Source organism: Campylobacter sp. CN_NE2 (assembly GCF_027797465.1).
GTDB lineage: Bacteria > Campylobacterota > Campylobacteria > Campylobacterales > Campylobacteraceae > Campylobacter_B.
In genome coordinates this window covers 1152706-1210064 of sequence record NZ_CP115608.1, presented here as the reverse complement: position 1 = coordinate 1210064, position 57359 = coordinate 1152706, and the positions used below count along the sequence as shown (strand labels likewise).

General features: G+C 36.5%; 59 protein-coding genes and 2 tRNA genes (2 of these 61 only partly in view). 35 read left to right on the top strand and 26 right to left on the bottom strand.

Annotated features, from left to right (window positions below; all coding sequences use genetic code 11):
- The 4 genes from PF028_RS05970 to dnaA form a co-directional block, all read right to left on the bottom strand.
- Window positions 1-467: the 5' end (the start) of an EAL domain-containing protein gene (locus PF028_RS05970; protein WP_270861069.1), read on the bottom strand. 946 nt of this gene lie to the left of the window's left edge; the window shows 467 of its 1413 coding nt (coding positions 1-467); its start codon is at window positions 465-467; its stop codon lies beyond the left edge, outside the window.
- Complete coding sequence (gyrB, locus tag PF028_RS05965) at window positions 468-2777, bottom strand: DNA topoisomerase (ATP-hydrolyzing) subunit B (RefSeq protein WP_270861068.1); 2310 nt, start codon at window positions 2775-2777, stop codon at window positions 468-470. It abuts the gene before it with no gap.
- Between the two features lie 17 nt (window positions 2778-2794).
- The gene (dnaN, locus tag PF028_RS05960; protein WP_270861067.1) at window positions 2795-3865 is read right to left on the bottom strand and encodes a DNA polymerase III subunit beta; all 1071 of its coding nucleotides are present in this window, start codon (window positions 3863-3865) and stop codon (window positions 2795-2797) included.
- Window positions 3866-4007: 142 nt separating this feature from the next.
- Complete coding sequence (dnaA, locus tag PF028_RS05955; RefSeq protein ID WP_270861066.1) at window positions 4008-5318, bottom strand: chromosomal replication initiator protein DnaA; 1311 nt, start codon at window positions 5316-5318, stop codon at window positions 4008-4010.
- A 115-nt stretch (window positions 5319-5433) separates the two neighbouring features.
- Between dnaA and ruvC the strand changes: the two genes are divergently transcribed.
- The 3 genes from ruvC to PF028_RS05940 are packed head-to-tail and all read left to right on the top strand — an operon-like array spanning window position 5434 to window position 7274.
- Entirely contained in the window at window positions 5434-5910 is a 477-nt protein-coding gene (gene ruvC, locus PF028_RS05950) for a crossover junction endodeoxyribonuclease RuvC (RefSeq protein ID WP_270861065.1), read from the top strand.
- Window positions 5907-6746 carry a nitrilase-related carbon-nitrogen hydrolase gene (locus PF028_RS05945; protein ID WP_270861064.1) on the top strand — a complete coding sequence of 280 codons (840 nt, stop codon included), beginning with the start codon at window positions 5907-5909 and terminating at the stop codon, window positions 6744-6746. Before ruvC ends, PF028_RS05945 begins: the two co-directional genes overlap by 4 nt.
- A complete protein-coding gene (locus PF028_RS05940; RefSeq protein ID WP_270861063.1) occupies window positions 6747-7274 on the top strand; it encodes a cysteine hydrolase family protein in 528 nt (175 codons plus the stop codon).
- Between the two features lie 283 nt (window positions 7275-7557).
- Here the strand turns inward: PF028_RS05940 and PF028_RS05935 are convergent.
- Window positions 7558-7634: transfer RNA gene (locus PF028_RS05935), tRNA-Met, on the bottom strand.
- 164 nt (window positions 7635-7798) lie between these two features.
- Between PF028_RS05935 and PF028_RS05930 the strand changes: the two genes are divergently transcribed.
- From PF028_RS05930 to PF028_RS05910, 5 genes are read left to right on the top strand one after another with little or no spacing between them, the layout of a single operon-like run.
- A complete protein-coding gene (locus tag PF028_RS05930; protein ID WP_270861062.1) occupies window positions 7799-8362 on the top strand; it encodes a LemA family protein in 564 nt (187 codons plus the stop codon).
- 8 nt (window positions 8363-8370) lie between these two features.
- Window positions 8371-9345, top strand: a complete 975-nt coding sequence (locus PF028_RS05925) for a DUF3137 domain-containing protein (RefSeq protein WP_270861061.1) — start codon at window positions 8371-8373, stop codon at window positions 9343-9345.
- A 6-nt stretch (window positions 9346-9351) separates the two neighbouring features.
- Window positions 9352-10383, top strand: coding sequence for a DUF3137 domain-containing protein (locus PF028_RS05920; RefSeq protein ID WP_270861060.1), 1032 nt, complete (start codon window positions 9352-9354; stop codon window positions 10381-10383).
- The gene (locus PF028_RS05915) at window positions 10383-11348 is read left to right on the top strand and encodes a DUF3137 domain-containing protein (RefSeq protein WP_270861059.1); all 966 of its coding nucleotides are present in this window, start codon (window positions 10383-10385) and stop codon (window positions 11346-11348) included. The genes PF028_RS05920 and PF028_RS05915 overlap by 1 nt, the downstream gene beginning before the upstream one ends.
- Window positions 11329-12240, top strand: a complete 912-nt coding sequence (locus tag PF028_RS05910) for a hypothetical protein (RefSeq protein ID WP_270861058.1) — start codon at window positions 11329-11331, stop codon at window positions 12238-12240. Before PF028_RS05915 ends, PF028_RS05910 begins: the two co-directional genes overlap by 20 nt.
- A 540-nt stretch (window positions 12241-12780) precedes the next feature.
- On the opposite strand, the gene PF028_RS05905 is transcribed toward PF028_RS05910, so the two are convergent.
- The 3 genes from PF028_RS05905 to purB form a co-directional block, all read right to left on the bottom strand.
- Window positions 12781-15156, bottom strand: a complete 2376-nt coding sequence (locus PF028_RS05905; protein ID WP_270861057.1) for a ribonucleoside-diphosphate reductase subunit alpha — start codon at window positions 15154-15156, stop codon at window positions 12781-12783.
- Between the two features lie 161 nt (window positions 15157-15317).
- The gene (locus PF028_RS05900; protein WP_270861056.1) at window positions 15318-15533 is read right to left on the bottom strand and encodes a hypothetical protein; all 216 of its coding nucleotides are present in this window, start codon (window positions 15531-15533) and stop codon (window positions 15318-15320) included.
- Window positions 15534-15554: 21 nt separating this feature from the next.
- A complete protein-coding gene (gene purB / locus PF028_RS05895) occupies window positions 15555-16883 on the bottom strand; it encodes an adenylosuccinate lyase (protein WP_270861055.1) in 1329 nt (442 codons plus the stop codon).
- 70 nt (window positions 16884-16953) lie between these two features.
- Here purB and PF028_RS05890 point away from each other — a divergent pair, with 70 nt between their 5' ends.
- Window positions 16954-17859 carry an RluA family pseudouridine synthase gene (locus PF028_RS05890; RefSeq protein ID WP_270861054.1) on the top strand — a complete coding sequence of 302 codons (906 nt, stop codon included), beginning with the start codon at window positions 16954-16956 and terminating at the stop codon, window positions 17857-17859.
- Between the two features lie 184 nt (window positions 17860-18043).
- A complete protein-coding gene (locus PF028_RS05885; protein ID WP_270861053.1) occupies window positions 18044-18337 on the top strand; it encodes a hypothetical protein in 294 nt (97 codons plus the stop codon).
- A gap of 149 nt (window positions 18338-18486) precedes the next feature.
- Here PF028_RS05885 and rlmN read toward each other — a convergent pair whose 3' ends face one another.
- Genes rlmN through hisF form a run of 3 tightly spaced genes read right to left on the bottom strand, consistent with a single transcriptional unit; the run spans window position 18487 to window position 20842 of the window.
- Window positions 18487-19554, bottom strand: coding sequence for a 23S rRNA (adenine(2503)-C(2))-methyltransferase RlmN (gene rlmN, locus PF028_RS05880; RefSeq protein WP_270861052.1), 1068 nt, complete (start codon window positions 19552-19554; stop codon window positions 18487-18489).
- Window positions 19551-20087, bottom strand: coding sequence for a phosphorylase family protein (locus PF028_RS05875; RefSeq protein WP_270861051.1), 537 nt, complete (start codon window positions 20085-20087; stop codon window positions 19551-19553). Before PF028_RS05875 ends, rlmN begins: the two co-directional genes overlap by 4 nt.
- Window positions 20084-20842, bottom strand: a complete 759-nt coding sequence (gene hisF / locus PF028_RS05870; protein WP_270861050.1) for an imidazole glycerol phosphate synthase subunit HisF — start codon at window positions 20840-20842, stop codon at window positions 20084-20086. The genes PF028_RS05875 and hisF overlap by 4 nt, the downstream gene beginning before the upstream one ends.
- A gap of 97 nt (window positions 20843-20939) precedes the next feature.
- Here hisF and rsmA point away from each other — a divergent pair, with 97 nt between their 5' ends.
- The 7 genes from rsmA to ybaK are packed head-to-tail and all read left to right on the top strand — an operon-like array spanning window position 20940 to window position 27248.
- The gene (gene rsmA / locus PF028_RS05865; protein WP_270861049.1) at window positions 20940-21767 is read left to right on the top strand and encodes a 16S rRNA (adenine(1518)-N(6)/adenine(1519)-N(6))-dimethyltransferase RsmA; all 828 of its coding nucleotides are present in this window, start codon (window positions 20940-20942) and stop codon (window positions 21765-21767) included.
- Entirely contained in the window at window positions 21742-24225 is a 2484-nt protein-coding gene (locus PF028_RS05860; protein ID WP_443101223.1) for a ribonuclease J, read from the top strand. Before rsmA ends, PF028_RS05860 begins: the two co-directional genes overlap by 26 nt.
- Before the next feature lie 10 nt (window positions 24226-24235).
- Window positions 24236-25195 (top strand): KpsF/GutQ family sugar-phosphate isomerase, encoded by a 960-nt coding sequence (locus tag PF028_RS05855; protein WP_270861048.1) that lies wholly within the window; start codon window positions 24236-24238, stop codon window positions 25193-25195.
- Window position 25196: 1 nt separating this feature from the next.
- Window positions 25197-25967: a pseudouridine synthase gene (locus PF028_RS05850; protein WP_270861047.1), complete on the top strand. Its 771-nt coding sequence runs from the start codon at window positions 25197-25199 to the stop codon at window positions 25965-25967.
- Between the two features lies 1 nt (window position 25968).
- On the top strand, window positions 25969-26274 hold the full coding sequence (locus PF028_RS05845) for a hypothetical protein (protein WP_270861046.1): 306 nt from the start codon (window positions 25969-25971) through the stop codon (window positions 26272-26274).
- 12 nt (window positions 26275-26286) lie between these two features.
- Complete coding sequence (locus tag PF028_RS05840) at window positions 26287-26757, top strand: YbaK/EbsC family protein (protein WP_270861045.1); 471 nt, start codon at window positions 26287-26289, stop codon at window positions 26755-26757.
- 2 nt (window positions 26758-26759) lie between these two features.
- Window positions 26760-27248 carry a Cys-tRNA(Pro) deacylase gene (ybaK, locus tag PF028_RS05835; RefSeq protein WP_270861044.1) on the top strand — a complete coding sequence of 163 codons (489 nt, stop codon included), beginning with the start codon at window positions 26760-26762 and terminating at the stop codon, window positions 27246-27248.
- Window positions 27249-27297: 49 nt separating this feature from the next.
- Here ybaK and PF028_RS05830 read toward each other — a convergent pair whose 3' ends face one another.
- The 7 genes from PF028_RS05830 to PF028_RS05800 all read right to left on the bottom strand — a co-directional run bounded on the left by PF028_RS05830 (window position 27298) and on the right by PF028_RS05800 (window position 34671).
- The gene (locus PF028_RS05830) at window positions 27298-28389 is read right to left on the bottom strand and encodes a CapA family protein (RefSeq protein ID WP_270861043.1); all 1092 of its coding nucleotides are present in this window, start codon (window positions 28387-28389) and stop codon (window positions 27298-27300) included.
- A complete protein-coding gene (locus PF028_RS05825; RefSeq protein WP_270861042.1) occupies window positions 28386-29597 on the bottom strand; it encodes an Mbeg1-like protein in 1212 nt (403 codons plus the stop codon). The genes PF028_RS05830 and PF028_RS05825 overlap by 4 nt, the downstream gene beginning before the upstream one ends.
- 6 nt (window positions 29598-29603) lie before the next feature.
- Window positions 29604-30299: an ABC transporter ATP-binding protein gene (locus PF028_RS05820; RefSeq protein ID WP_270861041.1), complete on the bottom strand. Its 696-nt coding sequence runs from the start codon at window positions 30297-30299 to the stop codon at window positions 29604-29606.
- Complete coding sequence (locus PF028_RS05815; protein WP_270861040.1) at window positions 30286-31056, bottom strand: ABC transporter ATP-binding protein; 771 nt, start codon at window positions 31054-31056, stop codon at window positions 30286-30288. The genes PF028_RS05820 and PF028_RS05815 overlap by 14 nt, the downstream gene beginning before the upstream one ends.
- Window positions 31053-32174, bottom strand: a complete 1122-nt coding sequence (locus PF028_RS05810) for a branched-chain amino acid ABC transporter permease (RefSeq protein ID WP_270861039.1) — start codon at window positions 32172-32174, stop codon at window positions 31053-31055. Before PF028_RS05810 ends, PF028_RS05815 begins: the two co-directional genes overlap by 4 nt.
- Window positions 32175-32176: 2 nt before the next feature.
- Window positions 32177-33073 (bottom strand): branched-chain amino acid ABC transporter permease, encoded by an 897-nt coding sequence (locus PF028_RS05805; RefSeq protein WP_270861038.1) that lies wholly within the window; start codon window positions 33071-33073, stop codon window positions 32177-32179.
- Between the two features lie 479 nt (window positions 33074-33552).
- Window positions 33553-34671 (bottom strand): ABC transporter substrate-binding protein, encoded by a 1119-nt coding sequence (locus PF028_RS05800; RefSeq protein ID WP_270861037.1) that lies wholly within the window; start codon window positions 34669-34671, stop codon window positions 33553-33555.
- A 112-nt stretch (window positions 34672-34783) separates the two neighbouring features.
- Here PF028_RS05800 and ung point away from each other — a divergent pair, with 112 nt between their 5' ends.
- The 6 genes from ung to PF028_RS05770 are packed head-to-tail and all read left to right on the top strand — an operon-like array spanning window position 34784 to window position 39643.
- A complete protein-coding gene (gene ung / locus PF028_RS05795; protein WP_270861036.1) occupies window positions 34784-35467 on the top strand; it encodes a uracil-DNA glycosylase in 684 nt (227 codons plus the stop codon).
- A gap of 51 nt (window positions 35468-35518) precedes the next feature.
- Window positions 35519-36619, top strand: a complete 1101-nt coding sequence (locus PF028_RS05790; RefSeq protein WP_270861035.1) for a nitrous oxide reductase accessory protein NosL — start codon at window positions 35519-35521, stop codon at window positions 36617-36619.
- Window positions 36612-36878 carry a hypothetical protein gene (locus tag PF028_RS05785; RefSeq protein WP_270861034.1) on the top strand — a complete coding sequence of 89 codons (267 nt, stop codon included), beginning with the start codon at window positions 36612-36614 and terminating at the stop codon, window positions 36876-36878. The genes PF028_RS05790 and PF028_RS05785 overlap by 8 nt, the downstream gene beginning before the upstream one ends.
- Window positions 36871-38043, top strand: coding sequence for an ABC transporter permease (locus PF028_RS05780; RefSeq protein WP_270861033.1), 1173 nt, complete (start codon window positions 36871-36873; stop codon window positions 38041-38043). The genes PF028_RS05785 and PF028_RS05780 overlap by 8 nt, the downstream gene beginning before the upstream one ends.
- On the top strand, window positions 38040-38687 hold the full coding sequence (locus PF028_RS05775) for an ABC transporter ATP-binding protein (protein WP_270861032.1): 648 nt from the start codon (window positions 38040-38042) through the stop codon (window positions 38685-38687). Before PF028_RS05780 ends, PF028_RS05775 begins: the two co-directional genes overlap by 4 nt.
- Window positions 38684-39643: a hypothetical protein gene (locus PF028_RS05770; RefSeq protein WP_270861031.1), complete on the top strand. Its 960-nt coding sequence runs from the start codon at window positions 38684-38686 to the stop codon at window positions 39641-39643. Before PF028_RS05775 ends, PF028_RS05770 begins: the two co-directional genes overlap by 4 nt.
- A 322-nt stretch (window positions 39644-39965) precedes the next feature.
- Here PF028_RS05770 and PF028_RS05765 read toward each other — a convergent pair whose 3' ends face one another.
- Genes PF028_RS05765 through PF028_RS05755 form a run of 3 tightly spaced genes read right to left on the bottom strand, consistent with a single transcriptional unit; the run spans window position 39966 to window position 43926 of the window.
- Window positions 39966-42392, bottom strand: a complete 2427-nt coding sequence (locus tag PF028_RS05765) for a sensor domain-containing phosphodiesterase (RefSeq protein ID WP_270861030.1) — start codon at window positions 42390-42392, stop codon at window positions 39966-39968.
- Complete coding sequence (locus tag PF028_RS05760) at window positions 42389-43183, bottom strand: cytochrome-c peroxidase (RefSeq protein ID WP_270861029.1); 795 nt, start codon at window positions 43181-43183, stop codon at window positions 42389-42391. The genes PF028_RS05765 and PF028_RS05760 overlap by 4 nt, the downstream gene beginning before the upstream one ends.
- 8 nt (window positions 43184-43191) lie before the next feature.
- Window positions 43192-43926: a class I SAM-dependent methyltransferase gene (locus PF028_RS05755; RefSeq protein WP_270861028.1), complete on the bottom strand. Its 735-nt coding sequence runs from the start codon at window positions 43924-43926 to the stop codon at window positions 43192-43194.
- A gap of 114 nt (window positions 43927-44040) precedes the next feature.
- Between PF028_RS05755 and PF028_RS05750 the strand changes: the two genes are divergently transcribed.
- Genes PF028_RS05750 through PF028_RS05740 form a run of 3 tightly spaced genes read left to right on the top strand, consistent with a single transcriptional unit; the run spans window position 44041 to window position 46703 of the window.
- The gene (locus PF028_RS05750) at window positions 44041-44961 is read left to right on the top strand and encodes a metal ABC transporter solute-binding protein, Zn/Mn family (RefSeq protein WP_270861027.1); all 921 of its coding nucleotides are present in this window, start codon (window positions 44041-44043) and stop codon (window positions 44959-44961) included.
- A gap of 42 nt (window positions 44962-45003) precedes the next feature.
- The gene (locus tag PF028_RS05745) at window positions 45004-45903 is read left to right on the top strand and encodes a metal ABC transporter ATP-binding protein (RefSeq protein ID WP_270861026.1); all 900 of its coding nucleotides are present in this window, start codon (window positions 45004-45006) and stop codon (window positions 45901-45903) included.
- Window positions 45900-46703: a metal ABC transporter permease gene (locus tag PF028_RS05740; protein ID WP_270861025.1), complete on the top strand. Its 804-nt coding sequence runs from the start codon at window positions 45900-45902 to the stop codon at window positions 46701-46703. The genes PF028_RS05745 and PF028_RS05740 overlap by 4 nt, the downstream gene beginning before the upstream one ends.
- Here the strand turns inward: PF028_RS05740 and PF028_RS05735 are convergent.
- The gene (locus PF028_RS05735; RefSeq protein ID WP_270861024.1) at window positions 46700-47608 is read right to left on the bottom strand and encodes a DMT family transporter; all 909 of its coding nucleotides are present in this window, start codon (window positions 47606-47608) and stop codon (window positions 46700-46702) included. The two genes, PF028_RS05740 and PF028_RS05735, sit on opposite strands and share 4 nt — an antisense overlap.
- Window positions 47609-47698: 90 nt before the next feature.
- Between PF028_RS05735 and PF028_RS05730 the strand changes: the two genes are divergently transcribed.
- The 3 genes from PF028_RS05730 to PF028_RS05720 all read left to right on the top strand — a co-directional run bounded on the left by PF028_RS05730 (window position 47699) and on the right by PF028_RS05720 (window position 50033).
- A complete protein-coding gene (locus PF028_RS05730) occupies window positions 47699-48247 on the top strand; it encodes a manganese efflux pump MntP (protein ID WP_270861023.1) in 549 nt (182 codons plus the stop codon).
- 33 nt (window positions 48248-48280) lie between these two features.
- Window positions 48281-49036 carry an exodeoxyribonuclease III gene (locus tag PF028_RS05725; RefSeq protein WP_270861022.1) on the top strand — a complete coding sequence of 252 codons (756 nt, stop codon included), beginning with the start codon at window positions 48281-48283 and terminating at the stop codon, window positions 49034-49036.
- A 301-nt stretch (window positions 49037-49337) separates the two neighbouring features.
- Window positions 49338-50033 (top strand): hypothetical protein, encoded by a 696-nt coding sequence (locus tag PF028_RS05720; protein WP_270861021.1) that lies wholly within the window; start codon window positions 49338-49340, stop codon window positions 50031-50033.
- A gap of 92 nt (window positions 50034-50125) precedes the next feature.
- Here PF028_RS05720 and PF028_RS05715 read toward each other — a convergent pair whose 3' ends face one another.
- The 3 genes from PF028_RS05715 to rpsT form a co-directional block, all read right to left on the bottom strand.
- Entirely contained in the window at window positions 50126-50965 is an 840-nt protein-coding gene (locus tag PF028_RS05715; protein WP_270861020.1) for a universal stress protein, read from the bottom strand.
- Window positions 50966-51061: 96 nt separating this feature from the next.
- The gene (prfA, locus tag PF028_RS05710) at window positions 51062-52129 is read right to left on the bottom strand and encodes a peptide chain release factor 1 (protein WP_270861019.1); all 1068 of its coding nucleotides are present in this window, start codon (window positions 52127-52129) and stop codon (window positions 51062-51064) included.
- A gap of 12 nt (window positions 52130-52141) precedes the next feature.
- Window positions 52142-52414 (bottom strand): 30S ribosomal protein S20, encoded by a 273-nt coding sequence (gene rpsT, locus PF028_RS05705; protein WP_270861018.1) that lies wholly within the window; start codon window positions 52412-52414, stop codon window positions 52142-52144.
- A gap of 158 nt (window positions 52415-52572) precedes the next feature.
- Between rpsT and glmM the strand changes: the two genes are divergently transcribed.
- The 6 genes from glmM (at window position 52573) to PF028_RS05675 (ending at window position 56759) form a co-directional block, all read left to right on the top strand.
- A complete protein-coding gene (gene glmM, locus PF028_RS05700) occupies window positions 52573-53913 on the top strand; it encodes a phosphoglucosamine mutase (RefSeq protein WP_270861017.1) in 1341 nt (446 codons plus the stop codon).
- Entirely contained in the window at window positions 53906-54370 is a 465-nt protein-coding gene (gene lspA, locus PF028_RS05695; protein ID WP_270861016.1) for a signal peptidase II, read from the top strand. The genes glmM and lspA overlap by 8 nt, the downstream gene beginning before the upstream one ends.
- A complete protein-coding gene (locus PF028_RS05690) occupies window positions 54357-54749 on the top strand; it encodes an SHOCT domain-containing protein (RefSeq protein ID WP_270861015.1) in 393 nt (130 codons plus the stop codon). Before lspA ends, PF028_RS05690 begins: the two co-directional genes overlap by 14 nt.
- Before the next feature lie 61 nt (window positions 54750-54810).
- Entirely contained in the window at window positions 54811-55254 is a 444-nt protein-coding gene (hemJ, locus tag PF028_RS05685) for a protoporphyrinogen oxidase HemJ (RefSeq protein WP_270861014.1), read from the top strand.
- A gap of 78 nt (window positions 55255-55332) precedes the next feature.
- Window positions 55333-56502, top strand: coding sequence for a Na+/H+ antiporter NhaA (gene nhaA, locus PF028_RS05680; RefSeq protein ID WP_270861013.1), 1170 nt, complete (start codon window positions 55333-55335; stop codon window positions 56500-56502).
- A 181-nt stretch (window positions 56503-56683) separates the two neighbouring features.
- Window positions 56684-56759: transfer RNA gene (locus PF028_RS05675), tRNA-Val, on the top strand.
- A gap of 114 nt (window positions 56760-56873) precedes the next feature.
- Here PF028_RS05675 and purM read toward each other — a convergent pair.
- On the bottom strand, window positions 56874-57359 hold the 3' end of the coding sequence (purM, locus tag PF028_RS05670) for a phosphoribosylformylglycinamidine cyclo-ligase (RefSeq protein WP_270861012.1). 498 nt of this gene lie beyond the right edge of the window; the window shows 486 of its 984 coding nt (coding positions 499-984); its start codon lies off the right edge, out of view; it ends in the stop codon at window positions 56874-56876.

The following is a 57359-nucleotide window of genomic DNA, read 5'->3' as shown; positions in this document are numbered from 1 at the left end:
GCAAAGATAAAGTTTCCGTTGATAAATCTACCGATAGGAATATCTTTAAATTTATGATCTTGCATAAATTTATCAAATTCAACGACAAAAAGTCGCAAAATTTCATCGCCGTTTCGATAACCATAGCGATCGTTTATGTCGATGATATTTTTTATACGCATTAAAACGATATTATTTACCTTTTCTTTTTTTATATCTTTTGCTATGATTTTTAAAATTTCATCTCGCACAAACACCCTACTAACGGGATCTATTAAGCTTTTTTTAAATCCCATATAAATCAAATATGTCGCGTAATAAACATAACACAAAAGCAAAATTACAAATAAAATAACATCGTCTCTTGTAAAATCGCCTTCTTTAAACATAAAATATGCGATAAAAATAAGCACTAAAGTAAAAGGAAAAGCAACTTTTAGTGCTAGTTTAAACCGATTTGATCTCTCTTTTTTTTCACTATATAACATCTAAATATCCAAATGTTTAACATCTTTTGCATGGTCTTGAATGTAATTCCTTCTTGGCTCAACTTCATCGCCCATGAAAAGATTAAATGTATCACTAGCACTTTGTGCATCATTTATATTTATGCGAAGCAAACGGCGATTTTCAGGACTCATCGTAGTTTCCCAAAGCTGATCAGGGTTCATCTCACCTAGACCTTTATAGCGTTGTATATACGCACCTTTTTTCGAATTTTTTTCGATTTCGTTTAAAACTTCGACAAAATCTCTGCCGCCAAAATCAAGCTCTCTATCTTTGATTTTTGAATAAACATATTTTGCCTCTTTGAAAATATGATTATCTAAAAGTGTGTTATCGATTTTTAGCTGTTCTAAGCCGTTTGGAGTTTGCACATACATGCGAATTCCATTTTCGCTAACATAATGATTTAAGATATTAAAATTCTCTTTTTCAAGGCGAATTTTTAGTGCGTCAAAAAGCTCATCATAATCGACATTTTCTAAATTTGCTTCTTCGATTAAATACCTAATAGCACTTAAAACGCTAAAACGATTTTTAAGCTCATTTAAAAGCGAACGATAAGTTGAGACGATTTTTAAGAAATCTGTCAAATCTTTATTTCCAATGCCTTCAAATTCAGCCATATCAATGCCTGTTTCAATCAAAAATTCGCTCAAAGCCTTTTCATCTTTTAAGTAAATCTCTTTTTTGCCTTTTTTGTATTTAAAAAGCGGCGGTTGGGCTAGATACACATAGCCGTTTTCAACGACTTTTGGTAAAAATCTAAAAAAGAAAGTCAAAAGCAGAGTTTGTATATGGCTACCATCGACATCAGCATCGGTCATAATGATGATTTTATGATAACGCAATTTTTCTTCATCAAATTCGTCCCCGATACCGCAACCAAAGGCAGTTATCATATTTTTTATCTCTTCGGATTGTAAAATTTTCTCTAATCTTGCCTTTTCGACATTTAAAATTTTTCCGCGCAACGGCAAAATCGCTTGAAAAACTCTATCTCTACCTTGTTTTGCTGAACCCCCTGCACTATCGCCCTCGACAAGATAAATTTCGCTAATACTTGCATCTTTACTTTGACAATCTGCAAGTTTTCCCGGCAATGTTCCAACAGAAAAACTCTCTTTTTTTCTAGTTAAATCTCTTGCTTTGCGTGCCGCTTCCCTACCACGCGCTGCTAAAAGAGCCTTACTCATTATCGCTCTTGCTTCGATAGGATTTTCTTCAAAATATTTGCAAAGCACATCAAAGGTCATTTTTTGCACTATCGGTTTTACATAGCTAGATCCCAGTTTTCCTTTGGTTTGCCCTTCAAACTGCGGTTCAGGCACTTTTACGCTTACAACGGCGATTAAGCCTTCTCTAATATCATCGCCTGTGATTTTTGTATCTTTTTCTTTTGCCGAAGCGTTTGCGGCGATATAATTTGTTATAGCTCTTGTAAGCCCTGCTCTAAAACCTGCTTCGTGCGTTCCGCCGTCGGGAGTTTTAATATTATTTACAAAGCTTAGTAAATTTTCACTATAAGTTTCATTATACATTAAAGCTATATCAACGGCGACATCTTCGACGGTATCGCTAAAAAATACAGGCTTTGAAACCGGAGTTGATCTGTTCATATCAGTTACAAAACTTTCCAATCCGCCTTCATAGTGAAAACTTTCGCTTCTACCTGTTCTTTGATCTTTGAAATTTATAGTTATTTTTGGATTTAAATAGGCTAATTCTCTAAATCTTTTTGACAAAATTTCATCATCAAATTCTAAAATTTCAAAAATTTCGCCATCCGGCCAAAATTCAACCGTAGTTCCTGTTTTTTTGGCAGGTTTTATGATTTCAAGTTCGCTTTGTGGAATTCCTTTTGAAAATTCTTGTCTGTGTTCGTTTCCGTCTCTTTTAATCGTTACGACTAATTTTTTAGAAAGTGCATTTACAACCGAAACGCCAACGCCGTGCAAACCACCTGAGACTTTATAAGTATCTTTATCAAATTTACCGCCGGCATGAAGAACGGTTAAAACAACCGTTGCAGCAGGAATTTTTTCAGTCGGATGAATATCGACAGGAATTCCCCGTCCGTTGTCGGTTACTATACAGCTTCCTTCCAAAGTAAGCTCAACATCAATCGTATCACAATGCCCAGCCATAGCTTCATCGATAGAGTTATCGACAACTTCATAAATCATGTGATGAAGCCCGTTTATATTTGTATCGCCGATATACATACCGGGGCGTTTTCTAACCGCTTCTAAACCTTTTAAAACTTTAATATTACCAGCGCCGTAATTTTCCATTTAAATTTTTCCTTATTTTATAAATTTATCGGCATCATTACGGTTTTTAGATCACCACTAGATACTACAAATGCCGATTCAGGGTTATTAAATTCTAACAAGAAGCTATTTTCTTCAATACTAGTTAAAAAGTCAAGTAAAAATCTATTTTTGATACCAAAAACTATATTTTCATCAACTTCGTTTTGAATTTCGATTTCAGTTCTTGCTTCTGAGTTATCTTCATTTATACTTTCAAAAACAATTCCGTCAGGTTTAATCGTGATTTTCATCTGTTCGCACATTGAGCTTACTGCTTTTATACCTTCAATCATCTTATCACGAGAAATATTAACACTAAAAGCTGTTTCGCTTGGCACAACTCTTGCATAATCAGGGTATCTGCCATTGATTAGCTTTGTAAAAAATTCGAAATTTTCGCTAACGGCTAAAAGCACGGTTTCATCGTAATAAATTTCGATTTTATCACTGAAAAGTTTTTGAATTTCAGCTATGGCTTTTTTAGGGATTATGATATTTTTTCCGTTTGAATTTGTTTGCGTTTTTAATTTATAAATACTAAGTCTTTTTGTATCGGTTCCGACTAAATTTATAAAGCCGTCTTTAACATCAATCAAAGCTCCGTTTAGCTCATATTTTGGATTGCTAGTATCGATTGAAGTAAAAATTTTCTTTAAACTTCTACCAAAAACCATTGTGTTTATATCGAATTTATCTTTGTTTGAAACATTTGGAAATTCAGGGAAGTCTTCGTGGTTATACATAGGAAGTTTATATTTTGATCTTTTTTGTTTTACAAACAAAGAGCCATTCATAACTTCAAGCGTTACATCATCGTCATTTAAACCTTTTATAGCATTTAGTAATTTTGTTCCGTTTGCGGTAGCAAAACCTTCATCTTCAATAGTTACATTTTTGATATTGTAACTAAGTCCGATTTCATGATCTGTTGCTTTTATGCTTAAAACGCCGTTTTTAGCGCAAAGTAAGATATGAGAAGTAATAGAACTTAAATCCTTTTTATCCAAATAAGGATTTGTGTTTGTAATTATACTGTCAAGAACGGTTTTATTAATTACAACTTTCATCTTTTATCCTTTACAAATTTATTAAATTTTATTGTTGTTATAGTTGGCTTTGTGAATTTGTGAAAAACTCTTTGTAAATTCGTAAAATAGGCGAAATTTAAATCACGCAAATTTGAAAATTTATCACAATTCATCACTAAATTTAATCCTTTTTTCGCTGAATTTTATTTTTTAACTCTTCAACTTGCAGTCTAATTTCATCATCGTTATCTATTAGTTCGTTTATTTTTTTTATATTATGACTAACGGCACTGTGGTCGTTTAAGCCAAAAAATTTAGCTATTTGTGCGGTTGAATTTGAAGTTAGAGTTTTAGCTAAATAAATTCCTATTCGCCTTGCATCGACAATGCCTTTTGTGCGAGTTTTGCTTTTTATATCGCTTGGTTTTATATTTAGCTCTTTTGAGATAATGTTAAGTATGCTATCAAGCGAGACTTGATCCATTTTTTCTTTTATTTTATCTTGAACGAAATTTTTAACGATTTCAAGCGAAATTTCAGCTCTAATAAGCCTAGAATAGGCTAAAATTTGACTCATAATTCCTTCGATTTCTCTTATGTTATCGCCCATATTTGTGGCGATGTATTCGATGACGGCTTTTGTAAGAGTGATTTTATTATCATAACTTTTTCGCTTGATAATAGCTATTTTAGTTTCCAAATCAGGCGGAGTAATATCAGCCACAACTCCGCTTTCAAAACGGCTAATAAGCCTATCTTCAAAGCCTTTTAAATATTTTGGTTTGCAATCGCTTGTTAAAACAATCTGACACTGCTTTTTTCTAAGTTCATTAAATGTGTTAAAAAACTCCTCTTTTGCCTTTTCTCTGCCTACTAAAAACTGAATATCATCTATCAAAAGAAGGTCGCAGTTACGGTATTTATTTTTAAATTTATCGGTTATTTTATTGGCTATGTGAAATGTTAAATCATTTGCAAATTGCTCACTAGTTACGCATAAAACTGAATTTCCTTTTGCTATGCCGTAGTGTCCTATACTTTGGAGTAAATGAGTTTTACCCAAACCACTTGGACCGTAGATAAAAAGCGGATTAAATTGTTTTCCGGGATTTTCCGCAACACTTTTTGCAAGATTGTAAGCAAATTGATTTGAATCGCCAACGATAAAATTTTCAAAAGTAAAAGATTCAAACAAAAGCGAACTTTTTGGCTTTTCGCTCTTTTGAATTTGATCTTTTTGTGAAATGCGTGATTTTGAAGTGATTTTGATGATAGGTTTGATGCCGGTTTTATTTTCCCAAAGTCTTGTTAGTAAATCGCCGTATTTTGTCTGAATAAATCTTGCTATAATCTCATTTGGGACATTATAGACGACAAAATCAGGTTTGGAATTTTTCTCGTTAAATTTGAGCTGTTTTGCGTAGCGGTTAAATTCGACGGGCAAAATTTCCTTTTGAAATAGAGTTAAAATTTCATCTTGTAACGATAACATCAAAATCCTTAGATAAATAAACCATAAGATTTTATCTAAAATTTAATAAATTGATGATTAAATTTAATATATAATTTTGTGAATAAATTTATAAAAAACGCGTGAAAGAGTGTGAATGAAAATTTTAGGAATAGATCCGGGAACCAGAAATATGGGCTATGCGATTTTAGAAAAAAGCGTGAATAAAATTAGTTTAGTCGAAGCAGGGCTTGTGAAAATGAAACCTGAAAATGTTCAATTTCAAATGACACAAATGTGCGAAGCGATTGATCAAATTTTTGCCACCCATAAGATCGATGAAGTGGCGATTGAGAGCATGTTTTATGCTTACAATCCGCAATCAGTTTTAAAATTAGCCCAGTTTAGGGGAGCTTTGAGTTTAAAAATTTTGCAAATTTATGGAAATTTTGCCGAATACACGCCTTTGCAAGTTAAAAAAAGCGTAACGGGCAAGGCAAAAGCGGCAAAAGAGCAGGTTGCTTTTATGGTAAAGCGAATTTTAGGAATTCAAAAAGAGATAAAACCGCTTGATATTACCGATGCAATCGCAATCGCACTAACTCACGCAAACAATTTAAGGTTACAAAAATGAAAAAGAAAATCGCCCTAATCCAAGCCGATATTAAATTTCGCAAAAACGATGAAAATTATCAAAATTTGCTAAATTTGATGAATTTAGCTATGGCTGAAAAGCCTGATTTTATCGTTTTGCCTGAAACGCTAAATTGCGGTTTTTTCACTTCTAAAAATTTGGTTGAATTTTGTGATAAAGACGGAAAGAAAACAAAGGAAATTTTTAGCAAATTTGCTAAGCAAAATTCCGTAAATATCGTCGCAGGAAGCGTTATGAATTTAAAAAATGATAAAATTTATAACTCAAATTTTGTTTTTAATCGAAACGGCGAAGTGGTGAGCGAATATGATAAAATTCACACTTTCTCCCCAGCAAAAGAAGACGAAATTATCAAAAGCGGCGAAAACTACGGCGTTTTCGAGCTTGACGGCGTTAAGTGTGCCGTGGCGATTTGCTATGATTTGCGTTTTGGGGATTTTATAAAATCGCTTTGTGGTGCAGGGCAGGGCGAAAATAGCGAAAAAAATAGGGCTGATTTGCTTTTTATCCCAGCCCAATGGGACGAAAAACGGATAAATCACTGGAAAATTTTAAATTTCGCCCGTGCTGTGGAAAATCAAGTTTTTGTTTGTAGCGTAAATGGAAGCGGCGAAATAATAAATTCAAAAGGCGAAAAAAAGGGCAAATTTGGCGGAAATTCGCTTTTGATTTCGCCAAACGGCGATGAAATTTTAAATTTAGGCGAATTTCAAAGCGTGAAAACTGCCATGATTGATTTGGACGAAATTCAACAAATTCGTGCTAAAATAGACATTTCAAAAGACACAAAATTTAAAATTTCAAAGGATTTTTAGATGAAAAGTTTAGTTTTTGTTATCGATATGGTTAATGGTTTTTGTAAATTCGGTGCGATGGCTGATCCAAATATCGCTAAAATCGCCCCTGCAATCGCAACGCAAATCGCAAATGCCAAATTCGTGCATTTTATCTGCGACGCCCACGAAGAAAGGGATTTGGAGATGAAAAGCTATCCTGTTCATTGCATAGCAGGGACACCAGAAGCCGAGATAATCGATGAACTTGCCGAATTTGCCACGCCTGAAAATACAACGCTTAAAAAATCCACAAACGGCTTTTTAAATTTGGATAAAAATATTTTAGATGATTTTGATAGATTTATCATCACGGGCTGTTGCACGGATATTTGCGTGTTGCAGTTTGCACTTTCTTTGCGAACTTATCTAAACGAAAAGAATATGAAAAAAGATGTTATTTTGCCAAGCTCGTGCGTTTCAACTTACGAAGCACCGAGCCACGATAAAGAATACTACACAAATGCGGCGTTGAATTTAATGCGAAATGCTGGAATTTTGGTGGTTTGATTGTATTTTTTAGGTTGAATTTAGCCTAGCTTTTGCACCAAATTTGCAACGATAGACGAATTAAGTCTTATCTTATGCAAATTTGGTGCAAAATCGTCGGCATTTGTAGCTCAAATTTGCTTAATTTGTCATTGTGAGAATTTTTGCTACGCAAAAATTCGTGGCAATCTACAAATTTTAACAACCAAAATCGTCGGCATACGCAGTTTAAATTTAAGTTGAGCTATTTTGTCATTGAAAAAATCTAGCAAAATGAAAAATCACAGGGAAATAAAAAAAGAAATGGTGTCAAGAGAGAGACTTGAACTCTCGACCTCCGGCTTATGAGACCAGCGCTCTAACCAGCTGAGCTACCTTGACACTTAAAAGAACTGCGATTATACCTGAATTTTGCTTATATCAAATTTAAAAAGGTTAAATTTTGCTAAAAATTTCGGTGCAGGTCAGGTTAAATTCGCAAATTTATCACTTATAAAGTTTATTTTAAATAGAATTTTACGAATTTATCAAAAAAGGAAAGAAAAATGAACGCATTTTTGGTTATTTGTGCCGTTGTTGCGGCGTTAGTTTTGGCTGTTATTAGCATTTATAACTCGCTTATCGGCAAACGAAATCAGGTCTCAAACATCTACGCAGGTGTCGATACTCAGCTTAAAAAACGCTACGATTTAATCCCAAATTTAGTCGCTGCCGTTAAAGAGTATCTCACGCACGAAAGAGAAGTTTTAACCAAAGTTACCGAGCTTAGAAACGAAGCTATGGCGGCGAAAAACGACGCGCAAAAGTTTGATTTAAACAACAAAATTTCAACGCTTCTTGGCAACATAAAAGTCGCTGTTGAAAACTACCCTGAGCTAAGAGCGAACGAAAATGTGCTTCATCTGCAATCAACCCTGACCGAAGTCGAAGAGCAAATTAGTGCGGCTCGCCGTGCTTACAACGGAGCGGTGTTAGATTACAACAACGCTTGTGAAATGTTTCCGACAAATTTGGTAGCAAACTTTTTCCGCTTTGAAAAACGCGAATTTTTCGCAGCCGACGAGAGCGAAAAAGTCGCTCCAAATGTAAGCGAAATGTTTAAAAGATAGGCTAAATTTTGCACGATTCAGGCGTCAAATTTAATCAAAACGAACTAGCAAATTTAGAAAATTTGCGAAAAAGCGTTGCTTCAAAAATTTTAAAAATTAAAATTTTTTGCGGCGTTTTGGGTTGTGTTTTGGCATTTTGGTTGCTACGAAGTTCCGGCGATTTTGGTATCGCACTTTTTGCCGGTGGCTTTGTGGCGATTTTTGTTTATGGACTGCTTAGCTCTCGCGTTAAAAAGGGCTTTGGGAGCGAATTTAAAGATAAAATCATAACGCAAATCATCGCTAGTATTTCGCCAAATTTAGCTTACGAAAAAGACGAATTTATCGAATTTAGCGAATTTAACAAAGCCAAAATTTATAACGATTTTTACGATATTTATAACGGAAACGACCTGATTTACGGCGAATTAGAGGGCGTGGAAGTTAAATTTAGCGATATTCGCCTATCAAGGCTAGTTAGAAATTCAAATCGCCCAAATCAGCCTCCAAGCGAACAAAGGCTATTTTACGGGATTTTCTTTGTGGCTGATTTTAACAAATTTTTTAGTGCAAAGGTCGTGGTGCTTGATAAGAAAAATCATTTTGCCTTTTGCAATATGAAAAAAACCAAAATGGATAATAGCGAATTTAACGATACTTTTGCCACTTTTTGTGATGATGAAATTGCTGCTCGTTACATTTTGACGCCAAATTTAATGGAAAAAATGCTTTATTTGCGTAAATTTTTTGGTGCGAAGTGCGATTTTTGCTTTGTGGAAAATAAAATTTATATCTACATAAATTTAGGCAAAGATAGCTTTGAAGCTGATTATAAAGTCCCGTTAATAGGCGAAAACTCAGCTCCGCAACGCTACCACGACGAGATAATGCAGTTTGTGGGTATCGTAGAAAATTTAAAGCTAAATTCTAAGATTTTTAAAGCTCATTTGGGGCAGAATTCGGCGAATTCGAGCGAGAATTCAACTCAAAATAGTGCAGAGTAGGGCAAAATGAACGATGAGCAAAAAACGCTTTTAGAGCTTGAAAAAATGCGAAAAAAGATAGTTCGCAAAATGCCGGAATTTAGCCTTATGGCGATTATTTTTGCCGTTTTTGCGGCGATTTTTATGACGCTATTTTTGACATATTTGGGGCGAGTGTTTTTTGAGACCAAATTCGGTGGCGTGGTGGCATTATTGATTTTTATATATTTTATTTTTCACTATTTTAAGCACTACAAACACGAATTTACGCAAGATGAAGCGTTTAAATTTATCGATAAATACAAGAATTTTTACCTAAAAAACTACATAAATTCGCTCGGTTTTGAATACCGAAAAATAGGGCATATCCACGCACTTGATATTATGAAAAGTGGCTTGTTTGCGAGTTTTGACAAACAAAGCGGAAACGATAAAATCTCAGGCGAGATCGACGGAGTTAGATTTGTTTTTAGCGATTTGCTAATCGAAAATAAAATCGAAACCGAAGACGGAAGCGTTTTTGTAAAAAATTTGCCGTATTTAAATACAAATTACGATACAAAAACCTTTGTAACGGCGTTTCAAGGGCTATTTTTTATGGCAGATTTTCACAAAAAGATAAATTCAAAAACCGTCGTTTTGTCCCGTGTGGGTCGGCAAAACGGCGAAATTATCGCCAAAAATAGATTAAAAGATATAAAAATGGATAACACCGAATTTAATAAGCTTTTCGAAGTTTTTACAAACGACCCGCAAAATGCGATGTATATCCTAAATTTTTCGCTTATGGAGCAGTTGATAAAATTGCAAAAAATGCTTAAAGATCCCATAAGCGTGAGTTTTGTGGATAATCGCATTTTTATCAAGGTCGATCGTGGCTATGATAGCTTTGAGCCTGATTTAAGCCAAAATATCGTCAATAAAAACATCGCACCGCGCATAAAAGCCGAACTTAATGCAATGTTTGATATAGTTAAAATTCTGAAACTTAATAGTAAAATTTGGGTGCTAAATGCGCAAAATAGCGTATTTGAAACGAAAATCAACGGAAAAATTTAATGGGTAAAGATTTTAAAAACTCATCGCTAAAAGAGCTTTTGAATTTAGAAAGAGAGAGAAAAGAAGCGCATTCTAAAAAATCCAAAAGAAATTTGAAGGCGTTTTTTACGACATTTCTCTCTCTTCTCATTTTTGCACTATGGTTATTGGGTTTATATATTGAAAAACACGACAGCTTTATTTTTGGAATTGGTTTTTTTGGATTTGCTGTTGTATTTTTCTTTTACTTTAAACATTTTAGAGATGAATACGAAATGGAAGATAAATCTTATTTTATAGATAAATATAAAGATTTTTATCTAAAAAGATATGTAAATTCGCTAGGGTTTGAGTATTCAAAGTATGGTATGATTAGTCTTAATGATATTTATTATTCAAATTTATTTTCTCAGTTTCAGTTATATGGTGGAAATGATTTAGTTAGCGGTAAAATCGATGATATAAGTTTTAAATTCTGCGATTTATTATTGAAACGGAAAATGAGTAGAGCAGAAAATGGAGAAGAATATGGCGTTGTGGTTTTTCAAGGGCTTTTATTTGTAGCCGATTTCAATAAAAAAACACAAGGTCGTATCATCGTAATGCCAAAAACCAAGATAAATAAAAACGGATACAAAAAGATAAAAATGGATAATAGCGAATTTAACGATGAATTTAGCGTTTTTGGCTCGGACATACAACAAACAATGTATATTTTAACTCCTGCGTTTATGGAGCGAATTTTAAGGCTAAAAAGATTGATGAAATGTCCTATTTCGCTAAGTTTTTTAGACAACAAAATTTTTATAAAAATCGATCGCGGATATGATAGTTTTGAGCCGAATTTAAACAAAAGCATTATTAGCCAAAGTATGGCGCCACGCATAAAAGCCGAACTTAATGCAATGTTTGATATAGTTAAAATTCTGAAACTTAATAGTAAAATTTGGATAGTTAGGAGAAGCGATGAGCCAAATTTCTTATGAGTTGAAGCGTAAAAAGTTATGCGAAGCTCAAAAATACTCTCGTTTTAAATTGCAAGGCATTTTGGCGTTGATTTTTGTCGGTTTATTTTTCGCTTATCGGGCGAATTTTGGCAAATTTTGGTTTTTGTATCTGCTTGTGCTGGGCTTTTTTTGCTATGCCGTTTATGTTTATTGCGAAAAAAAGCTCGAAAATTCGCAAAATGCGAAAGAAAATGAGCTTTTCAATAACGAATTTTTAGTCGGCGTGGCAAAGGAGCTAAATTTCACATTTCAGCCATTTGGTGCCTTTTTTATAAACGATTTTGACGATACTGCCTTTCAAAAAGGTGCGAATTTAGCCGTTTGTAATCAAAGCATAATCGGCAAAATAGGGCAGGGCGAAGCGAAATTTGGGGATTTGCGTTTGGTGCGAGATTTCAAACGCAAAAAGAAATTTTTTGATTTGGATAAGATTTTTAATCGCATAAATGACGGCTCGATTTTCGACGGATTTGTGGCGAAATTTAACTATGCCGTGCCCTTTAATAGCGAAATGGAAGTGGTGCTAAAAGGCGAAGCTCCAAGTGCGAATTTAAAGCTCTTAAAACAAAGTGGAAAGCTTAGCGAAATTTTTGACATTTATGTCCCCGACGGGGTGGAATTTTTGCAAAACGGCGGCGTGGAAGTCGTCGAAAATACGCAAATTTTGGCTAAACTTCAAGCCATAATGGAGAATTTAATCGGTAGCACGGCTTTGTATTTAAAAGGAAATTCGCTCATCATCGCAGTAGAAAACAAAGAGCTTTTTAGATTTAACAAAAACGAAAAAGATGTCAATGTAAAGCTGTTAGAATCGATGAAGTTGATGATGCAGATAGCAAAGAATTTGGAAAATAATAGAGAGTTTTTGTGATTAATTTTGGCATTGAATTCAGCCTAGCTTTTCCGCAAGACGGGCAACGATAGACGAAAAAAGTCTTATCTTATGCCCGTCTTGCGAAAAATCGTCGGCATTTGGTTTTCAAATTTTAAGTAGAATTCAGCCTAGCTTTTCCGTGATTCTTCGCAAAATTCGCTCGAATAGCCAGACGGCTAATTCTTCGCTCATTTTGCTCGAAAACACGAAAAATCGTCGGCATTTGGTTTTCAAATTTGTTTAATTTGTCATTGCGAGAGAGCGAAGCGAACGAAGCAATCGCCAATGGTAAATTAATCAAAATGTGAATTTGTAAATTTAAACTTTGGCGATTGCTTCGACCACTGCGTGGTCTCGCAATGACAATGGAAATGAATTTGCAAAACAATTCAATGTAAATTTGGCAACCAAATGCCGACGATTTCGTGCGTTTTGAAGTAAATTTTGAGCGAGATAAGGCTGGTATGCCTATCGAAGCGAAAAATTTACGAATATCGCACGAAAGCTAGGCTCGTTTCAACTACGCCAAGACAAAATTTATTGGCAACCTTCGCACTCTATACTTCTATCTGCAACATCATTATTAAAATTATCCGTCGATGGGCTTTCGCTTCTTAGATAATATGTCGATTTAATGCCAAGCTCCCACGCAAGGGTGTAAATGTCATTTAGCACCTTACCGCTAGCCTTATCAAGCGTGATAAAAATATTTAGGCTTTGACCTTGATCTATCCATTTTTGGCGGATTGCACCTGCTTTTATAAGCAGTCGCTGGTCTAGCTCGTATGCCGGAACATAGGCTTGCCAAGTATCGGGGCTTAGATTTGGCACGACCACAGGAATCATACCGCTTAGGTTGTGTTCGAACCATTTGCGTTTATACACAGGCTCGATAGTCTGCGTAGTGCCGACTAAAATCGAAATCGATGAAGTCGGCGCAATCGCCATTAAATAGCCGTTTCTCATGCCGTCTTTTTTGACTTTTGCTCTAAGTGCGTCCCAGTCGCAAGAGTTATCTTCAAAAAGTCCCCCACGACCGACTAGTTTTTTGGCGTTTTCGTTTGCTAAATCGATTGGGAAAATTCCTTGCGACCATTTTGAGCCCTCAAATTCAGGGTATTTTCCCTTTTCAAGAGCTAAATTTGATGAAGCGTAAATGGCGTTGTAGCTTATGTTTTCCATGATTTTATCTATTGTTTCAAAATGCTCGTAACTGCCCCAAATAATGCCCTTTTCGGCAAGCATTTGCGCTTCGCCCATTACGCCTAAGCCTATGGCGCGAGAGCGTAAATTCGTGCGTTTTACCTTTGCGTGTGGGTAAAAATTTAGCTCGATGACATTATCTAGCATTCGCACGGCGATTGGCACGACGCGTTTTATGTCTTCTTGGGTGTGAATTTTGCTTAAATTTACACTTGCGAGATTGCAAACTGCCGTCGCGCCTTCATCTACGCCCTTTTCTACGATGAAAATGTCTTTGCCGTTTATCGTATCAAGTGCCGTGATTTTTTTGGCTTTTTTAGTGATTTTACCATTTACGACGACTTCTTCATTTTCTTCGAAAAGTTCTTCCGTGCCGTCAGCATAGACGATTTTAGTTTTGTAGTGGTTTGCCTGTGTATTTTGAAAAATTTCGGTGCATAAATTCGAGCTTCTAATAATGCCTTTGTGCGAATTTGGATTAACCCTGTTTGCGTTATCTTTAAAGCACAAAAACGGCATTCCTGTCTCAAAATAGCTAGTTAGGATTTTTTTCCAAAGCTCTTTTGCTAGAACGGTTGATTTGCTGATATTTGGGTCGTTTTCGTAGGCGATATATTTTGCTTCAAATTCTTCGCCCCACACATCGCACAAATCAGCCACATCGACAGGGTCAAAAAGTGTCCATTTTTCGTTATTTGCTAGGCGCTTCATAAATAAATCGTTTATCCAAAGAGCTGGGAAAATTTCATGCGCTCTGCGGCGTTCTTCGCCTGAGTTTTTACGCAAATCCAAAAAGTCGTTTATATCCATGTGCCACGGCTCGATATACACGGCGATTGCGCCTTTTCTGGTGCCTAGTTGATCCACAGCCACGGCTATGTCGTTTGTGATTTTTAAGAAAGGTATTATGCCACCTGCTGCGTTTTTGTGTCCGTCTATACTACCGCCCATTGCGCGGACTTTGCACCAGTCCCAGCCGATACCACCGCCGAATTTTGATAAAAGCGCCATTTCTTTATAGCTATCAAAAATTCCTTCGATATTATCAGGCACAGAACCGACATAGCAAGAGCTTAGCTGGTGGCGTGTGGTGCGTGCGTTTGAGAGTGTCGGAGTGGCAAGCATGACTTCAAATTTGCTTATTAAATCGTAGAATTTTTTCGCCCAAGTTTGGCTGTCTAGCTCATTTTGTGCCAAAAACATAGCAATCGCCATAAACATGTGTTGAGGTAGCTCGATAGGCTTTCCTTGTTTGTCTTTTATAAGATAGCGGTCATAAAGCGTTTTTATGCCAAGGTAGTTAAACTGTAAATCTCGCTCGATTTTTATGTAGTCATTTAGGTCATCTAGGTCGTATTTTTCTTTAAGTCCTAGCATAATGCGACCCTCGGCTTCGCCGCGTTCGAAGTATTCGCGTAAATGGTTGTAGCCGTTAAATGAAGTTACTTTGTGATACAAATCATACAAAAACAGCCTTGCAGCGACAAATGTCCAGTTTGGGCGATCTATGTCGATTTTATCGACTGCGGTTTTGATAAGCGTTTGCTGAATTTCTTCTGTGGTAATCATATCACGAAACTGAATTTTCGCATCGACCTCGAGTTCGCTAAGACTTACATTTTCGATACCTGCGACCGCTGCTGTGGTGTATTTTTTGATTTTTGAAATGTCTAATTCTTCGGTTCGTCCGTTTCTTTTGATAACTTTCATTTACACTTCCCATCTGAATAAAAATTAATGTTTGGATTGTAGCTTTTTAAGCCTTAGAAACTAAGAAAAGTTTTTTTAAATTTTGCTTAGATTTTTTTAGTGTCATTGCGGAACTGCTACGCAGTTTCTCGCAATGACGGTAGTGGGGTAAATTTGCAAATTTACGGATTATCCCCAAAGCCAAAAATACAACGCCCTAAAAGACAAAGCCCAAAAAACTCTATAAGAGTAAGTTTTGGAGCGCTAAAATGTTTCACAGCAATCGCATCCCACAGCGGGAAAAAACAAGCGGTGATTACAAACAAGAACGCTAGGCTGATGATTGCCTTGATAACAAATTCAAAACAAACTTTGGTAAAGCTCTTTTTTTCTTCCATAATTAATCCTTTAAATTTTATCTACCCAAACACACGAGCGAAAATCTTATCCACATTTTTGGTGTAATATCCATAATCAAAACACGCTTTAATCTCGTCTTCGCTCAAAGCTTTTCTTAGGTCGTCGTCGGCTAGTAAATTTTGCAGATACAAACTAGCTCCGTTTTCATCGATAGCTTTTTTGCCTTCTTGCAAATCAGCCCAAACTTTCATCGCATTTCTTTGCACGATTTTGTAGGCTTCTTCGCGCGATAGCCCTTTTTTAGGCAGTTCTAGCAAAACTCTTTGTGAAAAAACTAATCCGCCTGTTAAATTTAGATTTTTCATCATATTTTCAGGATAAACGACTAAATTTTCGATCAAATTTGCAAGGCGATTTAGCATAAAATCCGCCGTTACAAAGCCATCTGGCAGTATAAATCTCTCAACTGAGCTGTGGCTAATGTCTCTTTCGTGCCACAAAGCGACATTTTCCATAGCAGGTATCGCATAACTTCTTAAAACCCTGCAAAGCCCCGTTACATTTTCGCTAAGAACCGGATTTCGTTTGTGTGGCATTGCCGAGCTTCCCTTTTGTCCGGGGGCAAAATACTCTTCACACTCATAAACTTCTGTTCTTTGGTAGTGGCGGATTGCTACGGCGATTTTCTCGCAACTTGAAGCCAAAATTGCCAAAGCGTTCATCACTTGCGCGTAGCGATCTCTTTGTATGACTTGGTTTGATGCCGGGGCTGGTTTTAAGCCTAGATTTTGGCAAACTAGCTCTTCAAGTTCTAATGGAGCGTGAGCGAAATTTCCCATTGCACCGCTGATTTGACCGATACTTATGACGCCATAAGCGTGTTTTATAAGTTCTAATGCACGATTTATCTCATCGTGCCAAATTGCTAAAACTAAGCCAAAAGTTATCGGTTCGCCGTGAATACCGTGGCTTCTGCCTACCATAAGCGTATTTTTGTGTTTCATCGCTTGATTTTTGATTGCCGTTTTTAGGGCTTCGATGTCAGCGATAATCAAATCCAAGCTATCTTTTATCTGCAATGCCACAGCCGTATCGATACAATCGCTACTTGTCATACCATAATGCACAAATCTGCTCTCTTCGCCCAAGCTCTCGCTCACGCTGGTTAAAAACGCAATCACATCGTGCTTTGTCGTTTTTTCGATTTCGTCTATGCGTTCGACGCTAAATTTAGCGTTTTTGCAGATTTTTTCGCAATCATCATCAGGGATAAAGCCAAGCTTGTTCCACGCCTTGACTGCGGCTAGTTCGACTTTTAGCCAAGCGTCGTATTTGGCAAACTGCGTCCATTTGTCTTTCATAATTTTTCGTGCGTATCGCTCTACCATTTTTGTGCCTTTATTTGAAATTTGATATAATCCAAAATTATATTAAAAAAGGGCTGAAAAGTTAGTTAATATGGCGTATGAGAAATTTAGTTTAGGCAAATTTACAAATCGGCGGATTTTTGAAATTTTGCTGGGCTTGGGGCACGATATGAAAGGCGCTCAAAGGCTGTGTGATAAGGGCAGGGTGCTGGACGGCTCAGGCGTGGTAATGGCGAAAAACAGCGTGGCAAATGGGGAGATTTTTTTGATAGATTATAAATGTGAGCCTGTTGGACTGCGACCGATTTTTGAATGCGAAGAATTCGCCGTATTTGACAAGCCTAGCGGAGTGCTTTCTCACCCAAACGGCAGAGGTTGCAAATATTCGCTTTATGATGAAATTTGGTCGCTTTACGGGCGAAGTGCGGCGGTCGTGCATAGGCTCGATAAAGAGACAAGCGGCGTGATACTGGTCGCAAAAAATTTGGCTAGTTTAAATGCGTTGAAAATGCTTTTTGAAAATAGGGCGGTGAAAAAATCATATTTTGCTTTGGTGAGCGGGAGAGTTGAGCGAGAATTTGTAATCGATGAGCCAATAAGCGAGAGTTTAGAAACTGACGAAGTGGCGATAAAAATGCGAATTTGCGAAAACGGCAAAAAGGCGATAACTGAGATTTATCCGATAGAATATTTTAGCGAATTTAATGCGACTTTTGTTCGAGCTGTGCCACTGACTGGAAGACAGCATCAAATTCGTTTGCATTTGTTTCATGTGAAACACAAAATTTTAGGCGACCCGCTTTACGGGACTGACACGGCGACTTTTGAAGCGATTTTGGACGAGAAATTAAGCGTGTGTGAGCGGATAAATTTAACAGGCGCTTCTAGGCTTTGCTTACATGCGGCGAATTTGAGTTTTGAATTTAACGGACAAATTTATGATATTCAAACAAAGGCTGATTTTAAAAGCGAGTTTTTGAAAGCGTTAAAATTTTGAAACAAAATGGATATAAAAATATTGCCTCAATAAATTCTATATTTATTACAAATTTCTAAACTTGATAAACTGATTGGTATTATGAAAAAACGATAGCTAAACCAGCTAAAATTTGCAAATTTAAGCAATTTTTAAGGGGGGGGGGGGGGGTATGATATTGCAAATTTTAATCTGAAAGGATAACATGGAAGAACAAGAATTTTTAACATGTCCATTTTGTGGCAAAGATGACATAAAATTTGGTGCGATTGTTTGTGGTGATTGCAAGGCAGAGCTTGCTTATGGTTGTTCGTGGATTTCGTGGTTTGTGGCTACGATAGTTTTATTGTTTATTGGTCTTGCCACTCTTAATAATGGAGGCTTATTATGGATTGGTGGCGGCATACTTACTTTGCTTGTGGGAATATCTAAATTCAAAAGGAATCGTAAGTTAAAAGATAATCCGGAATTTATACGAGCTCAAAAGCATGTAAAATAAATCTATTTAAATTATAAATAATGGGCTAGATTGTTTTAAGAATTTTTTCTAGCAATTTAGCCCATTATTTTTTCTCGCTTAAAACTACATAAAAAATTCCACAAATGCCGATTATAGCGACGATTGCGATAAAAACAACTTCGATTATATCAAGGGCGGTCATTTTTGCTTCTTTCTTTTAGTTGTCCGCACGCCGCACTAATGTCTAGCCCCTTGCTTTGGCGAATCGTGCAGGTTACGCCATGCACACTGAGATAATCTTGGAATTTCACCATATTTTCAGTGCTTGGGCGCAGATACGGGCTTCCTTCGTGTGGGTTAAAATATATCAAATTTACCTTTGCTTTTATTCCGTGAAGTAGCTTTACAAGGGTTTTTGCGTCGCTAGGGCTATCATTTACGCCACCCATGACAAGGTATTCGAACATCACTCGCTTTCGCATATCTATGGGGAAATTTCGCACGGCGTCCATAACCGAAGCTATGTTGTAAGCTTTGTTTATCGGCATTAGCTTGGCGCGAAGCTCGTCGGTTACGGCGTGAAGCGAAATGGCTAGTAGCACGCCCAAATCCATTTCGCCAAGTTTTTTTATCTGCGTGGCTAGACCGCTCGTGCTGATAGTCTGACGGCGCGGAGCGATAGCTAGGCCGTCATTTTCTTTTAGAATTTGCACGGCTTTTGCGACATTTGCTAGGTTATCAAGCGGTTCACCCATACCCATATATACGACATTTACGCGTCTTTCGTAAGGGATTTGGTTTGCGATTTTTATGTATAAAATTTGCCCGACGATTTCACCTGCTGTGAGATTTCGCACAAATCCGCCTTTGGCAGTTAGGCAAAATGCACAGCCCATTTTGCAACCGACTTGCGAACTGACACAAATCGTGTATCTTGCATGGCGTGAAATTTTGCCGTTTTCATCGGCGACTTCATCTTTCATAGGAAGCAAAACGCTTTCTATGGTTTTGCCGTCTTTTAGCTCGAAAAGATATTTTTTGCTTCCGTCGATACTCTCTTCGCATTTTGCGCATTTTACGGGGTCTAAATAGAAATTTTCGCTTAAATTTGCTCTTAATTCCTTTGGCAAATTTAGCATTTCGTCGAAATTTTTAACGCCTTTTTTGTAAATCCACTCATAAATTTGCTTGGCTCTAAATTTTGGCGTAACGATTTGCGAAAGCTCATCAAGGGTAAAATCAAGTATATTTTTCAAATTTTGCCTTTTTGTTTTAAGTAATTTTCTAGCTTTTCTTTGGCTTTTGCATAGTTTTTTATAAAGTCATTATGTGCGTTTTCATCGCAAAAATTCGTCGCACAAAAAATTCCTAGACAAGGAATTTTAAAAATCTCGGCGACTTTGACGACAGAGTAAAATTCCATATTTTCTAAAAAATAACCTTTTTGAAAGAAAATTTCAGCCGAATTTTTATCTGTCGTTATAAAATTTGATGAATTTGTTATGATTGTTTCATGTGAAACATCGCCGTTAAATTTAGCCTGTATCGGCGAATATGAAAGCTTTAAAAGTGCCGATATTTCGTCATTTACAGCGATTTTACTCTCATAAATTTCTAAAATTTTTCCGTTTTTATAAAGCCCGCAAGAGCCTATAAAAATGATTTCGCTTGGTAAATTTGACGAATTTTGCGATAAAATTTTTGTCAAATTTATCGCGCTTTCGACTAGTCCAATACCGATAGGAACGGCAAATTTAAAGCTCTCAACACTTCCTGCACAGATAATCAAACTCGCACCTTTATGCCGTTTTTAGCCAAATATTTTTTCAAATCGCAAATTTCTATCTCGCCAAAGTGAAAAATACTAGCCGCGAGTGCCGCATCAGCCCCGCACTCAAAGGCTTCTTTGATATGCTCCATATTTCCTGCTCCCCCACTTGCGATGACAGGGATTTTTAGCATTTTGCTAATTTTACCCGTAACTTCCAAGTCAAAGCCGTTTTTGGTGCCGTCCGCGTCCATAGAAGTTAGCAAAATCTCCCCAGCACCACGAGATTCTACTTCTTTTGCCCATTTATAGGCGTCAATCCCCGTATCCGTGCGACCGCCGTGGATAAAAATGTTATAGCTATTTCCGGTTTTTTTGACATCAAGAGCAACCACGACACATTGAGAGCCGAATTTTTTCGCTGCTTCGTCGATTAAATTTGGATTTGAAATGGCGGCTGAGTTAATGCTAACCTTGTCGCAACCGACATTTAAAAGCCTTGAAATATCGTCAATCTTGCGAATTCCACCACCCACGGTTAGCGGTATAAAAAGCTGTTTTGCCACGCTTTCGACCACATGCACGATAGTATCGCGGTTTTCAAAACTAGCAGTTATATCTAAAAAACAAAGCTCATCAGCACCGCTGTCGTTGTAGATTTTAGCGACTTCGACGGGGTCTCCTGCGTCGATTAGATTTACGAAATTTACGCCTTTTACCACTCTGCCGTTATTTACATCAAGGCAAGGGATTATTCTTTTTGCGAAATTATTCAAATTTAACCTTTAAAAAATTTACTAAATTTGGCTATTTTAGCGAATTTTTGCTTAATCTAATGACTTTATAAGCAAAATTTAGATAAATTCGTCTGTTATGATTAAAGCGAAAAAAGAATTCGGACAAAATTTTTTAAAAGATAGCGTTATTTTGGATAAAATCGTCCAAGCGATTCCCAACGATACGAGCAATATCGTTGAAATTGGGCCTGGCTTGGGTGATTTAACTCTAAGACTTTTAAAAATTTCAAAAGTTAAAAGTTACGAGATAGATAGAGATTTAGAAAAAATTTTAACCGCAAAATTTGCCGATGAGCTAGAAAATGGGCGTTTTGAGCTTGTTTTGGGCGATGCGTTAGAGATTTGGCAAAACGGCGGTTTAAGCGAAAAAAAATATTTTTTGGCTGCAAATTTGCCGTATTATGTGGCTACAAATCTGATTTTAAGGGCGATTGACGATGATAATTGCCTTGGATTTGTGGTTATGGTGCAAAAAGAAGTTGCATTGAAATTTTGTGCGACAAGCAAAAATAGCAAATTTGGCGCGATTTCGGTTTTGGCAAATTTATTTGGGGTGTGCGAGTTTTTATTTGAAGTGCCGCCACTTGCCTTTGAGCCGCCGCCAAAGGTAACTTCGGCAGTAATGCGTTTAGTAAAAAATGAATTTTTGAGCGAGCATAAAAAATTCGCAAATTTAGACGAATATGCCGAATTTAAGGGCTTTTTGCGTATTTGTTTTTCTGCGCCGAGAAAGACACTTTTTAAAAATTTATCGTCAAAATTTGACAAAAATTTGCTAAATGAAATTTTCGCAAATTTGCAAATTTCGCAAACTATCAGATCTCACGAGTTAGATTTCGCCTTGTTTTTAAAAATTTTTAAAAATTTAAAGGTAGAAAATGAACGAAGAAAACAAAAGAGATAACGAAAGACCATTTAAAAAGACAAATCGTTTCAAAAAACGCAAAGAAAATTTAAAAAAATCGTTAGAAAAAAATGAAAGTAGTGGCGAAGAAAAAAGCCTAAATTCTACGCAAAATTTCACTAACAACGCCACTAACAACGCCACTAACAACGCCACTAACAATGCCACTAACAAACGCACTAACACAAACGCTAAAAGCCACAAAAAAGGGACTAAAAAGCTAACTAACATTAACGGTGAGAGTGCGTTTGATAACTTTTTTGCCGACGATAGCGACGGGGGCGAATTTTTTGATGATTTTTTCGCTGATGACACGGCTAAAAACCTAAATAATCTAAAAAATACAAATTTGCAAAATAACAAAAAAAGTGGCAAAAATAGGAAAAAATCGCAAAATTCAAAAAAAGCTAACGAAGCGACAAGTAGCGTAGAAAATTTAGCAAATTTAAGCGATGAAAATGCGATAAAATCGGTGCAAACAAGCAAACAAACAAAAAATTCGCAAGGTGTGAATTCGCAAAACGGGGCGAATTTGCAAAACGGCGCAAATTCGCAAAACGGCGAAAGTGCGAAAAACGCAAATTCGCAAAATCAAAGTTCTCAAAATGAAGTAAATTTACAAAACGGCGAAACGCAAAAACAAACTAATGCTTCAAAAAAATCAAAAAAACGCAAAAAATCAACACAAACGATAAAATTAAACGGCGAAGAGCCGTGGCAAAAGGCGATTGTAAGCGTGATTGAAGCAAATAAGGCGATGCATGATTTGCGTTTAAATCCACTTAAATATATGAACGGAAGCAACGACTGCGTTAAAATCACGCCGCTTGGTGGCTTGGGCGAGATTGGCGCGAATATGACGATTTTTGAGACCGCAACGAGCGCGATTATCGTCGATGTGGGTATGAGCTTTCCTGATGAAAATATGCTAGGAGTTGATATTTTGATACCTGATTTTGACTATGTTCGCAAGATAAAAGATAAAATTCAAGGTATCATCATCACTCACGCGCACGAAGATCATATCGGTGCGATGCCGTATTTTTTCAAAGAATTTCAGTTTCCTATCTACGCTACGCCGCTGCCACTGGGTATGATTTCAAACAAATTTGAAGAACACGGCTTGAAATCGGAGCGAAGCTATTTTCGCCCTGTGGAAAAGCGAAAAATTTATGAAATCGGCGATTTTGAAGTGGAATTTATCCACATAACGCACTCGATTATCGACGCTTCTGCGTTAGCGATAACGACGAAAGCTGGAACCATTATCCACACAGGCGATTTTAAAATCGATCACACGCCGATTGACGGCTATCCGACGGATTTAAATCGTTTGGCGTATTACGGCGATAGGGGCGTTTTATTGCTTATGAGCGATAGCACAAATTCGCACCGCGATGGCGTAACGAAGTCTGAAAGCTCAGTCGGTCGCACATTTGATACGATTTTTAGAAATTCTCATGGGCGTGTGATTATGAGCACATTTAGTTCAAATATCCACCGCGTTTATCAGGCGATCGAACGGGGCGTGAAATATGGTCGCAAGGTTTGCGTCATTGGGCGAAGTATGGAGCGAAACCTTTGGACTGCGATCGAGCTTGGTTATGTAAATTTAGATAAAAAGATTTTCATTGACCCAGAAGAGGTCGATAAATACCCTGAAAATGAAGTTTTAATCGTAACCACAGGCTCTCAGGGCGAAACCATGAGCGCACTATATCGCATGGCAACCGATGAGCATAAATACATAAAAATCAAGCCAACCGATCAGGTTATCATCTCAGCAAAAGCGATTCCGGGTAACGAAAATAGCGTTTCAACCGTGCTAAATTTCTTGCTAAAAAGTGGCGCAAAAGTGGCGTATCAAGATTTTAGTGAAATTCATGTTAGTGGCCACGCTTCCATAGAAGAGCAAAAGCTGATTTTCTCGCTAGTTAAGCCGAAATTTTTCTTACCCGTTCATGGCGAATACAACCATATAGTTAAACACAAAGAAACGGCTATGGAGTGCGGAATTGATGAGCGAAATATCTATCTTATGAGTGACGGCGATCAAATGGAAGTTTGCCAAAAGTATTTGAAGCGAGTAAAAACCGTTAAAACGGGCAAAGTTTTCATCGATAATCAAATCAACAAGCAAATTTCAGACGACATTGTAAAACATAGACAAAACCTAGCCGATGCAGGAATGGTCGTCATCATCGCGCAAATCGATAAAAACGAAAAAAGCCTAATCAAAACGCGCGTTGTGAGCTATGGGCTTGTTGATGAGAAGCAAAACGGCGAATTTACAAAGGATATGGAAGCCGTTATCGAGCAGTTTTTAGCGAATTTGAAAAATGAAATTTTGCTTGATAACCGCGTGTTGGAGTCGCAAATTCGCCAAGCCGTGCGAAAGCACATTTTTAGAAAAACGAAAAAATATCCGACAATCGTGCCGGTTATTTACCTAATGTAAGGGGCATTTTATGGGCATTTTAGAAAACGCAAAAGAGGTTTTAAAGCTCGAAGCAAACGAGCTTTTACGCCACGCAGAGCTTATCGGGGGCGAAATCGAAAGAGCGGTAAATTTGATTTTAGAGTGCAAAGGCAAACTAATCGTAACAGGCGTGGGAAAAAGTGGTCATATCGGCGCGAAAATCGCTGCCACTTTGGCAAGCACCGGCACTCCGTCATTTTTTATGCATCCCACAGAAGCACTGCACGGCGATTTGGGAATGGTCGGCAAAGATGATTTGGTTTTGGCAATAAGTTTTAGTGGCGAGAGCGAAGAGTTAGTGCGAATTTTGCCACACATTAAGCGATTTGGTGTGAAAATCATCGCAATGGCAAGTAACAAAAATAGCTCTTTGGGGCGAATTTGCGACGAATTTATTAGCCTTAAAATCGAAAAAGAAGCGTGTCCTTTGGGGGCTGCGCCTACGGTTTCTACCACGCTAACACTTGCACTTGGTGATGCGTTAGCAGTGTGTTTGATGAGTGAGCGAAAATTTCAAAAAGAAGATTTTGCAAACTTCCACCCGGGCGGCAGTCTTGGCAAACGGCTATATCTAAAAGTCGCCGATGTCATGCGAACTAACGATTTGCCGATTGTTAGCGAAAGTGTTAGTCTAAAAGAAGCCATAAATGCGATGACGCACGGCAAACTAGGCACCGTTTTGCTAACTAACACTAACGGAAAACTAACGGCGATTTTAAGCGACGGCGACTTGCGACGGGCTTTGATGAGCGAGAATTTTAGCCTTGAAGAAAGCGCGATTAAATTTGCCACAAAATCGCCAAAAACCATTGAAAATTCGCAAATTTTAGCTTCCAAGGCGTTGGAGATGATAGAAAATTTCAAAATTCAGCTTCTTGCCGTAACTGATGAAAACGGCACCCCAATCGGCACCGTGCATATCCACGACCTTAAAAACATAGGGCTATAAAATGGAAAAAATGCGTTTAAATAAATTTATCTCGCACAATACAGGCTACTCACGCCGTGAAGCCGACGAGCTAATCAAAAACGGCAAAGTTAGCATAAACGGGCGAGTTGTTAGTGAGTTTGTAGAAGTTAGCGGTGAAGAAAAAATCCGTATAAATAGGCGTTTGATAAAGAAAAAAACCGAATTTAGCGTGATTGTCTATCACAAACCAAAGGGCGAGTTAGTCACCAAAAAAGACGATCGCGGTCGCAAGACGATTTACGACACTCTGCCAAATGGATTTTCTAAATTTGTTAGTATTGGACGGCTTGATTTTGCTAGTGAAGGGCTTTTGCTATTAACTGACGCCCCTGCAATTGCGACGGCTCTGATGAAAAGCGACATTGAAAGAGAGTATTATCTAAAAGTCAAAGGCGAAGTAACTGACGAAGTCGTAACAGCGATAAAAGAGGGCTTTTTTGCCGAAGATGCCACCAAAGGCGCACACTCAAAAAGCAAAATCAAATCAATGGAATTTAAGCCCTTTTTGGCGTATCGCATAATGCCAAGCAGCGGCGGATACACCAAAATCAAAGCTATCATAAACGAAGGGCAAAACAGAGAGTTAAGGCGGTTTTTTGGGTATTTTGACCTAGAAGTGGTGGATCTCAAACGCACGGCATTTGGGCGAGTTACGCTAGGGACTTTGAAGCCCGGAAAGTGGAGATATTTGGATAGCTCGGAATATGATGATTTGAGAGATTTTTTGAAAGAAAATAATGTGAGATATTGAAATGCAAAAGATAAGTAAAGCTAGATTTTTAGAATTTTGGAAAAATATTTTTCTTGGAAATATTTTGCCACTTATTATTCTTTTTCTTATTGTGGAAAACGAGCCTAATGTTAAGGCTTTTACAATTGTATTTTGGACAATAGGTTCAGTTTTTATTTATATGATAGGTGCTATCACTACAAGAAAGAGCGATAATAACTTTTTTAAGGATAATTTAAAATTTATTGCTGGTTTTTGGATTAGTCTTTGTATGATTTGGATTAGCTTTGCTATAATACATATTTTCGTGTCTAAAATTTTTGCATAAAATGGGGAATTTATGGCAATCGATAAGGTTAGAGAATATTTTAAAACTAACGGCATAAAAAACGAAATTTTGGAATTTGAAGTATCGTCTGCCACAGTGGATTTGGCGGCAAAGGCTGTGGGTTGCGAACCTTGCGAAATCGCAAAAACGCTGTCGTTTGATTTAAAGGGCAGGGCGATTTTAATCGTAACGGCAGGGGATACCAAAATCGACAATCAAAAATTCAAAGCTCACTTTGGCACAAAGGCTAAAATGCTAAGCCCCGAAATGGTGGTAAAGTTAGTCGGACACGAAATCGGCGGAGTTTGCCCCTTTGGCATAAATGACGGCATGGAAGTTTTCCTAGATAGTTCGCTTAGGCGTTTTTCCAGCGTTTATCCAGCCTGTGGAAGCTCAAATAGTGCCGTTAAAATGACAATCGCCGAACTTGAAAAATACTCAAATTCAAGCGGTTGGATTGAAGTTTGTAAGATTTGCGAGTAAAAATGTCCAAAAAAATAGAAAAAACAAACGCTTGTCGCATACTTGACGGGCTTAAAATTCAGTATGAAATCCTAGAATACGAAGTAGATGAAAACAACCTTGACGCCGTGCATGTGGCAAATTCGTGTCAAAAGCCTATCGAGCAGGTCTATAAAACGATAGTTTGCGAGTGCGGAAATGAATATATCACGGCGTGTTTGCAAGGCGATTTAAGCCTTGATTTAAAGGCGTTAGCTAGAATTGCGAAAGTCAAACGCGCCGAACTAATGAGCCTAAAAGAGCTAACAAAAATCACAGGCTATGTTAGGGGCGGTTGTTCGCCACTTGGCATGAAAAAGCACTTTCGCACATTTATCGACTCACGCGCACTAACACAAACGCAAATTTGCGTTAGCGCAGGTGTTAGGGGCAAACAAATTTGGCTAAATCCAAACGATTTAGCGACCGCGACAAAGGCAGAATTTGGCGAATTTGCCGTGAAATTTGAATAAATTTGAAGTTAATATTTTTTGATATGTCAAAAATGACGAAATTTTTGATTTACTCCACCGAAAATTCAGAAAAAATCTTATTCCAAGTGGTTTTTAAATTTTCAACACTCATTTTTTTGCCTTGCGTTCGCCTTAGTCGGTGCGTGGCTTCTAAAATAGTCGGATAGTGCCTTAAAAAATGCACCGAAAAATTCCCTGAAAATGTCCCTATGTGCGTGATTAACGGCTCAGCTTTTATGCTTTTTATCTGCGTTTTGTTATGCTCTTTTTCGATTTTTACATCTGCCATGGCGCCAAGCATTCGCACGGGTTCTTCTTGGTTTGAGATGAAATTTCCTAGCGAATAAAAGCACGGAACGCTTCTGTTATCATCAGTTGTGATGAATTCTAGTGGCTGGATTACATGCGGATGAGTGCCGATGATAAGGTCGGCTCCTGCGTTAGCTAGGAAGTGCGCTTTTTTTCGCTGTTCTTTGGTCGGTTTGTGCGAGTATTCTACGCCCCAGTGTGGCAAAACCACGACAAAATCGGCATTTTTCCTAGCAAATTCCAAATCGCTTTTGATTTTTTCTTCATCGCTAAGCAAATCGATTAAATAATCCTTGCCTTTTGGCGGTTTGTGTCCGTTTAAGCCGTAAGTATAGTTTAAAAACGCCACTTTTATGCCGTTTTTCTCAAAAATTTTTACGCTTTCGCTTTTTTCTTTTGAAGCATAAATTCCCGCAAATGCGACATCATTAAACCCCGACCAAAACTCAGCGGTATCTAGGATTCCGCTTTCTCCCTTATCAAAGGCGTGGTTTGTGGCGTGAGCGATGATATTAAATCCTGCTTCTTTTACGGCTTTTCCGACTTCAATCGGAGTGCCGAAATTTGGGTATCCGCTATATTTTTTGCTATCTTTTACTAAAATTGTCTCTTGGTTTATGATTTTTATGTCTGCTTGTTTGATTTCGTCTTTGATATATGTGTAAAGCTCCTTAAAATCGTAGCTTTTGTTTGTTTCGTTATAACCTGCTTCGATGATTTTTGAGTGAATTAGATTGTCTCCGACTGCGATGAGAGAAAGGCTTTTTTTTGTAGCATTTTCATCGGCATTTAAAGTGCAAAATAGTGATAAAATCAGTAGAAATTTTTTCAAATTTTATCCTTTTTTTCATCGATTTTATCATCAATTTCTTTGATAAATTTATTAATGTATTTTTTGCCTAATTCTTTAAATTTTGATTTACCAAATTCGATATATTGTTCTTGCATATTTTTAAATTTAGCTCTATTTTGCTTTCTTAGAATACCTATATAAAGCAAAATTATCTCTGTTGCGATTTTTATAATATTTTTCTTTTGTTCTGATGAAATCTTGCCATATTCTCTAAGCATATTTGATAGAGAAGTAGGCAAATTTGATAAAATTTCATTAAAGGATTCTGCGTTTGAAGCATAAAGAATTCTAAATGCAGTATCGATAGCAATTTTCAATTCTTCATCGCTAGATGTAACTAAAAATGCACTCAGTGCTTTATCGATATTTCTGCTAGTTTTTGTGCTTTTAGCATAGATAAAATCATCCCTTAAAACCTGCCACGAAAAAATATCGTGTTGCAAAAGCCCTTTTTGTGAGCTTTTTACCACTTTGAATTTTTCCTTGTGATTTAAGAGTCGTCCGATGATACTATCTTGCGGGATATAGGTTTGAATTTTGGATACAATATCGCTATTTATGTCATTTAAATCAAATTTGGTATTAAATCCCGGTCCGTCGTAATTGTAAATTTTAATAACTCTATTTGCTATTTCACTATCCGCGCTCAAAGCCGAATAAACTGCGATATTTCCGCCTTTTGAGTGTCCGCCGATACGAATTTTTTTATTTGGATATGCTTTGGCGATTTTATTTAGATACTCCCTGCCGCAAATTTGAGACGGAATTTCTTGCATAAAAGCCATGTTAAAGCTTTCGTTCCAGCCAAAAATGCTGTTGTCTGTGCCTAAAAACGAGACATAAATTTCATCTTTTTTGATGTGGATTGTGATTGCGCCAAACTGCTTTTGGCTTGTTTTGTCGTTATTTTGCTCGTAGTTTGTCACTAACATATCGCAAAATCGTTTTGCTTTGCCTAAATTTGTGATTAGTTCTTTATCGCCGTTATATAAAAATTCGCTGTTGTCAAAATTTTGCATTTTTTTGGCGATTGATTTTATACTTTCTTGCGAATTTAACGAAATTTTGTGAAAAAGCATATACGCAAATCGCGCCAAAATAAGACTATCAAGCTCGTTAAATTCGTGGTTTTTTGATATTTTTATATCGCCACGCCAAACTAGATAGTCATTGATATTTGCGCCCATTACGACTTAAATTCCTAAGTATTTTTTGCGAATTTCATCGTTGCCGATTAGATCTTTTGCATTCCCTTCAAGGGCGATTAAGCCGTTTTCTAAAACATAAGCATAATCGCTAATTCGAAGCGCAGAAACAGCATTTTGCTCGACCAAAAGTATGGTTATGCCTTCTTCTTTTAGTTTAACGATAATGTCAAAAACTTCCCCCACGACCTTTGGGGCGAGCCCTAGGCTTGGTTCATCTAGCATTAAAAGTTTTGGTTCGCTCATTAACGCTCTTGAAATGGCTAACATTTGGGCTTCGCCGCCACTAAGAGTTCCAGCTAGTTGGTTTCGTTTTTCCTTTAAACGAGGGAAGAAATTATACATCGCATCACGCAAATGTTCGTAGTTTTCTTCGTTATTAAACGCTCCGATTTTTAAATTCTCTTCGATTGTCAAATTTATAAAAACTCTTCTGCCCTCAGGTACCAGCGAAATGCCCTGTTTTACGAGCGTGTGAGTTTTATGGCGTTCTGTTTGATAGCCCAAAAATGTAACTTCGCCTGTGCGTTTGACTGAATTTAAAAGTGCGTTTAGCGTTGAGGTTTTTCCGGCACCATTTGAGCCGATTAGACTTACGATTTTGCCTGTTCCAACGCTAAAATTTATCCCTTTTACCGCTTCGATAGGTCCGTAAAAAACATGTAAATTTTTAACCGATATCATCAACATCTCCTAAATAAGCCGAAATTACATCTTTGTTTCGTGCCGCATCGCTTGGTTTTCCTTCGAAAATAACCTTGCCGTAATCAAGCACCAAAACCCTATCACAAAGGCGATTTACAAACTTCATATCGTGTTCGATGAGTAAAACCGTTAAATTCTTTCGTTTTCGCAAATCAAATATCAAATTTGCTAAATCATCGCTCTCTCTTGGATTCATTCCGGCTGCGGGTTCATCGAGCAATAAAAGCTTTGGATTTGTTGCTAATGCCCTTGCGATTTCGACTTTGCGTTGAATTCCATACGCCAGGCTTGTGGCTTTTTCGTTTGCGAATTTTTCAATGCCAAGTTCGCTTAAAATTTCCATTGCTTTTGCTTTGGCGATTTTTTCGCTTTTGTGAAATCTGCCAAAATGCAAAATCGCTTCTACAAATGAGTATTTTGTTGCTGAATTTAGCCCGATTAAAACATTTTCCAAAACGCTCATAGAGCTAAATAGTCTTATATTTTGAAATGTGCGCGAAATGCCTAAATTTACGATTTTATGTGGTTTTATCCCTTTTAAATTCACGCCGTCAAATATAACTTCGCCTGTCGTTGGCATATAACTGGCAGTGATTATATTAAACATTGTCGTTTTTCCGGCGCCATTTGGTCCGATTAGTCCGAAAATTTCGCCCTTTTCGATACCAAAACTAGTATCGCTTATAGCTTGCACACCGCCAAATTTTTTGCTGATATTTTTTAGTTCGAGTATCATTTTTCGCCACCTTTTTTGCTGCGAAGTTTAGCAGGTCGCAAACGATTTAGTATTTTAATTTTTTTGATATTTTTGGCTTTTTCGATGATGTCTGTTAGCTCGTTTCGTCCCATGATACCGCTTCTAGCAAAAAGCATAACAAGGATTAAAATGACAGAGAAAACTACCATTCTAAGTCCTGGTAATGCAGGTGTGGTGTATCCAAAAATATTCATAGGTTCATCTAAAAATCTTAGCCACTCAGACCCGCCCATAACCAAAATTGTGCCGATAATCGCTCCTGTTGTTGAGCCAAGTCCCCCTAAAACGATGATGATTAGAAGTTGAAATGTAAAGAAAAATGTAAATTGCTCAGGCGAAACGCTTCCAAGAAGCCCCACTAGCAAAACGCCACCCACGCCTTCAAAAAACGCACTCGTGCAAAATGCCGTAGTTTTGGCGGCAAAGGTATTGATTCCCATCGCAAGTGCGGCGTCTTCGTCGTCCCTGACTGCTTTCATGGCTCTACCGAATTTAGAATATACCAAATTTAGCACAACAATAACGGCTAAAATCGCAATAAATCCCGTATAAAGTATGTTTGCGTAAGCGCTTTTATCGCCGTTTTCATCTACGCTTTGAATTCCGATTAAACCCAAAGAGCCGTTTGTGTAGGCTGGGAAATTTACGGCTAGTAACTGAATAATAAAACCAAATCCAAGCGTTACAATCGCCAAATAATCGCCCCTAACTCTAAAAACAGGAAACGATAAAATAAGCGCTAAAAGTGTCGCAAAAACTCCGCCCATAAGCATAGCAAAAACAAAACTTGATGAGTGAATAGCTAAAATAAAAGGGGCAGGGTCTTCTAGATCAAACTGATACGCCTTAGCGTCTGCATTTAGTAGTATCAAAGCCGCCACATAGGCTCCGACTGCGACAAAGCCGTTTGGCTCTAAGCTAAACTGCCCTGTAACGCCATTTATAAGGTTATAACTAATGGCTAAAATGATGAAAATAGCGATATTGTTTGCGATACTTTTGCCGTAATCGCTAAAATAAAAATGAGCCACCAAAATAAAGCCAACTGCAATAGCAAAAAAAGCAAAATGAAGTAGTTTTCTCTTTACAAAATTCATCGTTAAAACCTACTTTTCTCAAAATTTATGCCTAAAATTCCCGTCGGTTTAAAAAGCAAAACAAAAATCAAAAATATAAAGGCAAACGCGTCTTTAAAACCGCCAAGATCAGGGTAAAGTGCCACCGCGACAACTTCTGTAAAACCGATGATAAATCCGCCAAGAACTGCCCCTGTAACGCTTCCGATACCGCCAAGAACGGCTGCGGCAAAGGCTTTTAAGCCAATTAATACGCCCATTAACGGATCAACGGACGGATAGCTTATCGCCCAAAAAACGCCGCCCACTGCTGCTAAGGCTGAACCTAATGCAAAAACGATCGAGATGATAAAATTTGAGCTAATTCCCATTAAATTTACCGTTTTTATGTCAAAAGCTAGGGCGCGAATCGCCATGCCGTATTTGGTTTTAAATAAAATCATCAAAACAACGCTTAATAAAACGAGCGTTAAAATCGGCACCAAAATAGCACTCATGGTGATATTTATGCCACCGATTTGCACGATTTTTTCGAAAAACTCAGGCACCGGAAAAAGGCGTGGTGTGCCGCCAAAAATGACATTAAAAAGGTTTTCAAGCAAAAAGCTAATGCCGATTGCGGTTATTAAAAGTGAAATTCGCGGTGCTTCTCGCAAAGGTTTATAGGCGATTTTATCGATACTAACGCCAAGAAGCACGGCAATCGTAACGGCAAAAAGCAAAGAAAAAGCAAACGGAATATGCAAATTTGCAATCCCAAAAAGCGCAGTATAAGCCCCTACCATCATAATGTCGCCGTGAGCGAAGTTTATGAGCCGTAAAACGCCATAAACCATCGTGTAGCCGATAGCGATGAGCGCATACATCGAACCAAGGCTAAATCCGTTGATCATCTGCTGAAAAAATAACAAGCTATCCATAAAAACTTCCGTAAATTTAAAATAACCTAATATTTTATCAAAATTGTTATAAAAGCTTACTTTAATTTATAAATTTTTGTGGTTTTGCGGAATTTATAAATTTTTTAATATCGTAGGGCAGTATTTTTACCCGCCAAAAATTATGCAAATTTACAGAATTTAAAACAATCAAATTTTATAAATTTTTGATAAAAACCAAATTCTAAATTTAACCATTGGCGATTGCTTCGTTCGTTTAACTCACTCGCAATGACAGTGGAAGTAAATTTGGATTTACAAAATAATTCAATGCAAATTTTGATAAATTTATGCCGACGATTTTTTGTGCTTACGAGTTTGGACGAGTGAGATAAGGCTAGTATGCCTATCGAACGAAGTCCAAACGAAGTATCACAAAAAAGCTAGGCTGAATTCAATCTAAAAATAGAAAATTCTGTCGAATTTTTGCAAATTCGACAGAATTTAAAGTCAAAGTAAAATTATTTGCTTGGGATAATCGTATCTTTATACACAGGTTTTTGATTTTCAATAACTTTTAGCACAACGCTTCTAGTTGCATTTCCTTTTTCGTCAAGGCTGATTGTGCCTGAAACGCCTTCGAAGTTTTGTGTCGAGTGAAGTGCGTTATTTATGCACTCGCCGCTTTGATCTTCGCATTTATTTAGAGCATTTACCAAGATAAAATATGTATCAGCGCCAAGAGCAGTAAAGCCGGCGACTTCGCGGTTTCCGTTAGCTTTTTCGAATTCATTTACGAAATCTTCGCTAAGTTTGGTTTCTGGTTTTGTGTAGTCAAAAACATCGGTAAAGATTGTGCCATTTACAGCTTCGCCGCCAAGATCGATATAAGTTTGGTTTCCGATACCATCACTTCCTACAAATACGGCATTTACGCCGATTTGTTTAGCTTGGCGAACAAGAAGTGCCGCTTCTGTGTAGTAAAACGGAATATAAACAAACTCAGGATTTAGTGTCGCGATTTGCGAAGCAACTGCTTTGAAATCTTTATCGCCTGAGCTAATGTTTAGTTTTTTTACGACTTTTCCGCCGTTAGCTGTGAATTTTTTCTCAAATGCTTTTGCAAGACCAAGTGAGTAAGCAGTAGTTTGATCAGCCACTACAACGGCATTTTTCAAATTTGATTTTGTAGCAAAATCAGCAGCAACTTCGCCTTGAATAGAGTCTTGGAAAGTTACGCGTGAGCCGAATTTTACAGTATCTAAAAGTTTATCGGCAGTTGCAGCAGGGGCGACTGCTGGGATTTTTTTCGCATCAGCGATTTGCAAAATTTGTTGAGTGTTGCCTGTGATCATTTCGCCGATTAATGCGACAGCTTTGTCTTGATCGATAAGTCTTGTTGCACCCGTTGCGGTTTCGACTTTATCGCTTTTGCTATCTACTAGCACGACTTTTACGCTATCGCCGTTTGCTAGGGTTGGTTGCATTTTATTTGCAAGCTCAACGCCTTGCCAAGCAGTTTGACCATAAGTCGCAGCAGCACCGGTCATAGGTAAAACAACGCCGATAACGACTTCTTTTGCGTTTGCTAGGCTAAAAGCCACAGCCAAAGATGAAGCTATAAGAGTGAATTTTTTCATTTTTTCTCCTTAAAAAATTTAGCTGATATAATAGCGAAAAAAAATAAATTTATATAAAAAAGTAACAAAAAATTTTTGCTATAATTTTACGATTTAAAACAAAAGGCGAAAAATGCAGATAAAACTCGAAAATGTAAAAATCGAAAAAAGCTGGAAAAATGAGCTAAGAGATGAATTTTTATCGCCGTATTTTTTACAAATCAAAGAAAATTTGATAAATGCGAAAAAAAATGAAGTTGTTTTTCCGCCAAGTGAGCTAATTTTCAACGCTTTTAATATAACTCCCTTTGATGATGTAAAAGTTGTGATTTTGGGGCAAGACCCATATCATGGGCTAAATCAAGCAATGGGTCTTAGTTTTTCTGTGCCAAAGGGCGTTAAAATTCCGCCAAGCCTAATCAATATTTTTAAAGAGTTGCAAATGGAATTTGGATATGAAATTCCAAAAAACGGAGATTTGACAAACTGGGCGAAGCAGGGCGTTTTGCTTTTAAATTCAAGCCTAAGCGTAGCTGCAAATAGGCCAAATTCGCACTCCAAATTTGGTTGGCAAATTTTTACCGATAGCGTTATAAAAATTTTAAGCCAAAAAAGGCAAAATTTAGTTTTTATGCTGTGGGGAAATTACGCAAAAGCAAAAGCAAATTTGATTGACGAAAATCGCCATTTGGTTTTAAAAGCAGCCCACCCAAGCCCATTAGCCGGTGGAGCGTTTTTTGGCTGTAACCACTTTAAAAAATGCAACGAATACTTAAAATTGCATAACAAAAATGAGATTGATTGGCGAATTTATTGATAATTAAATTTAAAATGATACAATTTCGAACTTATTTTTCAAAGGGAATTTATGAAATTTATCAAATTTGTTTTGGTTTTTCTTTGTCTGTGCGTTTTTGCAAACGCCCACGAATTTAGCAAAATGGGCGATGAAAACGCTACTATTTTGCAAGACGGCGACGGAAAGGAATTTTGCCCGGTTTGCGGTATGAAAATTCAAAATTACTACAAAACAAGTCACGCTTCGCATTTGGACGACGGAACAAAGACGCATTATTGTTCTATGCGTTGTTTGATTGTCGATAACGAGCAAAGGGGTGCAAATTTAGAAAATGCTTTTGTAGTAGATGTAAATTCGCAAAAATTAATCCCTGCAAAAAGTGCGTTTTATGTGGTCGGAAGTAGCGTAAATGGCACTATGGCAAAAGTTAGCAAACTAGCATTTGAAAACGAAAACGACGCAAAAGAATTTGCTAAAATTTACGGCGGCGAGATAAAAAACTATAAAGATACGCTTGAAATCGCAACAGAAGCCATAAAAACAGATAATGCCGAGCGAAAAATGAGAATGCAAAAAATGGTCTATCCTATGGGCGAAAAGGTTTATAAATCAAAATGTAAAGAGATAAATTTGAGCGAATTTGATAGCGTTAGAGCCTTAAAAGCCGAAATTTACGCAAAATGCGAAAATATCTCAGAAAAAGAAGCCCAACCTGTTTTGCGTTATCTTTGGGACAGGCAAAAACACGCTGACGGCGAAAAAATAGTGGTAAAAGAAAGCGATAAATGCCCTGTTTGCGGTATGTTTGTGCATAAACATAAGGAGTGGGCAGCCAAAATTTCTTTTGAAAACGGCGAATACGCAGCATTTGACGGCGTAAAAGATATGATGAAATTTATTTTTGAACCTGCAAAATATGGATTTAAAGACGCAAAAATCGCTAAAATTCAAGTGAGCGATTATTACACGCAAAATGCGATTGACGCAAAAAGCGCGTTTTTTGTCGTAGGAAGCGAAGTTCTTGGTCCTATGGGAAACGAGCTAATCCCTTTTGGCGATGAAGATAGTGCAAAAAGCTTTAAACTAGATCACAGGGGCGAGACGATTTTGAAATTTGATGAGATTAGCAAACAAATCGTTTGCAGACTTGACGGTGGCAGCTGTGAATAAAAAATTTTGTATTCTTGTGCTTGCGGTGTTTGCCGTTTTGGCGGTGCAAATCGCGTTTTTGCAAGGCAGGCAAACAGATTTTAACCAAAAGGCTAAATTTGTAAATTTAACAGGATTTTCATCTTTTGCCTTTGGCGAATTTTACGCAAGACACATATTTTCTGGCGAGATTAACGATATTTTTGGCTTTTATCCGGGTTTTAGGGAGAGCGAGATTTCATCGTTTTTAACGCCAAATTTAGGCAAAATCTATGAATAATATTTTTGATTATGCGCTAAATTCGATATTTCGTCATGGATTAAAAAATATTTTAATCACAATCATTTTTGGAATTTTGGTTTTTTTGCTCTCATGCGTGATTTTTATTACAAATTCGCTAAAAGCCGAATATACTGAGATTTCAAAAGATTTTCCAGATATTTTGGTGCAACGCTACTACGGCGGAAAAGTTCATTTTATCGATGAGAAAATGGTCGATGAGTTTTTGCTAATGCCTTCGGTTTCTAGCGTGCAGCCTAGAATTTGGGGGCAGTATCACTTTGAGCGAGAAAGCGTGTATCTCACGCTTTTTGGGGTGCAAAGCTACCAAAAACATTTTGATAAATCAATCGATGAAATCGCTACAAATTTAGACGAGCCTGAGAGTGATTTTATGGTGGCTTCAAAGAGAGTTTATGAATTTTTGCAAAAATATTTTAGGGCGCATGATTTGGTTTTGGTGCCGTTTTTTACGCCAGACGGGGATTTGATTTCACTTAAAAAGGGCGGAGTTTTTAAAAGTGGAAATTCGCTTATGGATAATGATATAATCTTGCTTAGCGAAGAAAATGCAAGGAAAATTTTAGGTGTGCCAAATGGACAATTTAGCGACATTTTGCTTGAAATATCAAACAAAGCAGAAGTTGATTTTTTGGCTGATAAAATTCGCAGGTATCATCATGATTTAAGGGTTATTACTAAAAGCGAAATGCTAAGAAAATATGAAAATTTATACGATTTTAAGAGCGGTTGGTTTTTAGCGCTTTTGCTGACTTCTGTTTTGGCTTTTGCGATAATCTTATATGACAAATCAAGCGGAATTAGTAGCGAGGAAAAAAGGGAAATCGCCATTTTAAAAGCGCTTGGTTGGGACATTTCGGACATTATTAAATTTAAACTTATCGAAGCTTCGATTTTATCGGTGCTAACATTTTTCATCGCTTTAAATTTGGCGATATTTTTTGTTTATTTTTTAAAAGCACCGATTTTAAGCGAAGTTTTTAGCGGTTTTTCAAATTTAAAACTTGATTTTGATTTGATTTTCGTTTTCGATTTTAAGCTTGTTGTGTTGCTATTTTTGCTAAGCGTTCCTTTGTATGTCGCAGTTAGTATTATACCTGCTTACAAGGCTTCTGTGCGCGATATAGGCGAGGTTTTACGATGATAAGCGTTAGCGGTGTTAGTAAAATTTACGCTAACGGTGTTAGCGAATTTTGTGCTTTAAAAGATATAAATTTTAGCGTCAAAAAGGGCGAATTTTTTGTTATAAAAGGCGTTAGCGGAAGCGGTAAATCAACGCTTTTATCACTTTTAGCCGGTTTTGATAGACCAAATTCTGGCGAAATCATCATAAATAATGAAAGCATTTGCAAACTTTCTATCAAATTTATGTCTAAATTTAGGCGAGAAAATATCGGTTTTATATTTCAAAATTTTAATCTCATACCAACTTTGAGCGTCTTGGATAATATCTTGCTTCCTGCTTTACCTGATGGCACAAAGGATAAAAAAGAGTTTGCAAATTTGCTTTTGGCTAAATTTGATTTGGAGAATAAGGCAAATTTATTAGTAGGGAAGCTTTCAGGCGGAGAACGCCAACGAGTAGCGATAGTAAGGGCTTTAATAAATAATCCAAGTATCATCTTGGCAGATGAGCCAAGTGCGAGTTTGGACGAGAATTTGACAAAAAATTTGATGAGCTATTTTGAAAATTTAAAAGATGACGGCAAAACGATCGTCGTTGCTAGTCACGATCCGATTATTGCAAATTCTAGCATTGTATCAAATTTTTACGAGCTAAAAAAATGATAATTTCTCAACCATTTGTGATGACACTTTTATTTTGCGAAGCTTTGGTGCTATTTTTTTGCACGATTGCCCTTTTTTACGGCGTTAAAATCGCTTTTAAATTTGATGAAAATCTGCTTTCGCCAAAACAATACAAACTAGCTCAAACGAGCTACCTAGTTTCAACTATCGTTAAATTCGCTCTTTTTGTGAAGTTGCCGCTTTTTTTGTTTTTTATTTGGGTGCTTGATGAGCTTTCAAACTTAATTCCCGGTGCTATGTGTGCAGTAGGCGTTATCGACGCAACCGAATTTGGAGCATATTTACTTTTTTTTAAGATTACAAATTTGTTTTTACTGAGCGGTTGGATTTATCTAAATTCGCAAGATTTCAAAACCAAAACATGCAAATTTATGAAGCTGAAATTTAGGCTTTTTATCATTATTTTCATTTTTATTTTTTGTGAAATCGCCTTAGAATATCTGCATTTTTTCGGCATAAAAACGACCCATATCGTTCAATGTTGTAGCGAAATTTTTAAAACTTCGCATTTTAGCGTTAATGCGTTTTATCATAAAAATTCTTTCATTTTGGGTGCATTTTACGGCATTTTTACGCTTTTTGCATTTAGTGCGATTTTGCGAAAACAAAGTCTTTTTAGTGCTTTGAGTGCGATTTTTGTCTTTGTTAGTATTTACGCGCTTATTCGATTTTTTTCGCCCTATATTTACGAACTTCCTACGCACAAATGCCCGTTTTGTATGCTTGAAAAAGAGTATAATTATGTCGGTTATGCTATCTACATTTTGATTTTTTTAGGTGCCTTGCCCGGCGTTTATGCCTTTATTTCGAAACTTTTAAATATCAAATTTGATGATTTTTATTTTAAGCTTTCGCTTTTTGCAAATTCGCTCTTAGTTGCGATTTTAAGCGGTTTTGTGCTTGTTTATCGTTTCAAAAACGGCGTTTGGCTGTGATATTTTTTTGAAAAATTTATCCATTTTTCAAATTTCTTTTAAGGGGGAAAGGGGCTGACTTGCGAAGCGCCCCTTTCCCCCTTAACAACCCCCCCCCCCCCCCCCCATACCCTGCACGCTTCTATCGTGGCAAATTTATAAAAAAGTTTATAACTTTTTTATAAATTTGATTTTACGATAAAATTTGCTTCGCAAATTTTTGGATTGAATTGATTTGCAAATTCTCGCAATGATTTTTATCGTCATTCTGAGCCTTGCAACGCAAGGCGAAGAATCTCTTACTTAATTTGTCAAAGCTAGGCTTGTTTCAATTTCAAAGATCTCACCAGCTTTGCGGGATTGAGCTAACCGGCATTGGCTTACCAAGCAAAAACCCTTGCACAAATTTGATACCTAAGGATTTTACAATCTCCATTGTTTCGATATTTTCGACGAATTCAGCCACGATTTCGTAATTTTGCCTTTTGGCAAACGATACAATGGTTTCAACTATGGCGCGAGAGTTTGAATCGATTGCGATTTTTTTGATTATTGAGCCGTCGATTTTAATATAATCAACATTTAAGGCTAAAATTCGGTAGTAGTTTGAGTAACCACTAGCAAAGTCGTCAATGGCAATTTTGCAGCCAAATTCTTTTGCTTTTCGAACAAAATTTGCAACCGTTTCGTAGCTTTGTATATCTTCGCTTTCTAAAATTTCGATACATAAATTTGAGCAGTATTGCGATGATTTGAGATTTTGGATAAAAATATCTCTAATTAATGCATTTGAAATATCAAGACTTGAAAGATTTATCGAAAAGTGCGTATTTGGGAATTTTTCAAGCAGTCTAAATGTCTCTTCGATGACGCATTTTGTGATTTGGATATAAAAAGAGGTCTGTTTTGCGACATCTAAAAACTCTCTTGGCATAACGGTTTTGCCGTTTTCATCGCTAAGGCGAACCAAAATTTCATAATATGCAGGTTCAAATTCATTATCGATATTTTTATAACTAATATCAAAAATTGGTTGGCAAACTACGAAAATTTTGTTATTTGTCAGTGCGTGTTGGATTGTATTTGTCATAATTTGGTTGTGCGAATATCTTGCTTCGATGATATTATCAGTGTTATAAAATCCCATATTTTCGTTTTTTGTCTTTGCTTCGTGGTGAGCTATGGTAGCTTGATAAAGTCTATTTGTATTTGGCGTATCGCGATCTGTGCTAATGCCTACGGTAATATCAAGCGGCGCCATAACAAGCCCGTTTGTTTGGCTGTTTAGTCTAAAAATTTTGTTGTTGAAATATTGCATTATAAATTTAACATCTTTTTTTATATCATCTCCGCTATACCAAAGGCAAAATTCATCTAGCTGCAAACGAAAAATTTGGGCATTTATGCGATGTGTTTCGACGGCGAGTTTTAGCGTTTTCGCAAACTGCACTAAAATTTCATTGATGACATTTGTTTTGTAAAAAAAGCGCAAATTCGTAAAGTTGTTGATATTTATATAAATTATTTTGCCAAGTTCGTTTTGATTGATACGAAGCATAAGTGCAGCTTCATTGCCAAAGCCAGTCAAATGGTCTAAAAACGCCGAATTTGAAAGCTCAAATTCGGTATCTGTGAGCTTTTCTTTTATGTCTTTATTTGCAGATTGATCAAGTTTTATAACACCATAAGCGTAATTTGTATCTTTTGTAGGGAGTTTAAAAAATCTCATTTTTTCAAAAAGCAAATTTCCGTTTTTTCCTTTGCTGATTAGCTCATTATGTTCGAAAATTCCAAGTTTTTTAACGCTGTCATACATTCTAATGTAAAAACCTTCTCTAAATTCATAAGAGCTTAAAATTTCCATTTTTTTATCATTTAGCTCGTTTTGGCTGTATTTTGTGCTATCTTGAAACTGTTCGTTTGTGTATTTAAATTTAAAATTTCTATCCAAAATACTAATGGAGCAAAACGATTTATCGGCGATTTCTTTAAATGCACGATACAACGCACTTTGGCGAATAGAGAAAATTTCCATCAGCAAAAGTGCGCACATTGAAGTCAAAAAAAGCAAAAAGAAAAAGATTGTTGCGTATTTTAACTCTGAGTAATATTGATTAATAAAATCTGTAAATTCGCTGTGTATCCCAAAAATTTTACTATCTATGGCTAGATTTTTTTGATCATTTATGACGCTAAGTTTTACAAAATTTGCTATGATGTTGTTCGCGATTGAAATGAAGTCTGCTTCGTTTGTATCCCAAGGACTAAATCCTTTTATTCGATTTTTAATATTTAAAATTTCATCGCTATTTTTATAATTTATGGTTGAAATTTGGCTGTAAATTTTGCTTAGGCGATTTTTGTCGCCAATTTTTTCAAAAGATTGTTCTAAATTTTTCATAAGGATCAAGGTTTGTGAATTTAGGGTATTAAATTCCGAAATAAGTCCGATTTTTTGACCAAAAAGCGCATTTACATCTTTTAGATTTTTTTCAAAATTTCCGTTAAAAATAATATCGGATTTTAAAAGTTCTTCCATGTTTTCATTAAAAAGTTGAATATTTTTGTTTAATTCATCATAATTTACATGTGCAAATTTATCGCCAAAATAACTATTAATGTTAGAATTTGTTTGGATTATGTATTGAATTTTTTGGCTAGTTTCCATTAAATTTGATATATGGTTTAAAACAATTGAGTATTTTAAGCCATAAAAAATACTTGCCGCTAACGAGATAATAATAAATAGCAGTATAAATTTATTTTTCATTGCAATTCCCCGCTTAATGTTTCTAAAAATTTTATGATTTTATCGATTTCATAATCGCTTAGTGTCGTGTTGATTTTTTTTATCGACATTTGCAAAATCGCACTTGATAAATTTTCTGTATCACCGATATAAGGCGCAGTTTTGGTAATATTTCTAAGAGTGGGAACTTTGACTAAGGCGTTTGAATTTATTGCTTTTTGGAAGTTATTTGAGCCTAAATTTACGCCGTTGTGGCAACTAGCACAACCAAGATCTAAAAACAGCCCATAACCTTCTTGTTCATCTTCATTTAATTTAAGCTCATTTCGTAAAAAATGGTCGAATTTTGAATTTGGCGTTACAAGAGTTTTTACAAAATGTTCCAAACTATCGGCGATATTTTCAAAATTTATGCCATCTTTATAAAGTTTTTTAAAGCTTTCCGCGTAGTTTGAATTTAGTCTAACTACCGATTCGATTGTGCTTGGATTTGAGTTTAATTCGTGTTTAGCAGTAAGTGAGCGTTTTATTTTTTCTTTTAGGCTTTGGTTTGTGCCGTTGGAGAAAAATAGCGTCGAAAGAGCCGAATTTAAGATAGTCGGCGTATTTTTGTCTTTTGAAGTTCCGCTTTGATTTAGGTAGATATTGTGGCAGCGATCGCACGAAATTTTATTTTCATTAAATTTGGTTTCAAAATAGAGTTTTTCGCCAAGTTTTGCCTTTTCTTTGTCAAATTTCGGTGGTTCTATCGGCGAAAAAAGCCCCGAAGAAAAGCAAAAAACAAAGCTAAAAAAAATCAAAGCAAATCTCATCATCGCCCCTAAAATAGGATAATCCTAACGCAAATTTCAACTTCATCTTCTATGAAATCATTTTCAAACTTTAATTCTAGCATTTTTTTGATTTCATCTTCGTTATATGAAAAATTATTTATCTTTAAATGCCACAAAATATTTGCAAAGGCATCGTTAAAATCGCGTTTGCTGTGGCGAATTTCGTTTAAAATTTCGCTTTGAAAAGGGATATTTTTTTCTTTTAAAAAATTTAGTAAATTTGCCGTAGAATTTAGTTTTTTTTCTCTATTTTTCACGCCAAATTTTTCGAAAAACGGCGTTAGTAAGGTCGAATTTCGCGGTTTTTCCCAGTTCATATAAATGCGAAAATTTGCCAAATTTGCAAATTTTTCAAAATCATTTTCATTTTGCAAAGCAGGACTCATCGTCAAAAATGCAATGTCAAATTTATCTTCGCTTTTAAAATTTTCAAAATCGCTAAAAATAGTTTTAATGTTTGTTATATTTGCCGATTTTGCAGAGTTTTCAAGCTCTTTTAGCATATTTTTTGAACTATCTACGCCAAGAATAAATTTGCAAATTTTTGCTAAATGTAGCGTGTAAATTCCCGTGCCACAACCAATGTCGATGAGAGTTTTATCTTTAAAATCAACACCAAATTTAGATAAAATTTCAAAAAATTTAATCTGAAATTCGCTTAAATTTCCGCCGAATTTATCGTAATTTCTAGCCTTTTCGTCCCATAAATTTTTCTCTTTCATCGCAAACTCCGAATTTTTTAGAAAATTATAGCAAAAAACAAAATTTTTCTGCGATTAATTTGATATTAATTATTTTTTTGATAACATTTGCCATTTTCTCAAAAAAGGTTGAAAATGAAAAAATCAATAATTCTTATGGCAACGATTTCTAGTCTAGTTTTGGCAAAACCGATTGTCAGTACGACGATAATGCCGACGAAATTTTTTATCGAGCAAATCGCAGGAGATGAAATCGAAGTTAATGTAATGGTGCCAAGCTCGGCAGATCCGCATACTTACGAGCCTAAGCCGTCTCAAATGAAAATGCTAGAAAAAAGCGATTTGTATTTTGAAGTCGGCGTTGAATTTGACGAAATTTGGCTTAAAAAAATCGCACCTGATTTTAAAAATGTCAAATTTATAAAAACGCAAGAAAATATCGAAAAAATCGCTATGAATTCGCACCACGAGCATGGCGACCACGACCACGAAAAAGACCACGACCATGAAAAGCACACAGAGCATAAACACGACCATGACCACGACCATGACAGCCACCACGACCACGGAAATTTAGATCCGCACATTTGGCTTGATCCGATTTTAGTAAAAACTCAAAGCAAAAATATCTTAAATGCTCTTTGCGAAACTTACGGCGAAAAATGCGAAAAATTCAGTGCAAATTTTGCAGAATTTGAGAAAAAACTTGACGAGCTTGACGAATTTGCAAAAGCAAAATTAAAAGATTTAAAAGAAGCAAAATTTATCGTTTATCACCCAAGCTGGGGCTATTTTGCCACTCGTTATGATTTGGAGCAAATCGCCATTGAAATCGAAGGCAAAGAGCCAAAGCCTGCCGATCTTGCAAAACTGATTGAAGAAGCAAAAGAAGAGAGTGTTAAAGTAATCTTTGTCGCACCGCAGTTTTCTAAAAAAGCAGCCATCACGGTTGCCGCAGCAAGTGGTGCAAATGTCGAAGAAATCGATCATTTAAGCGGTGATTGGCTAAATGAAATGAAAAAAACAATAGAAATAATTTCAAAAAGTTTAAAATAATTTTTGGTAAAATTTGGGCTAAATTTGCAAAAAGGCTAAATTTTGAGCGATTTAACGATAGAAAATTTGAACTTTTCCTACGGCGAAAGCGTTGTTTTTGAAAATTTAAATTTAAGTTATAATAAAAAAGATTTTTTGGCTATCGTTGGACCAAACGGCGGCGGTAAAAGCACCATTTTAAAGCTTATTTTGGGACTTTTAAAACCAAAAGCAGGAAGCGTTAAAATTTACGGCAAAAGCCCAAATCTGCAAAAAATCGGCTATGTCCCTCAATACATAGCTTCGTCAAAATCCTTTCCTATAAGCGTTTTAGAAGTCGTTTTAAGCGGACTAATAGATAAAAAAATGTTTGGTTTTTACTCCGGGAGTGATAAAAAAATCGCACTTGAAAAACTTTCGCTTGTTGGTATGAGCGAGTTTGCAAATAGCCGTATTTCCGAGCTTTCTGGCGGACAAAGACAAAGAGTTTATATCGCAAGGGCGCTTTGTGGGGAAAGTAAGATTTTGCTTTTAGATGAACCGACTGCTAGTATCGATACTATGGGACAAGTGCAGATTTTTGAACTTTTAAAAGAGCTAAATTTGGGCGGTATCGGCATAATCATGGTTAGCCATGAGATAAATTTAGCTCTAAGCTACGCCACAAAAGCAGCCTATGTGGCAAATAAAGAGCTGATAATGCACGATATTTCAAAAGCAAAAACGCAAAATTTCTTGCACCACCTAGAACACAACCACAAGCATTTTTGCGACATTGAACTAGCTTTAAAAGAGTGCGGTTGTGGTGGTTGTTTGCACGGCAAAGACGGCGATTTTTCAAAAGAGTGCGAATTTTGCGAAAAAAGCGATAAATTTAAAAACGATAACAAGGCTCCAAAATTCACAAATTCGCAAATTTTTCAAAATTCATCGCAAATTCGCTTTTTTAAGGGGCAAAAATGAGCGAAATGTTAAGCCTAAATTTTATGCAAAATGCCTTTTTAGGGGGAATTTTAGTTAGCATTATTTGCGGTTTTGTGGGCTCCCTAATCGTCATAAATAAAATGTCATTTATCGCAGGCGGCGTAGCGCATGGGGCTTACGGCGGGATTGGATTAGCCTTTTTTTTAGGCATTTCTCCGCTTTTGGGAGCTAGTGTGTTTTCGCTTTTTTTAGCACTTTTGGTTGCCTTTATAACGCAAAAAAACAAAGAACGCTTTGACTCTGTAATCGGCGCCATTTGGGCATTTGGTATGGCGATTGGAATTATTTTAATCGATCTAAGCCCGGGTTATAATACAGATTTGATGAGCTATCTTTTTGGCTCGATTTTAGCCGTAAATTCGGAGACGCTTACATTTATCGGCATTTGCGATATAATCTTTGTGCTTTTGATTTTGACATTTTATCGTCAATTTTTAGCGCTTAGCTTTGATATGGAATTTGCAAAACTGCGTGGAGTAAAAACCGAATTTTTCTACTATTTGCTCGTTGTGATGATGTCATTTAGCGTGGTTGCTGCCATACAAGTCGTGGGGCTTATTTTGGTAATTGCTCTCATTACAATCCCACCTTTTATAGCAGAGAAAATCTCAAAAAATCTCTTTTTTATGATGATAAATGCAACGCTCATTTCGGCTGTTTTTTGTGTCGGGGGACTAATTTTGAGCTATAAATTTAACCTAACAAGTGGCGCAAGTATCATTTTGATAGCTTCGCTTTGCTTTTTTGCTTTTGCATTTTTTTGCAGAAAGCAAATTTAGCGTGGTTTTGAAAATAAAATTTTGCCTAGTTCGCTAAGAATTATTCCAAAGAGTATCAAACCTGCGCCAAAAATTTGCAAATTTGATAAATTTTCGCCAAAAATATAACCGATGATTCCGGCACTTACTGGCTCTAACGCAAAGATCAGGACGGTTTTTGTCGCACTTGTGTAAAGTTGTGCAAAAGTTTGAATAAAATAGGCTAAAACCGTCGCAAAAACGCTAGTTATAATAAGAGCAAATAAAAAATCAAATTCAAACGAAAATATTAAATTTCCTAACAAACTAACAGAATTTTCGTAGTTACCATGCGATAAAAATATCGCTAAAATCAGGCTAAAAACGCAAACACAAACAAACTGAGCGATAACTAACGCATAAATGTTAGCTTTTTTTACAAACTCGCCTGTTAGTGCGATTTGAAAGGCAAAGGCAAACGCACAAACTAGCGTTAAAATTTCGCCAAGTCCCAAACTAACGCCACTAGCACCACTTAAAAAATAAAGCCCAAAAAATGCCACAAACGCACCCAAAAATGCAAACAAACGCACCTTTTGCCTAAAAAAAGCTAACATTAAAAAAGGCACTAACACGACATAAATTCCCGTTATAAAAGCTACACTTGAAGAGAGCGTATATTTTAGAGCTAGTGTTTGAAATGCAAAACCCAAAAAGAGAAAAAATCCCAAAATTCCGCCATAAATGAGCGATTTTTTATCAAATTTAAGCTCAAATTTGAGCGAAATCAGCCACATTAAAATCGCAGAAATCAAAAATCTCCAAAATAAAAAGCTAAAAACATCGATTTTATTTATCGCATTTTGCACGAGCATAAATGTAGCGCCCCAGCTAATCGCCACAAAAACAAGCGCAAAATCCGATAAAAGCGTTTTGTTTGAGTTCATAAATTTGTTAATCTTTCTTAAAATAAAACTTTTATTTTATCTAAAAATTTTTTAATGTATAATCAAGCTTTTAAATTTAAGGAAATTTTTGTGGAAATATTTTTGATTGCGATTGCGCTTTCTATGGATAGCGCTGCTTTGTCGGTGGCAAACGGCGCAAAGTGTTTAAATTTAAGCTTTGCAAAGGCGTTTAAAATCTCATTTGTTTATGCTATTTTTCAGGCGATTATGCCTGCTTTTGGCTTTTTGCTCGGCATTAGTTTTGTCAAATTCATAAGCGAAATCGACCACTTTGTGGCATTTGGAATTTTGGCTTTTTTAGGCGTAAAAATGATAAAAGAAGCACTGCATTACAAAGGCGAATGTAGCATAAATTTAAGCACAAAAGAGCTTATTTTGGGGGCGATTGCCACAAGTATCGATGCTTTGGCTGTGGGTGTAACTTTTGCATTTAGCGAAGTAAATATTTTATACGCCTGTTTTGTCATCGGTTTGGTTTGTTTGTTAGTTTGTTTGTTAGCAGTTTTTATAGGCAAAAAAACAGGCGAGATTTTCGAGCGAAAAGCCCTTATTTTAGGTGGTTTGATACTGATATTTTTGGGCTTTAAAATTCTGTGTGAGCATTTAGGAATTTTTTGATTTGTTAGTAAATTTGTTAGTAAAGGTTAGTTTATGCGTTTGATTTCGTGGAATGTAAATGGACTTAGGGCGGTGGTCGCCAAAGACGGCTTTGCGTGGCTTAGCAAGTTCAAGCCTGATTTTTTGGGAATTCAAGAAACAAAGCTTAACGAAGAGCAAATTCCAAAAGAAATTTATAATCTCGGTTTTGCAAATTTGAGTGCAAATTCGGCCAAACGAGCTGGTTACAGCGGCGTGATGAGTTTGCATAATTTTCCTTGTGTTACGCATAAATCGCTTTTTAATGATGATACCGAAGGGCGGGTTTTGCAGCACGATTTTAAGGATATTACGCTTTTTAATATCTACTTTCCAAACGGGCAGAAGGACGATGAAAGGCTAAAATTTAAGCTCGAATTTTACTCTAAATTTTTAGCCTACCTTGACGAGCTGCGAAAAAACGGGCGAAAAATCATCATTTGTGGCGATGTAAATACCGCTCACAGAGAAATTGATCTAAAAAATCCAAAGGCAAATTCGCAAACTAGCGGGTTTTTAAAAATCGAGCGAGAGTGGATAGATGAGCTTTTATCGCACGGATTTATCGACACTTTTAGAGCCGTTCGTGGGGACGAGGTGGCGTATTCGTGGTGGAGTTACCGCTTTAATGCAAGGGCGAAAAATGTCGGTTGGCGGATTGATTATTTTTTCATTAGCGAAGATTTAAGGGCAAATTTAAAAGGCGCTTTTATTTTGAGCGAAATCACAGGCTCAGACCACTGCCCCGTGGGAATCGATATTGAAATTTAAAAGCCAAATTCGCAAAGCAAAATTTGCAAATTCGGTAGATAATAATAGTATCGCAGGGTAGGCATTACTGCCAACCACGATGATTAGGCGAAAGATTAAAAATAATAAATTTAATAAATACAAAAAATTTGGTGGGCAAGGATGCCCACCCTACGAAACTTTGAATTCGTAATAGTAGATTTAAATTTGTAAATTTAAAATAAGAAATTCAGTATCAGCGATACTGACCGAGTTTGAATTTGCAAGGAAATTTTATAAAAAGGATAGAATTTGGAAAATTTTTTAATTAAGAGATATGCAAATGGGCGGTAAAATTCCTTTTATATTTACAGAAATAATACCTTACATAGGTTTATTTGTTTTCATTGTTTTAGTAAATTTGATATATAAAAAGAAAATTAAATTTTCCAAAACAAATATGGAGAGATTTAATAAAATCAAAAATTCTGAAATTTATCAAAGATTTATTGGTAGAGCATTATTATCTGGGAAAGCCATAAGTCTTTTGAATTTATTTTTGTATTTTATAATTTTTGTCATATTGAATATCGTATTTATCACCGCAATAGATGTGAAGCCAAAACCTGAAAGTGAATGGTATCGCACAGACGGCGTAATGATTAAAGTATATACAAAAGGAACAAATAGAAGCGACCCTTTTATTGAAATTCTATCAAATAATGGAGAAAAGATAAAATTCAGATATGCTAAAAATAACAATATTAAAGAAAGTCTTCAAGGACAAAAGGCAACCATCTATTCTCAAAGATTTCCGAATAATATTAATGAGCCAAGAATTGCTAAACTAACCGATGAAAACGGAACAGTTTTAATATCGCCTGATATGTATGATTATAAAAACAGATTGCAATCATACAATGATATTTTATCGTATAAACCTTTTTTAATATGTTTAATTTTATTGCTGTTAATTTATTTTATAAACGGAAAGAAAAATTCTAATAAAAATCAAAATTCAAGCCAAACAAAGGAGTAAAAAATGGCACCAAAACTAAATAAACAAGAATTTTCTGATTTAATGGATAGTATCGTATGGTGGGCATCCTTGCCCACCAAAAATAATAAATTCTAAGCCAAAACCAAAATCGGCACAAGGGCATTTTGCAAAATATCTTGCGAAACGCTACCTAAGATTAGTTTTTTGAAAAAACCTTTGCTAAATGCGCCGGTGGCGATTAGGTCTAGATTGTTTGCACGGCGATATTTTATAATCTCATCGCCCGGCACATCGCCTGAGACGCTTACAAATTCGGCATTTTCGCCTTTTAGAATTTCTCTTGCGACTTCAAGCGTTTTTTGCGATTCTTCGGCGTTATTATTTACATTTATGACATATTTTTTTGCATTTTTCAAAAGTTTTGCGTCTTTTATGAATTTGACCGTCTTAACGGCAGCTTCCGTGCCGTCAAACGCCACAAGCACCGAATTTATCGGACTAAATTCTTTATTTACTAATAGAGCCGGAACTTTCATCTCTTTTATCAGCATTGTTGCGTTAAAGCCGACATCTTCGTTGTTTGTGCCTTTTATGCCAAGCACAAAAATTTTGGCTTCATTTTTGTATTCTTCGATGATGTCCAAAAAATCCCCGTCGCGCAAAATCGTCGAAGCTTTTACGCCTTGTTCGTCTGCCATAGCAACGCATTTTTCAAGCATAGCCTTTGATTTTTCTTCATCGATTTTATTGCTATCTTCATCAAATGTGCCGTATTGCGATAAGACCATATCTTTTTCGCCAAGCACGATACCGCCAGCCGCAAGTCCGTAAAAATTCTCTCCAAGCTCTGGGCTTTCGATGACATGTATAAAAACAGGCTCGGCTTCGATAGTTTTAGCTACATAAATTCCGTAGTCGCAAACCGGCTGAAATAGAGCATTGTCATCAACACAAATAAAAACTTTTTCCATTTTGGCTATCCTTGTCATCAAAATTTAAAAAAAGCATAGCAAATTTTTAAATAAATTTTGTTTAAAATGGATAAATTTAAGATAAATTTTTAAAATTTACAAACCAGCACTTGCGATAAGCTCGGCTTGTGCGTTTGTGATGAGCGGATCGATGATTTCATCAAAAAGCCCGCCTGCCATAATGGCATCTAAACGATAAAGTGTTAAATTTATGCGGTGGTCGCTAATGCGGTTTTGCGGGTAGTTATAGGTGCGAATTCGACCGCTTCTATCGCCTGTGCCGACTTGATCTTTTCGTTCGGCGCGCTCTTTTTCTAGGCGTTCTTGCTCTTGCAAGTCATAAAGCCTAGCTTTTAGCACTTTCATCGCAGCTTCTTTGTTTTTGTGTTGGCTTTTGCCGTCTTGGTTGGTTACGACTAGGCCTGTTGGTATATGGGTGATACGAACGGCGCTATCAGTTGTATTTACAGACTGTCCGCCATGCCCTGAGCTGCGCATGACATCGATACGCAAATCGCTATCTTTGATTTCGATTTCGCTATCTTCGATTTCTGGCATCACAGCAACCGTGATAGCAGAGGTATGCACGCGTCCTTGACTTTCGGTTTCTGGCACCCTTTGGACTCTGTGTGTGCCGCCTTCGAATTTAAGCCTAGAATACGCCCCGTCGCCCTTAACAAGCAAAATAACTTCTTTAAAACCGCCCACGCTTCCTTCGCTTTGGCTTACGATTTCGCATTTATAGCCACGAAGTTCAGCATAACGCAAATACGCTCCTAGCAAATCTCCCGCAAAAAGCGCAGCCTCATCACCACCCGTTCCGGCGCGAATTTCAAGGAAGATATTTTTATCATCATTTGGATCTTTTGGAAGAAGCAGAATTTTTATATCTTCTTCAAGTTTTTCTTTTTGAATTTCTAAATTTTTTAGCTCTTCTTTTGCCAAATCGCCAAATTCAGGGTCGCTTAGTAGGCTTTTATTTTCTTCGATCTCTTTAAGTGTGTTTATGTAGCTATTGGCCGCTTCTTTGATAGGCTCGATACTTCTTTGCTCTTTTGAGAGCTTTGTCATATTTGAAATATCGGCAGTAATGCTAGGATCGCTAAGAAGCTTCGAAAGCTCATCGTAGCGATCCAAAAACGGTTGAAGTTTATCGGCTAACATATAAATTTAAAATTAAGCAGCAGTTTTTAATGAATTTACAAGTTTTGCAAGGCGACTAACGCGTCTAGAAGCTGTTTCTTTTTTCAAAAAGCCTTTGCTTACAAAGCTATGGAAGCTTTGATTTGCTACTTTTAATGCAGCTTCGGCAGCTTCGATATTTTTAGCATCAACTGCTTCTCTTACCGCTCTTGTCATATTTTTTAATCTTGTGCGGTAAAATCTATTTTTCTCGGTTCTTTTGACCGTTTGTCTTGCTCTTTTTTCAGCAGATTTATGGTTTGCCATAATTTTCCCTTTTAAAAAATAAGTTTAAGTCGGAGATTATACATATAATTTATTTAAATAATGCTTAATTTAAGAAAAATTTAAATAAGTAATTTTATAAAGATTAAATATTTTTTGGTAGAATACTACCTGATTTTTTTGAAAAAAGGATTAAATTTATGAAACTTTTCGGAACTGACGGCGTCAGGGGCAAAGCAGGAGAATTTTTAACAGCCGAACTTGCCTTGCGTTTAGCCATGGCAGCAGGAATTTATTTTAGAAAAAATTCCGTTACGAATATGATTTTAGTAGGAAAAGATACAAGACGAAGCGGTTATATGATAGAAACTGCGATTGTGGCTGGACTTACTTCGGTCGGATACAATGTCCGTCAAATAGGTCCTATGCCAACACCTGCTATTGCATTTTTGACAGAAGATATGCGTTGTGATGCAGGGATTATGATAAGTGCTTCGCATAATCCTTATTATGATAACGGCATTAAATTTTTCGATCACACGGGTTTTAAACTTGATGAAAAAGAAGAAGCTGAAATCGAAAAAATTTATTATAGCGATGAGCTAATCGCCGAAGCTAGAAAGCAAATGATGGAAATCGGCGTGGCAAAAAGGGTTGATGATGTCATCGGCAGATATATCGTTCAGCTTAAAAATTCATTTCCAAAACACAAAACTCTGCACGGACTTCGCATTGTGCTTGATTGTGCAAATGGGGCTAGTTACAAAGTCGCTCCGACCGTATTTAGCGAACTTGGCGCTGAAATAATCGTTCTTGGCGATGAACCAAACGGAAAAAATATCAACGAAAATTGTGGTGCGTTAGCTCCACAAAATTTGGCAAGTGAAGTAAAAAGATTAAGAGCCGATGTTGGGTTTGCATTTGACGGGGATGCCGATAGACTAGTCGTAGTCGATGATAACGGCGAGATAATACACGGCGATACCTTGCTTGGGGTTTTAGCACTTTATTTAAAAGAGCTTGGTAAGCTTGAAAATGACCAAATTATAGCAACCGTGATGAGTAACGGCGCGTTAGATGATTTTTTAAATTCACACGGCGTAAAGGTGCATAGATGTAGCGTGGGCGATAAATTTGTGCTTGAAATGATGAAAGAAAAAAAGGCGAATTTCGGCGGAGAACAAAGCGGACATGTGATTTTTGGCGATTACGCTAAAACCGGCGACGGGATAGCTTCTGCGCTTCAATTTGCAGCTTGTATGCTAAGTATGAATAAAAAAGCTAGTGAATTAGCAAATTTAATCAAGCCTTATCCGCAAATTTTGCGAAATTTAAAGATTACAAATAAAAAACCGCTTGATAAAATCGCGGGGCTAAAAGAGCTTGAAGCAGGTATTAAAAAAGATAAAATTCGCACTTTATTTCGCTATTCGGGGACGGAGAATTTAATAAGGCTGCTTTTGGAAGGCAAAAATGAAAAAGCTCTTCAAAAATGGGCGAACGAAGCTGAAAAATTTTTCAAAAAAGCGTTAAATGAGTAGGAAATTTATCAAATTTATTCTGATTTTTACGCTTGTTTTAGCGATTGATCAGTTTATAAAATTTATATTTTTGGGTGGTTTTCGCTGGTATGGCGAGTATTTTTCGCTAATACTAACTTTTAATAAAGGCGTTGCGTTTTCGATGTTTGCCTTTTTGGGTGAGAATTTGAAATTTATCCAGCTTGGGCTGATTGGAGCTTTGGCTATCTATGTTTTTAGCCAAAAAGAGCTATTTAACGCTCATTGGCTTCCTTTTGGCATTTTGCTGGGTGGTGGCGTTTCAAATGTGCTAGATCGCTTTATTCACGGCGGAGTTGTGGATTATGTAGCGTGGCATAAGTGGTTTGAGTTTGCGGTTTTTAACTTTGCCGATGTGATGATAGATTTGGCGATTGTCATATTTTTGTGGCAAAGTTACAAAATTTATAGAAAGGAAAAACAAAATGATACGAAATAACTATATAGCTTATGGGCTTTGGTTTTTAGGCGGTTTGTTGGGTTTGGTTGGGCTTCCTATCGGCGGTGGTTTGCACCGAATTTACTGCGGTAAATTTATAAGCGGATTTGCTCAAATCGCACTTTATTGGCTTGGGGCATTTACCGTTTGGTTTTTGGTCGGTTTTGTTTTTTTGCTTTTTTGGGGAATTTGGTGGTTAGTTGATCTATTTTTTATAGGGCTTTGGGTGGAAGACCTTAACGGCGATGTTAGCGAAACAAAAGACGCTGATTATGCCGAAAAAATCAGAAGCGTTGAAGCGCTTTATGAGCTTTATCAAAAAGGCGCGATTTCAAAAGAAGAGTATGAAGCCAGAAAAGATATTTTAATGCGAAATTAGCGAATTTTAATGGATAAAAAAGTAAAATACTAGTTTTAATTTTTATTTTTTGGAGAAATTTATGAGTTATAATGCTTATTTATGGTTTAAATTTATTCACTTTGCGGCGTTTATTTCGTGGATGGCGATGCTGTTTTATCTGCCACGACTTTATGTTTATCATGCTGAAAACAAAGACAAACCTGAATTTGTCAGTGTCGTTAAAACAATGGAGAAAATGCTATTTCACGCAATCGGCTGGATAGCGCTTGGATTAACGCTTTTTTCAGCTATTGTCATTATTGTTTTTGTAAAACCTGAGCTTATGAAAATGGGCTATTTTCATTTGAAACTACTTTGTGGTGTTTTGATGATAGCTTATCATTTTTGGCTTTTTTATTATCTCAAAAAATTTGAAAAAGGCGAGTGTAATAAAAACGGCAAATTTTTCCGTGCGTTAAATGAAATTCCGACGCTGATTATGTTTGTGATACTTTATGCAATGTTAATCATGCCGGTTAAATAAAAATTCAGAAATTTACTTGAATTTTTATTTAGAATTTTATAAAATTTGGAAATTTATTTACCTACAAAAAGGATTTTTTTGAAACGGTTAATTAGAAGGATTTTAGAAAGCGAAAGTAGTGCCGGAATGATTTTGCTTACGGCAGCGGTGCTTGCGCTTATTTTTCAAAATGTAGGCGTTTTACAGGGCATTTATCACCATTTCTTGCATTTGCCTGTGGAAATTGGCATAGGAAGCTACAAACTTGAAGAACCTATGCACTTTTGGGTAAATGATGTTTTAATGGCGATTTTCTTTTTCGCGATTGGACTTGAATTAAAAAGGGAAAAAATCGAAGGTCAGCTTCGCCATTTCTCTCAAATTTTCTTGCCAAGTTTTGCTGCTTTGGGCGGAGTTATGTTTCCTGCGATAATTTTTGCTATTATCAACTGGGGCGATAGCTTTGCTATGCGTGGCTGGGCGATTCCGACGGCGACTGACATCGCTTTTGCCGTTGGCGTTATGGCGCTTTTAGGAAAACGAATTCCAACAAGTCTTAAAATTTTTGTTTTAACCTTGGCGATTATGGACGATTTGTGTGCCATTTTGATTATTGCTTTATTTTACTCTTCAACACTAAATTTCGTATATCTTGGACTAGCGTTTGCCTGTGTTGTCGGAATGTTTTTTATGAATAAAATCGGCGTTGATAAAAAATTGCCTTTTATTTTAATGGCGATTTTGCTTTGGATTTTTGTATTAAATTCGGGCATTCACGCTACAATCGCAGGTGTAATTGCCGGTTTTTGCATACCGATAAAAACAAAAACAGGCTCAATGCTAAAAGATATGGAACACGGCTTAGCGTATCCTGTGAATTTTTTCATTTTGCCGATATTTGCCTTTGCAAACGCAGGGGTTGATTTAGCCGGAATGAGCATTTCTCACCTTTTTGGTGCCGTTCCGCTTGGCATCATGCTAGGACTTTTCCTTGGAAAACAACTAGGAATTTTCCTATTTAGCTGGGCTTTGATAAAACTTAAAATCGCATATATGCCAGAACACGCAAACTGGGCGCAACTTTATGCGGTGGCGATAATTTGCGGTATCGGCTTTACAATGGCGCTTTTTGTCGATGCGTTGGCTTACGGCGGAAGCGATGCGTTCCACCACACAGACAAGTTGGCGATTTTGCTTGGTTCGATTATCTCAGGTATCGTTGGATATTTAGTAGCAAAATTTGTAGGAAATAAAAACTCGGCGCAGTAAGTTTAAACTCGCCAAATTTTCAGTAAATTTGGCGAATTTTTTAAATTTATGCTTTGAGAATTTAGAGAATTTGGTTGTAAATTTGGCAAAATTTTGTTAAATTCGGTGAAATTTTATTTGAATTTGCTTTTAAAATTTGGCATTATAAAAATTTTTTGCTATAATGCGAACTTCTTTTTTTGGTCCCGTAACTCAGTTGGTAGAGTGTCACCTTGACATGGTGGAAGTCGTTGGTTCAAGTCCAATCGGGGCCACCATCTAAAAATCCAAAACTTTATTTAAAGATAAAATCTAACTTTGATTATAAAAAAAGAAAGTCCGAATTTGCTCGGACTTTTTGCATTAATTTTCGCGGTATTATAAATTTAATTTTACACCATTTCTACGCCGCTGCCTTGCACGACTTCGCCGATGATGTATCCGTCAGAATTTGCTAAAACGAAATCCACATTTTCTTTTGGCACGGCTAAAACTAGCCCAACGCCGTTGTTAAAGGTTCTTTGCATTTCGCTAGGTTCTACCATTTGAGAGATGATTTTAAAAATTTCAGGCGTTTTAATCGCATTTTTTTCGATTTTTGCACCAAGCCCGTTTGGAAAAACGCGCGGTAAATTTTCAACCAAACCGCCACCCGTGATATGCGCAAGGGCATGAATTTTTTCTTTCAAATTTAAAAAATCTCTCACATAAATTCTAGTTGGCTCTAAAAGCGTATCGATTAGGCTTTTTTCGCCGATTTTCTCATCAAATTTTAAGCCCATTTTCTCAACCACTTTTCGTGCAAGTGAAAAGCCGTTTGAGTGCAAACCGCTAGAAGGCAGGGCAACCAAAATATCGCCACTGGCAACAAATTTTGT

Bases quoted from the DNA above. Each gene is read 5' to 3' on its own strand.
- gyrB (WP_270861068.1), bottom strand. From the start codon at position 2,777: ATGGAAAATTACGGCGCTGGTAATATTAAAGTTTTAAAAGGTTTAGAA.
- dnaN (WP_270861067.1), bottom strand. From the start codon at position 3,865: ATGAAAGTTGTAATTAATAAAACCGTTCTTGACAGTATAATTACAAAC.
- dnaA (WP_270861066.1), bottom strand. From the start codon at position 5,318: ATGTTATCGTTACAAGATGAAATTTTAACTCTATTTCAAAAGGAAATT.
- ruvC (WP_270861065.1), top strand. From the start codon at position 5,434: ATGAAAATTTTAGGAATAGATCCGGGAACCAGAAATATGGGCTATGCG.
- PF028_RS05945 (WP_270861064.1), top strand. From the start codon at position 5,907: ATGAAAAAGAAAATCGCCCTAATCCAAGCCGATATTAAATTTCGCAAA.
- PF028_RS05940 (WP_270861063.1), top strand. From the start codon at position 6,747: ATGAAAAGTTTAGTTTTTGTTATCGATATGGTTAATGGTTTTTGTAAA.
- PF028_RS05930 (WP_270861062.1), top strand. From the start codon at position 7,799: ATGAACGCATTTTTGGTTATTTGTGCCGTTGTTGCGGCGTTAGTTTTG.
- PF028_RS05920 (WP_270861060.1), top strand. From the start codon at position 9,352: ATGAACGATGAGCAAAAAACGCTTTTAGAGCTTGAAAAAATGCGAAAA.
- PF028_RS05915 (WP_270861059.1), top strand. From the start codon at position 10,383: ATGGGTAAAGATTTTAAAAACTCATCGCTAAAAGAGCTTTTGAATTTA.
- PF028_RS05910 (WP_270861058.1), top strand. From the start codon at position 11,329: ATGAGCCAAATTTCTTATGAGTTGAAGCGTAAAAAGTTATGCGAAGCT.
- PF028_RS05905 (WP_270861057.1), bottom strand. From the start codon at position 15,156: ATGAAAGTTATCAAAAGAAACGGACGAACCGAAGAATTAGACATTTCA.
- PF028_RS05900 (WP_270861056.1), bottom strand. From the start codon at position 15,533: ATGGAAGAAAAAAAGAGCTTTACCAAAGTTTGTTTTGAATTTGTTATC.
- purB (WP_270861055.1), bottom strand. From the start codon at position 16,883: ATGGTAGAGCGATACGCACGAAAAATTATGAAAGACAAATGGACGCAG.
- PF028_RS05890 (WP_270861054.1), top strand. From the start codon at position 16,954: ATGGCGTATGAGAAATTTAGTTTAGGCAAATTTACAAATCGGCGGATT.
- PF028_RS05885 (WP_270861053.1), top strand. From the start codon at position 18,044: ATGGAAGAACAAGAATTTTTAACATGTCCATTTTGTGGCAAAGATGAC.
- rsmA (WP_270861049.1), top strand. From the start codon at position 20,940: ATGATTAAAGCGAAAAAAGAATTCGGACAAAATTTTTTAAAAGATAGC.
- PF028_RS05860 (WP_443101223.1), top strand. From the start codon at position 21,742: ATGAACGAAGAAAACAAAAGAGATAACGAAAGACCATTTAAAAAGACA.
- PF028_RS05855 (WP_270861048.1), top strand. From the start codon at position 24,236: ATGGGCATTTTAGAAAACGCAAAAGAGGTTTTAAAGCTCGAAGCAAAC.
- PF028_RS05850 (WP_270861047.1), top strand. From the start codon at position 25,197: ATGGAAAAAATGCGTTTAAATAAATTTATCTCGCACAATACAGGCTAC.
- PF028_RS05845 (WP_270861046.1), top strand. From the start codon at position 25,969: ATGCAAAAGATAAGTAAAGCTAGATTTTTAGAATTTTGGAAAAATATT.
- PF028_RS05840 (WP_270861045.1), top strand. From the start codon at position 26,287: ATGGCAATCGATAAGGTTAGAGAATATTTTAAAACTAACGGCATAAAA.
- ybaK (WP_270861044.1), top strand. From the start codon at position 26,760: ATGTCCAAAAAAATAGAAAAAACAAACGCTTGTCGCATACTTGACGGG.
- PF028_RS05825 (WP_270861042.1), bottom strand. From the start codon at position 29,597: ATGGGCGCAAATATCAATGACTATCTAGTTTGGCGTGGCGATATAAAA.
- PF028_RS05820 (WP_270861041.1), bottom strand. From the start codon at position 30,299: ATGATATCGGTTAAAAATTTACATGTTTTTTACGGACCTATCGAAGCG.
- PF028_RS05815 (WP_270861040.1), bottom strand. From the start codon at position 31,056: ATGATACTCGAACTAAAAAATATCAGCAAAAAATTTGGCGGTGTGCAA.
- PF028_RS05810 (WP_270861039.1), bottom strand. From the start codon at position 32,174: ATGAATTTTGTAAAGAGAAAACTACTTCATTTTGCTTTTTTTGCTATT.
- PF028_RS05805 (WP_270861038.1), bottom strand. From the start codon at position 33,073: ATGGATAGCTTGTTATTTTTTCAGCAGATGATCAACGGATTTAGCCTT.
- PF028_RS05800 (WP_270861037.1), bottom strand. From the start codon at position 34,671: ATGAAAAAATTCACTCTTATAGCTTCATCTTTGGCTGTGGCTTTTAGC.
- ung (WP_270861036.1), top strand. From the start codon at position 34,784: ATGCAGATAAAACTCGAAAATGTAAAAATCGAAAAAAGCTGGAAAAAT.
- PF028_RS05790 (WP_270861035.1), top strand. From the start codon at position 35,519: ATGAAATTTATCAAATTTGTTTTGGTTTTTCTTTGTCTGTGCGTTTTT.
- PF028_RS05780 (WP_270861033.1), top strand. From the start codon at position 36,871: ATGAATAATATTTTTGATTATGCGCTAAATTCGATATTTCGTCATGGA.
- PF028_RS05775 (WP_270861032.1), top strand. From the start codon at position 38,040: ATGATAAGCGTTAGCGGTGTTAGTAAAATTTACGCTAACGGTGTTAGC.
- PF028_RS05770 (WP_270861031.1), top strand. From the start codon at position 38,684: ATGATAATTTCTCAACCATTTGTGATGACACTTTTATTTTGCGAAGCT.
- PF028_RS05765 (WP_270861030.1), bottom strand. From the start codon at position 42,392: ATGAAAAATAAATTTATACTGCTATTTATTATTATCTCGTTAGCGGCA.
- PF028_RS05760 (WP_270861029.1), bottom strand. From the start codon at position 43,183: ATGAGATTTGCTTTGATTTTTTTTAGCTTTGTTTTTTGCTTTTCTTCG.
- PF028_RS05755 (WP_270861028.1), bottom strand. From the start codon at position 43,926: ATGAAAGAGAAAAATTTATGGGACGAAAAGGCTAGAAATTACGATAAA.
- PF028_RS05750 (WP_270861027.1), top strand. From the start codon at position 44,041: ATGAAAAAATCAATAATTCTTATGGCAACGATTTCTAGTCTAGTTTTG.
- PF028_RS05740 (WP_270861025.1), top strand. From the start codon at position 45,900: ATGAGCGAAATGTTAAGCCTAAATTTTATGCAAAATGCCTTTTTAGGG.
- PF028_RS05735 (WP_270861024.1), bottom strand. From the start codon at position 47,608: ATGAACTCAAACAAAACGCTTTTATCGGATTTTGCGCTTGTTTTTGTG.
- PF028_RS05725 (WP_270861022.1), top strand. From the start codon at position 48,281: ATGCGTTTGATTTCGTGGAATGTAAATGGACTTAGGGCGGTGGTCGCC.
- PF028_RS05720 (WP_270861021.1), top strand. From the start codon at position 49,338: ATGGGCGGTAAAATTCCTTTTATATTTACAGAAATAATACCTTACATA.
- PF028_RS05715 (WP_270861020.1), bottom strand. From the start codon at position 50,965: ATGGAAAAAGTTTTTATTTGTGTTGATGACAATGCTCTATTTCAGCCG.
- prfA (WP_270861019.1), bottom strand. From the start codon at position 52,129: ATGTTAGCCGATAAACTTCAACCGTTTTTGGATCGCTACGATGAGCTT.
- rpsT (WP_270861018.1), bottom strand. From the start codon at position 52,414: ATGGCAAACCATAAATCTGCTGAAAAAAGAGCAAGACAAACGGTCAAA.
- glmM (WP_270861017.1), top strand. From the start codon at position 52,573: ATGAAACTTTTCGGAACTGACGGCGTCAGGGGCAAAGCAGGAGAATTT.
- lspA (WP_270861016.1), top strand. From the start codon at position 53,906: ATGAGTAGGAAATTTATCAAATTTATTCTGATTTTTACGCTTGTTTTA.
- PF028_RS05690 (WP_270861015.1), top strand. From the start codon at position 54,357: ATGATACGAAATAACTATATAGCTTATGGGCTTTGGTTTTTAGGCGGT.
- hemJ (WP_270861014.1), top strand. From the start codon at position 54,811: ATGAGTTATAATGCTTATTTATGGTTTAAATTTATTCACTTTGCGGCG.